The organism is Collinsella aerofaciens, from assembly GCF_964283865.1.
In the GTDB taxonomy this organism is placed as follows: domain Bacteria; phylum Actinomycetota; class Coriobacteriia; order Coriobacteriales; family Coriobacteriaceae; genus Collinsella.
Genome location: NZ_CAXYLS010000005.1, coordinates 57,672 through 99,539 on the forward strand (window position 1 = coordinate 57,672; position 41,868 = coordinate 99,539).

At 60.1% G+C, this 41,868-nt stretch carries 37 protein-coding genes and 1 riboswitch; of the genes, 20 read left to right on the forward strand and 17 right to left on the reverse strand.

Going from position 1 to position 41,868, the window contains the following annotated elements; genetic code table 11:
• The first annotated feature begins 199 nt into the window (after positions 1-199).
• Positions 200-610 carry a peptide deformylase gene (locus ACRX4W_RS04865; RefSeq protein ID WP_432299436.1) on the forward strand — a complete coding sequence of 137 codons (411 nt, stop codon included), beginning with the start codon at positions 200-202 and terminating at the stop codon, positions 608-610.
• Positions 611-793: 183 nt separating this feature from the next.
• Here ACRX4W_RS04865 and ACRX4W_RS04870 read toward each other — a convergent pair whose 3' ends face one another.
• Both ACRX4W_RS04870 and ACRX4W_RS04875 read right to left on the reverse strand, forming a co-directional pair.
• Positions 794-2,275: an aminotransferase class I/II-fold pyridoxal phosphate-dependent enzyme gene (locus tag ACRX4W_RS04870; protein WP_117647513.1), complete on the reverse strand. Its 1,482-nt coding sequence runs from the start codon at positions 2,273-2,275 to the stop codon at positions 794-796.
• Positions 2,276-2,477: 202 nt separating this feature from the next.
• A complete protein-coding gene (locus ACRX4W_RS04875) occupies positions 2,478-3,335 on the reverse strand; it encodes a LysR family transcriptional regulator (protein ID WP_117840579.1) in 858 nt (285 codons plus the stop codon).
• A gap of 118 nt (positions 3,336-3,453) precedes the next feature.
• Between ACRX4W_RS04875 and ACRX4W_RS04880 the strand changes: the two genes are divergently transcribed.
• Positions 3,454-4,365, forward strand: coding sequence for a DMT family transporter (locus ACRX4W_RS04880; protein ID WP_117647433.1), 912 nt, complete (start codon positions 3,454-3,456; stop codon positions 4,363-4,365).
• Between the two features lie 139 nt (positions 4,366-4,504).
• The gene (locus ACRX4W_RS04885) at positions 4,505-6,751 is read left to right on the forward strand and encodes a KUP/HAK/KT family potassium transporter (protein WP_117840581.1); all 2,247 of its coding nucleotides are present in this window, start codon (positions 4,505-4,507) and stop codon (positions 6,749-6,751) included.
• An 81-nt stretch (positions 6,752-6,832) separates the two neighbouring features.
• On the opposite strand, the gene bsh is transcribed toward ACRX4W_RS04885, so the two are convergent.
• Positions 6,833-7,798, reverse strand: a complete 966-nt coding sequence (gene bsh / locus ACRX4W_RS04890; RefSeq protein WP_432299438.1) for a choloylglycine hydrolase — start codon at positions 7,796-7,798, stop codon at positions 6,833-6,835.
• A 131-nt stretch (positions 7,799-7,929) separates the two neighbouring features.
• The gene (locus ACRX4W_RS04895; RefSeq protein ID WP_117563534.1) at positions 7,930-8,349 is read right to left on the reverse strand and encodes a peptide deformylase; all 420 of its coding nucleotides are present in this window, start codon (positions 8,347-8,349) and stop codon (positions 7,930-7,932) included.
• A 193-nt stretch (positions 8,350-8,542) separates the two neighbouring features.
• Here ACRX4W_RS04895 and ACRX4W_RS04900 point away from each other — a divergent pair, with 193 nt between their 5' ends.
• The 3 genes from ACRX4W_RS04900 to ACRX4W_RS04910 all read left to right on the forward strand — a co-directional run bounded on the left by ACRX4W_RS04900 (position 8,543) and on the right by ACRX4W_RS04910 (position 12,830).
• Positions 8,543-9,856: an NCS2 family permease gene (locus ACRX4W_RS04900; RefSeq protein WP_118226464.1), complete on the forward strand. Its 1,314-nt coding sequence runs from the start codon at positions 8,543-8,545 to the stop codon at positions 9,854-9,856.
• Between the two features lie 207 nt (positions 9,857-10,063).
• A complete protein-coding gene (locus ACRX4W_RS04905; protein WP_432299441.1) occupies positions 10,064-11,848 on the forward strand; it encodes a hypothetical protein in 1,785 nt (594 codons plus the stop codon).
• Between the two features lie 271 nt (positions 11,849-12,119).
• On the forward strand, positions 12,120-12,830 hold the full coding sequence (locus ACRX4W_RS04910; protein ID WP_432299442.1) for a hypothetical protein: 711 nt from the start codon (positions 12,120-12,122) through the stop codon (positions 12,828-12,830).
• A gap of 26 nt (positions 12,831-12,856) precedes the next feature.
• Here the strand turns inward: ACRX4W_RS04910 and ACRX4W_RS04915 are convergent, their stop codons facing one another.
• Complete coding sequence (locus ACRX4W_RS04915; RefSeq protein WP_432299444.1) at positions 12,857-13,045, reverse strand: hypothetical protein; 189 nt, start codon at positions 13,043-13,045, stop codon at positions 12,857-12,859.
• A 6-nt stretch (positions 13,046-13,051) separates the two neighbouring features.
• Between ACRX4W_RS04915 and ACRX4W_RS04920 the strand changes: the two genes are divergently transcribed.
• Together ACRX4W_RS04920 and ACRX4W_RS04925 are read left to right on the forward strand one after the other, a co-directional pair.
• Positions 13,052-13,873 (forward strand): hypothetical protein, encoded by an 822-nt coding sequence (locus ACRX4W_RS04920; RefSeq protein ID WP_432299446.1) that lies wholly within the window; start codon positions 13,052-13,054, stop codon positions 13,871-13,873.
• 207 nt (positions 13,874-14,080) lie between these two features.
• On the forward strand, positions 14,081-14,746 hold the full coding sequence (locus ACRX4W_RS04925; RefSeq protein ID WP_117655640.1) for an alpha/beta hydrolase: 666 nt from the start codon (positions 14,081-14,083) through the stop codon (positions 14,744-14,746).
• Between the two features lie 61 nt (positions 14,747-14,807).
• Here ACRX4W_RS04925 and ACRX4W_RS04930 read toward each other — a convergent pair whose 3' ends face one another.
• The 4 genes from ACRX4W_RS04930 to ACRX4W_RS04945 form a co-directional block, all read right to left on the reverse strand.
• A complete protein-coding gene (locus ACRX4W_RS04930; RefSeq protein ID WP_432299448.1) occupies positions 14,808-16,142 on the reverse strand; it encodes a uracil-xanthine permease family protein in 1,335 nt (444 codons plus the stop codon).
• 122 nt (positions 16,143-16,264) lie between these two features.
• Positions 16,265-17,398: a 5-methyltetrahydropteroyltriglutamate--homocysteine S-methyltransferase gene (locus tag ACRX4W_RS04935; protein WP_233502663.1), complete on the reverse strand. Its 1,134-nt coding sequence runs from the start codon at positions 17,396-17,398 to the stop codon at positions 16,265-16,267.
• Between the two features lie 155 nt (positions 17,399-17,553).
• On the reverse strand, positions 17,554-18,450 hold the full coding sequence (locus ACRX4W_RS04940) for a LysR family transcriptional regulator (protein ID WP_117563541.1): 897 nt from the start codon (positions 18,448-18,450) through the stop codon (positions 17,554-17,556).
• 10 nt (positions 18,451-18,460) lie between these two features.
• A complete protein-coding gene (locus tag ACRX4W_RS04945) occupies positions 18,461-19,369 on the reverse strand; it encodes an HAD-IIB family hydrolase (protein WP_158549063.1) in 909 nt (302 codons plus the stop codon).
• Positions 19,370-19,532: 163 nt separating this feature from the next.
• A riboswitch (TPP riboswitch) is annotated at positions 19,533-19,643 on the forward strand.
• Between the two features lie 51 nt (positions 19,644-19,694).
• On the opposite strand from ACRX4W_RS04945, the gene thiM reads away from it, so the two are divergent.
• The 3 genes from thiM to ACRX4W_RS04960 are packed head-to-tail and all read left to right on the forward strand — an operon-like array spanning position 19,695 to position 21,571.
• Positions 19,695-20,534, forward strand: a complete 840-nt coding sequence (gene thiM, locus ACRX4W_RS04950) for a hydroxyethylthiazole kinase (RefSeq protein WP_432299451.1) — start codon at positions 19,695-19,697, stop codon at positions 20,532-20,534.
• A 3-nt stretch (positions 20,535-20,537) separates the two neighbouring features.
• On the forward strand, positions 20,538-20,879 hold the full coding sequence (locus ACRX4W_RS04955; protein ID WP_432299453.1) for a thiamine-binding protein: 342 nt from the start codon (positions 20,538-20,540) through the stop codon (positions 20,877-20,879).
• Positions 20,876-21,571 (forward strand): thiamine phosphate synthase, encoded by a 696-nt coding sequence (locus ACRX4W_RS04960; protein WP_006234517.1) that lies wholly within the window; start codon positions 20,876-20,878, stop codon positions 21,569-21,571. The genes ACRX4W_RS04955 and ACRX4W_RS04960 overlap by 4 nt, the downstream gene beginning before the upstream one ends.
• 101 nt (positions 21,572-21,672) lie before the next feature.
• Here ACRX4W_RS04960 and ACRX4W_RS04965 read toward each other — a convergent pair whose 3' ends face one another.
• Positions 21,673-22,542 (reverse strand): patatin-like phospholipase family protein, encoded by an 870-nt coding sequence (locus tag ACRX4W_RS04965; RefSeq protein WP_432299455.1) that lies wholly within the window; start codon positions 22,540-22,542, stop codon positions 21,673-21,675.
• Positions 22,543-22,861: 319 nt separating this feature from the next.
• On the opposite strand from ACRX4W_RS04965, the gene ACRX4W_RS04970 reads away from it, so the two are divergent.
• The 7 genes from ACRX4W_RS04970 to ACRX4W_RS05000 all read left to right on the forward strand — a co-directional run bounded on the left by ACRX4W_RS04970 (position 22,862) and on the right by ACRX4W_RS05000 (position 31,627).
• Entirely contained in the window at positions 22,862-25,579 is a 2,718-nt protein-coding gene (locus ACRX4W_RS04970; protein ID WP_432299456.1) for a bifunctional diguanylate cyclase/phosphodiesterase, read from the forward strand.
• Between the two features lie 126 nt (positions 25,580-25,705).
• Positions 25,706-27,238, forward strand: a complete 1,533-nt coding sequence (locus tag ACRX4W_RS04975; RefSeq protein ID WP_432299457.1) for a diguanylate cyclase domain-containing protein — start codon at positions 25,706-25,708, stop codon at positions 27,236-27,238.
• A 111-nt stretch (positions 27,239-27,349) separates the two neighbouring features.
• Positions 27,350-27,973: a flavodoxin family protein gene (locus tag ACRX4W_RS04980; RefSeq protein WP_432299458.1), complete on the forward strand. Its 624-nt coding sequence runs from the start codon at positions 27,350-27,352 to the stop codon at positions 27,971-27,973.
• A 184-nt stretch (positions 27,974-28,157) separates the two neighbouring features.
• Positions 28,158-28,499: an arsenate reductase family protein gene (locus ACRX4W_RS04985; RefSeq protein WP_022093957.1), complete on the forward strand. Its 342-nt coding sequence runs from the start codon at positions 28,158-28,160 to the stop codon at positions 28,497-28,499.
• Between the two features lie 86 nt (positions 28,500-28,585).
• Positions 28,586-29,716: a GTP-binding protein gene (locus ACRX4W_RS04990; protein WP_432299460.1), complete on the forward strand. Its 1,131-nt coding sequence runs from the start codon at positions 28,586-28,588 to the stop codon at positions 29,714-29,716.
• A gap of 99 nt (positions 29,717-29,815) precedes the next feature.
• Positions 29,816-30,415 (forward strand): tRNA (cytidine(34)-2'-O)-methyltransferase, encoded by a 600-nt coding sequence (locus ACRX4W_RS04995; protein WP_432299462.1) that lies wholly within the window; start codon positions 29,816-29,818, stop codon positions 30,413-30,415.
• Positions 30,416-30,526: 111 nt separating this feature from the next.
• Positions 30,527-31,627 (forward strand): DUF8462 domain-containing protein, encoded by a 1,101-nt coding sequence (locus tag ACRX4W_RS05000; RefSeq protein WP_432299464.1) that lies wholly within the window; start codon positions 30,527-30,529, stop codon positions 31,625-31,627.
• A gap of 42 nt (positions 31,628-31,669) precedes the next feature.
• Here the strand turns inward: ACRX4W_RS05000 and ACRX4W_RS05005 are convergent, their stop codons facing one another.
• The 4 genes from ACRX4W_RS05005 to ACRX4W_RS05020 form a co-directional block, all read right to left on the reverse strand.
• Positions 31,670-34,162 carry an excinuclease ABC subunit UvrA gene (locus ACRX4W_RS05005; RefSeq protein WP_432299466.1) on the reverse strand — a complete coding sequence of 831 codons (2,493 nt, stop codon included), beginning with the start codon at positions 34,160-34,162 and terminating at the stop codon, positions 31,670-31,672.
• Positions 34,163-34,214: 52 nt separating this feature from the next.
• On the reverse strand, positions 34,215-35,333 hold the full coding sequence (locus tag ACRX4W_RS05010; protein WP_432299468.1) for a DUF8462 domain-containing protein: 1,119 nt from the start codon (positions 35,331-35,333) through the stop codon (positions 34,215-34,217).
• Positions 35,334-35,426: 93 nt separating this feature from the next.
• Positions 35,427-37,430, reverse strand: a complete 2,004-nt coding sequence (locus ACRX4W_RS05015; protein ID WP_432299469.1) for a GTP-binding protein — start codon at positions 37,428-37,430, stop codon at positions 35,427-35,429.
• 307 nt (positions 37,431-37,737) lie between these two features.
• Entirely contained in the window at positions 37,738-38,226 is a 489-nt protein-coding gene (locus ACRX4W_RS05020; protein WP_117582849.1) for a GNAT family N-acetyltransferase, read from the reverse strand.
• A 77-nt stretch (positions 38,227-38,303) separates the two neighbouring features.
• On the opposite strand from ACRX4W_RS05020, the gene ACRX4W_RS05025 reads away from it, so the two are divergent.
• Positions 38,304-38,600 (forward strand): hypothetical protein, encoded by a 297-nt coding sequence (locus ACRX4W_RS05025; RefSeq protein ID WP_055310006.1) that lies wholly within the window; start codon positions 38,304-38,306, stop codon positions 38,598-38,600.
• Between the two features lie 48 nt (positions 38,601-38,648).
• On the opposite strand, the gene ACRX4W_RS05030 is transcribed toward ACRX4W_RS05025, so the two are convergent.
• Positions 38,649-39,353 carry a class I SAM-dependent methyltransferase gene (locus tag ACRX4W_RS05030; RefSeq protein ID WP_432299471.1) on the reverse strand — a complete coding sequence of 235 codons (705 nt, stop codon included), beginning with the start codon at positions 39,351-39,353 and terminating at the stop codon, positions 38,649-38,651.
• Positions 39,354-39,788: 435 nt separating this feature from the next.
• Between ACRX4W_RS05030 and ACRX4W_RS05035 the strand changes: the two genes are divergently transcribed.
• The gene (locus ACRX4W_RS05035; protein WP_432299473.1) at positions 39,789-40,190 is read left to right on the forward strand and encodes a hypothetical protein; all 402 of its coding nucleotides are present in this window, start codon (positions 39,789-39,791) and stop codon (positions 40,188-40,190) included.
• Between the two features lie 128 nt (positions 40,191-40,318).
• Here the strand turns inward: ACRX4W_RS05035 and ACRX4W_RS05040 are convergent, their stop codons facing one another.
• Together ACRX4W_RS05040 and ACRX4W_RS05045 are read right to left on the reverse strand one after the other, a co-directional pair.
• Complete coding sequence (locus ACRX4W_RS05040) at positions 40,319-41,134, reverse strand: putative RNA methyltransferase (protein WP_432299475.1); 816 nt, start codon at positions 41,132-41,134, stop codon at positions 40,319-40,321.
• Between the two features lie 97 nt (positions 41,135-41,231).
• Positions 41,232-41,672, reverse strand: a complete 441-nt coding sequence (locus ACRX4W_RS05045; protein ID WP_432299477.1) for a transposase — start codon at positions 41,670-41,672, stop codon at positions 41,232-41,234.
• Positions 41,673-41,868: the final 196 nt, after the last annotated feature.

The window sequence follows — 41,868 nt, forward strand, 5'->3', positions numbered from 1 at the left end:
TCCTTCCTCTTGGAACGACAGTCACATCGCCCCAGAGGAACAGTCCAGGGCGAGAATGAGCCCTAGACTTACGCCAGACGCCGCACGCGACGAGTCTGGCAACATGGTCCAACGTCGAAAGATTGTAACGCGGACGCGCAGCTTTCCTTCCGCGCTATTATTAAAAGTCCACGAAAGCATGAGACATGAGGAGCCCGCCATGATCAAACCCATCATGAAATCCGAGTTCTTTTTGCGCCTGCCTTCCGAAGACGCGGCCCCCGATGACGCCGTGACCGGGCAGGACCTCCTGGATACGCTCCATGAGCATGAGCACGAGTGCGTGGGCCTCGCCGCCAATATGATTGGCGTGCGCAAACGCATCATCTGCGTAAAGGACGGCAACAGGGCGCTCCTGATGTACAACCCTCAAATTCTTGAGCAGGTCAATGCCTATCAGACGAGCGAAGGATGCCTTTCGCTGGTTGGAGAGCGCCCCTGTACCCGTTATCGCCGCATTAAGGTGGAGTATCTGGACGAGAACTTCGTCCACCGCATCAAAAACTTCTCGGGCTACACCGCCGAGATCATCCAACACGAAATCGACCACTGCAACGGGATTGTTATTTAGACAGCCAGGGTAACGATGCAGGTTGAGCACACGACAGCAAGCGAGCCGCATTTGCGCCAAGGTGACGTGAAATGAGAGGGCGCTGACCTTCTGGTCGCGCCCTCGAAATTGAACGTCAGATTGGCGTGAATGCGGCTCGCGCAGCGTCAAGTGGTCCGCCGTTCGGTAGAACGGCGGAACTAATTAGCTCTGACGGTAATGGTCGAAGAAGTCGGCGAGGTCTTCGAGGGACTCTTTGAGTACTTCCATGCGCGGCAGGTACACGATACGGAAGTGGTCGGGCTCAGCCCAGTTGAAGCCGCCGCCGCGCGTGATCAGGATCTTCTTCTCGTGCAGCAGGTCAAGGGCGAACTGCTCGTCATCGGTAATGTTGAACTTCTTCACATCCATCTTGGGGAAGATGTAGAACGCCGCACGCGGCTTAACCACCGAGATGCCGTCAATCTTGTTGAGCGCCTCATACACAAAGTTGCGCTGCTCGTAGACACGACCGCCCGGGCGGATATAGTCGTTGACCGACTGATGGCCGCCGAGCGCCGTCTGGACGATCGACTGAGCCGGCACGTTGGAGCACAGACGCATGTTGGAGAGCATGTTGATGCCCATGATGAAGTCGCTCATGCAGCGCTGGTTGCCCGAAAGCACCATCCAGCCAATACGATAGCCCGCGATCATGTGCGACTTGGACAGACCGCTAAAGGTGACGCAGGGCAGATCGGGAGCGAGCGAGGCAATCGAGACGTGCTCGTAGCCGTCCATGCACAGGCGGTCGTAGATCTCATCAGCAAAGATCATCAGCTGATGCCTGCGTGCAACCTCGACGATGCCCTCGAGCACCTCGCGTGGATAGACGGAACCCGTGGGGTTGTTGGGGTTGATGATGACGAGGGCTTTGGTCGCGCTCGTGATCTTGGACTCCATATCCTCCAGGTCGGGATACCAATCCGCCTGCTCATCGCACAGATAGTGCACGGGATGACCGCCGGCAAGGGTTGCGCACGCCGTCCAGAGCGGATAGTCGGGGCTGGGGATCAGAATCTCGTCGCCATTGTCGAGCAGCGCGTTCATCGAAAGCTGAATGAGCTCGGACACGCCGTTGCCCGTGTAGATATGCTCCATCTGAACGTTGGGCAAGCCCTTGATCTGCGAATACTGCATGATCGCCTTGCGCGCGGAGAACAGGCCACGCGAGTTGGAATAGCCTTCGCAGTCGGGCAGCTGCTGGCGCATGTCCTTGATGACCTCATCGGGCGTGCGGAAACCGAAGGGCGCCGGGTTGCCGATATTGAGCTTGAGGATGCGCTCGCCCTCGTCCTCCATACGGGCGGCCTCGTCGACGACGGGACCGCGCACGTCATACAGGACGTTATCGAGCTTGGCGGATTTAGAAAAAGTACGCATGGTGGTGCTCCTTGCAATTTGAGCTGAGGGATGGGATTCGGGCCTGGAATCGTTGCGGGGAGATGATTCCTCGCCTTGGTCGGCGTCACCGGCGAGCAGCCAGGTAACATCGACCTCCAAAATACGGGCGAGCAGCTCTGCCACATCGCGCCGCGGAATCGTCTTGCCGCTCACATATTGGCTCATCTGGCTCTTGCCGAGTTTTTTGCCGAGCATCTCCGATGCGCGGATCACGTCCGACTGGCGAACGTCGCGATCGGACATAGCCTGTCGCAGACGATCGCTAAACGTCTCTTGGGCCACTAGAACCTCCTTGCTGGCAAAGTTCAATTTATACAACACGAATTGAACCTGAGTTCAATTTAGGCAGCAGTATAACGCCGTGCTATTTCGAAAAGTTCAATTTTAAAAATAAAATGAGCAAGACCTCGAAATTTATCCCAAGGCGATAACGACGTGCACGCATTTAGAGGTATTCGAGGAAACGAGCGGCGGCAAGCGAAACATCGGCCGTTCGATATATGGCGTTGATCTGCCGATGGGGATGCCCTTCGAGCGGACGCACAGCAACATCAAACTGGCAGCGACGCAAGATGAGCGCGGGAAGAATGCTCACGCCCAAGCCATCCTCGACCATAGCCATAATCGCATAGTCATCCCAAGTCGACAGTTTTGAGCGCACTGACAGCCCCGCCCGACGGAATAGCGGCGTAATCTCATCATCGGTACCCCGTTCCAGCAGAATAAACTGCTCGTTGGCTAAATCGGCAAGAGAAACGACCTCCGCCGTGGCAAGCGAGGAGTCCGCTGGCACCACGGCCATCAACTCGTCTTGCACCAACGGTCGCGACGCCATGCCGGCGCCACGTGGCTCGCGCGGAATAAAGCCCAGGTCGCAGCGGCCTTCCACCACCCATTGCTCAATCTCGGAGTAATCACCCATCAGCAGCTCGTAATCGACATCCGGATGATCGGCGCGAAAGCGCGCAATCACCGGCGGCAGTACATGGGTCGCCACACTCGAAAACGTACCAATGCAGATCTTGCCGCGCATGAGCCCACGCATCTCGTCCACATGTCGCTGCAGGCGGCCAAACTCCTCGCAGAGCGCCTCAACCGCCGGCATGATCTGCCGCCCATCGGCAGAAAGCACCACACCCTCGCGGCTGCGGTCGAGCACCTTAAAACCCCAATCGGTCTCAAGGTCGCCCACCATGCGGCTCACGCCCGACTGCGAATAGCTCAGCCGCTCGGCGGCGCGCGTAAAACTGCCGGCCCGCACCGTCTCGAGCAGCACCTGCATCTTTTGAATATTCGTTTCCACGGCACCCCTCCACCTTTACATGAGTTTTTGTCATGTTATCCATGCATTATATTCGCTTTTCTTCTAAAGCCAGTTCACCCATAGTGAACATGCTCGGATATAGAGGGGATGTCAGCACATGAACAACGGATTGTTTACGTACTTAGCAGCATTGCTATTGTTTGGCTCCAACGGCATCATCGCCGCTGCCATCGCGCTGCCGAGCTCCGATATCGTACTGTTGCGCACGTTTTTGGGCGCTCTCACCCTTGCCGCCGTCCTCTTCATAACCAAGCGCCATAACCTGCAGGCTCCGTCTCGCCCCCGCGAGGCCGCAGCGCTCATCGTCTCGGGCGCCGCGCTGGGCGCCAGCTGGATTTTTCTGTTCCGCGCCTACCAGACGATCGGCGTCGGCGTATCCTCGCTGCTGTACTACTGCGGCCCCATCATCGTTATGGCCCTCTCCCCGCTCATTTTTGGCGAAAAGCTGACCGGCAGCAAAATCGCCGGCTTTATCGCCGTCGCCTGCGGTGCTTTTCTCATTGCAGCGCAAGGTCTAGGCGGCAATATGCCCATTGCGGGCATCGTCTGTGGAATCGCCTCGGCCTTCTGCTATGCATTGATGGTCATCGCCAGCAAGGGTGCGCCTCACATCGAGGGCCTCGAGAACTCCGCACTCCAAGTGAGCGCCGCCTTTGTGACCGCACTGGCCCTCACGCTCATCACGCAGGGCGCTCCCTCGTTCCTGTCCGCCGGCGTCGCCGCCAGCATTGATTGGCGCGCCGTCGCTATGCTCGGCGTCGTCAACACCGGCATTGGTTGCCTGCTCTACTTTAGCGCCGTCGCCAAGCTGCCCGTTCAGACCGTCGCCGTCGTCGGCTACCTCGAGCCGCTTTCGGCGGTCGTGTTCTCAGCCGCCCTTTTGGGTGAAGCCATAACACCGGTCCGCCTGATGGGCGCCGCGCTTATCATCGGCGGCGCGATTTTTTGCGAACTCGCCGGCAAACGCGCAAACGCCAAGGCTGGCATCGCCCAGATAGCACGTGCTTAAAAGCCCCTGCTTTGAAATGCTACCTGCGTAGATAAATAATCCCCAGCTGAGGATTATTGTCTAAAATAACCCGATGTGCCAAACTGCTCTTGTATGTATAAAGACGGCATAAAGTTTTTTGTCCTAGACAGATAACCGGATGTCTAAGGGAGTCCTCGTGGCACACAACAAACTGGAGGCAAACCTCCAAGACCAGCGCGGGCAAGGCGGGCACGGAGCCATCCCCCTCTCCGCTGGCATGCTGCTCGTAACGCTCGGCGTCGTCTATGGCGACATCGGCACGAGCCCCATGTACACCATGAAATCAATCGTCGCCAACAACGGCGGCATCGGTACCGTCAGCGAGGACATGATCCTGGGCGCGCTTTCGCTCGTCATCTGGACCATGACGCTCGTGACCACGGTCAAGTACGTGGTAATCGCCATGAAGGCCGACAACCACAACGAAGGCGGCATCTTCGCCCTGTTCAGCCTCGTACGCAAGGTGGCACCATGGCTGATTCTGCCCGCCATGATCGGCGGTGCGGCACTGCTTGCCGACGGCATCCTCACCCCCGCCGTCACGGTCACCACAGCCATCGAGGGTCTGCGCACCATCGAATGGGGCCATGCGCTGCTGGGCGACGGGCAGACCAACGTCATCATCATCACCATCATCATTATCTGCGGCCTATTTGCCATGCAGCGCGCCGGCACCTCGTCAATCGGCAAGCTGTTCGGCCCGCTCATGACGCTGTGGTTCCTGTTCCTGGCAGGCGCCGGTCTGTTCAACATGCTCGGCAACCTGTCCATCTTGCGCGCGCTCAACCCCATCCGCGGCATTATGTTCCTGTTCTCGCCCATCAACCATTCGGGCATTATGGTGCTCGGCTTTGTCTTCCTGTCGACAACCGGTGCCGAGGCACTCTACTCGGACATGGGCCACGTGGGCAAGGCAAACATCTATGCATCCTGGCCATTTGTTAAGGCGGCCCTTATCCTCAACTATCTGGGTCAGGGAGCTTGGCTACTCGCCAATAACTCCAACCCCCAGATGCTCGCGATGGATATCGTCAACCCGTTCTATATGATGCTCCCCGAGCCCCTGCGCCCCTTTGCCATCGTGCTTTCGGCCGTGGCGGCCATCATCGCCTCACAGGCGCTCATCACCGGCTCGTTCTCGCTGGTATCCGAGGCAACGCGCCTCAACCTTATGCCGCACCTGCGCATCCACTACCCCAGCGACACCAAGGGCCAGCTCTATATTCCACTCGTCAATAACATCATGTGGGTCGGCTGCATCTTCATCGTGCTGCTGTTCCAAAACTCCGAGCGCATGGAGAGTGCCTACGGCCTCGCCATTACCGTGACCATGCTTATGACCACCACGCTTTTGACGAGCTATATCGCCGGCATTCTCAAGCACAAGCTGGGCGCCTGCGTCTTCGCCCTGCTCTTCGGCGCCATTGAGCTGTGCTTTTTCGCCTCGTGCCTCACCATGTTCTTTGACGGCGGCTATGTGATGATCTTCTTGGCCGCACTGCTGTTTGGCCTTATGTATGTGTGGCGTCGCGGCACCGCCATCGAGCGCACGCAGACGATCCTGCTGCCCGTCTCCAAGTACATCGACCAGCTCAATCGCCTGCGCAATGACGAGACCTATCCCGTGCTCGCCGACAATCTGGTATTTCTCACCAACAGCCCCGACCCGCTCACACTCGACCGCGACGTGCTCTATTCCATCCTGGACAAGCACCCCAAGCGCGCCAAGGCATATTGGTTCATCAACGTGCACGTTACCGACGAACCCTATACGCACGAGTATTCCGTCGAGACCTTTGGCACGGACTTTTTGTTCCGCGTGCGCCTGGACCTGGGCTTTAAGGTCAACCAGCGCGTCAACGCCTATCTGCGTCAGATCGTCGGCGACCTGATGGCATCGGGCGAGCTGCCGCCGCAACATCACACCTACTCCATCTACGAGACGCGCGGCAACGTAGGTGACTTCCGCTTTTGCATGCTGCGCAAGATGCTTGCCCCCGAAACGGACATCAACCGCAATGACCACCGCGTGATGGCCATCAAGTACGCCGTCCGCCGCGCCTGCGGAAGCCCGGCACGCTGGTACGGTCTCGAGAACGCGGCCATCATCATTGAGTACGTACCGCTCTTTGCTCGCATGCGCCCGGCCGTCAAACTTGTGCGCACCCAGGTGCCGCTCGAGGTTCAGATCGAAGAGGCCGAGGAAATGGAGGTCGACATCTTCTCGGACGACTTGGTCAACGGCAACGAGGCCGGCAAGAGCATGAACGTCGATCCCACCGAGCTGCTCGAGAGCGTCGCCGATACGCCCGAACAGCAACTCGACGGACTCGAGAGCAACCAGTTCAACGACGCCAACTTCTAACACGCCACCAGCCATTGGCGACAACGGCCTCGCATCTCATAAGAGGTGCGAGGCCGTTTTATGTCGCAACGAACCAGTGAGCTACGAACGACGCGGCTCGGGAACCACGAGCCTATCGGGGCTCGCGCCCTCGGCATCCATCAGGCTCACGTAGCGAATCGACGGATCCCCATACATCGCGTAGTAATAATTGCCCGTGCGCGCGCTAAAGCATCCGGTATAGATAGTCTTCTCGAACTTGCCATCGCCCATCCTGGACGCTCCCTCGATCATCACCACGCCCTCGAGCGAGCGGAACATGCGAACGACGTTTTCGGTCTCGCTCTCCTTTTGCGGGTAATTGGCATTGAGGTACGCCGCCTTTACAAAACGGCTCGGCGAATAGCAATCGCCCGGAATGCCGCGCATGCCGGCACCGGCTCCATAGGGCTTAAGCTCGGCGCCACGCCATGTCGCCGTCTGCGGAAAATCGCTTGTGGCGGTGATATAGGTGCGCAGGTTTTCCATGTGCCACGGGAAGGTCGGCTGGTTGGCAAGGGTGTCGACCGGATCGTCGTATACATGCAGGCCGTCAGCCATCATCTCGACCACGATGCTGCGCTGGCTGTCGCCGATAATCCAATGGAGCAGCGACACGCCCAGCCCCTCTCCGGCAGATTTGGCGACAATCACCGTGTCGCGCAGCGCGGCCTCGACCTCATCGACCGTCGAGAACGTCGCTGCCACCCACAGGGGAAACTCATAGGCCGCGATATTGTTCTTGCCGTCGACAGGGCCCTCGGCATACTCGGCATAGCCGGGAAAGTTGAGCCCCGCCACAGCCAGACCCGCATCGTTACCACAGTCGAAAAACATGGGATAGTTCTTGTAATCGATGCACATGCCGATTACCGCGTGTGCCGCCGACGCATCGTCGATAAACGAATACGGAATGTGGAACCCGCACGGCATCACGCGAACCTGTTGGCCGTAGTCAAAGCTCCAGTCGAGGTTGCGGCCCAGATACATGTGGCCAGAATTATCGGTAAATCGAATGCTCGTGCACATAGCGCCTCCTAGCTTTACGGTCCTGCTAAGGTTATTGTCACCAAACAAAAAGGCGCTAAACACAAAAGCCCGGACATGACAACAATGTCACGCCCGGACCAAAAGAGACGAAGTGCGGTGCTTTGGTCCCCTTAGACCAACTTTCCAAGACAGTGGTCGATCATATGCTGGACCATCTGCGCCTCGAAGCCCACAAAGTCCTGCTTGCGCTCGCGCATCTTGCCATCGACGATCTGGTCAAAGGCAACCTTGCACTTGATATAGCGCGTGGACTTGGTGACCTCCTCGTGCGTCAGGCAGCTCTCCTCCATCTTGCTGGCGCCCAGGCCAAACACCAGACGGGGGTTGTAGAGCACGTGGGGCTCGCCGGCGTCGTCCAGGTAGACGCAGACCTTCTTGGTAACGCCGATCTGGTTGGCGGCCAAGCAGCCGGCATCATCGAGCGACTTGATGGTATCGATCAGGTCCTGAGCAACCGACTCGTCCTCGACGGTCGCAACCTCGCAACGCTGGGACAGGATAGCCTCGTCGTGGCAAAGCTCTTTAATCATACGTTCCTCCATAGGGGTCGTTGTAACCGCTTAAGTATACGGTACCCACACATTTTCATGCGATAAATACCGTCCGTCTGTTACAAAGCGCCGAACATCAACATGCGAGGAACAGCAAGGTTGTAAAGGCGATATAGTAAATGAGTTCGTGTCAATCGGCCTAAACTCGGGGCCGAACAAGGAAAGGGTATGCATGGACGAACTTTTTCACGTCAGTGAGCGCAAGTCCACAATCGGGACCGAACTTCGCGCTGGACTGACAACATTCCTGGCGATGGCCTACATCATCGCCGTCAACCCCGCAGTGCTCTCGGGCGCCGGCATCGATGCGGGAGCGCTCGCCTGCGCCACTTGCCTGGGCGCCGGCATCATGACCATCTGCATGGGCATCTTCGCCAACCGTCCGCTCGCATGCGCGTCGGGCCTGGGCATCAACGCCATGATTGCGGGCATCACCACCACCATGTGCGGCGGTGACTGGCACGTGGCCATGAGCGTCATCTTCCTCGAGGGTGTCGTCATCTTGCTGCTCGTCCTTTGCGGCCTGCGCGAGGCCATTATGGACGCCATCCCCGTGGTTCTGCGCCACGCTATCTCGGTGGGCCTGGGTCTGTTCATCGCCATGATCGGCCTGTGCGACGCCGGCATTATCACCGCTGGCGCCGGTACACTCGTCGGTCTGGGCGACATCACCTCCCCCACCTTTATCGTCGGCATCATCTCCATCGTCGTGACGGTTGCCCTGGCCTCCCGCAACGTGCCGGGCTCGCTGCTCATCGGTATCATCGTCGCCGTTATCGCCGGCATCCCGCTGGGCGTCACCCATGCGCCCGAGGGCCTCATCGCACCGCTCGACTTCTCGACCTTCGGCGCCCCGTTTGCCAGCACTGCCGACGGCAACCTTGCCATCGTGAAGGTCCTGACCGACCCGATGCTGCTCGTCGTTGCCTTCTCGCTGCTCATGAGCGACTTCTTCGACACCATGGGCACCGCGATGGCCGTCGCCAAGCAGGGCGAGTTCTTGACCGAGGACGGCAATGTCGAGGACATCCGTCCCATCCTGGTCGTCGACTCCGTGGCCGCTGCTGCCGGTGGCTTTATGGGCGTCTCCTCCATCACCACCTTCGTCGAGTCCACCTCTGGCGCTGCCGACGGTGGCCGCACGGGCCTCACCTCCGTCACCACCGGCGTGCTGTTCATTCTCGCCGCGTTCTTCTCCCCCATCGTCACCATCGTTTCCAGCGCCGCCACCTGCGGTGCTCTGGTCTACGTCGGTTACCTCATGATGAGCGAGGCCTCCGAGATCGACTGGTCCGACGTGTCGCAGGGTTTCCCGGCGTTCATGATTGTCGCCGGCGTGCCCTTCACCTACTCCATCTCTGCCGGCATTGGCCTGGGCTTTATCGCCTACGTGATCGTCGCGCTCTTTAAGGGCGAGGCCTCCAAGATCAAGCCGCTCATGTGGATCGCAGCCCTCGCCTTCCTCGTCTACTTCTTTGTAGCGTAGGCGCAAGATTCGCAATACCAAACAGCAAAGCGCGGAGTCGCATCGAGCGGCTCCGCGCTTTGCTTTTAAAGCCAGGCGCCACACGGACGCGCGATGTATTGCTTCGCAAGTTTTGGACGTTTTGCTCTCCAAACGGCACTACCGCCGGCTACATCCTGCAGATATGCTGGGCGTAATCGCATAGGCCCTATGAGGATGGGAGTAACCATGGCCGCCTTGTTCACGACCCCCAAGCGCAATGACAAAACCTCTGGAGCCCATTTTGTCGAGCCCGACGTGCGCCGTCGCACGCTGCTCGCACACGGCAGCTGGCGCCGCGTGACACGCCGCATCGTTGTAGGCGCCGTATGCGCGCTCACGGTAAGTTCGCTGCTCATGCCGAGCGTCTCGCTCGCGGCCGAGTGGGTGGACGTCGGCGGCACCCAATACAACGCCGGCACCGCGGCGGGCGACGCCGCCGGCACCTGGAGCTGGGACGGCGCCGACGACATGAAGCTCATCAACTATAACGGCGGTGAGATCAAGGCTGCAGGCAAGCTCAACATTGTCTATGAGGGCAAGAACACCGTGAAAACCGAGCCTGATTACACCGGAGCCGCCATCAAGGCGCAGGACGGCACTAGCCAGAAAGCAGAGTTGAACATAACGAGCTCGAATAGCACGGATGAGCTCAATGTGACAGCCGAGGCCGATGCAATTAAATCAACAGGCGACCTCTCCATTTCTTGCCCAGGCACTGTGAACACCACAAGCACTGCTTCCGACGGAATTGAGGCAAAGGGCGATCTCTCTATCACGGGCTCGGGCACCGTGAATGCAACGGGCGGTACCGAAGGCATCCAATCCAAGGGCAAGACCACCATCGATTCCTCTGGCACAGTGATCGCTAAAGGAGGCGAAGGTTACGGCGTCGCCGCGGGCAGTGACCTGATCATCAAAGGCGGTGGCAAGGTAGAAGCAAGCTCGATAGAAGAAGCGGCGATTTGGGCTGACGGCAACATCGACATCTCGGGCGGCAGCCAGGTCAAGGCAAGCTCCCAGGGAGATCTTGCCGTCGACGCTGAGGGTAGTCTCGCGGTCACGAACGCCTCCCTTGACGCAAGCGGTGTTGAATATGGTGTCTATGCCTACAAGGGCGTTACGCTCGATCATGCGACCGTGACGGTCCGCACAAGCGCGAGCGGCGGCCAGGCCATCGCCCTCATCACTGATGGGGACGACATCGTCATCAAGAATGGTTCCATCGTGGACGCGTTCGCAGAAGGCAAATTCTCGGTTGCAATCTCTACCAGAAACCACCAGCCAAACGTCGCTGGCGGCCACATCTACATCAGCGACTCCGTTGTTAAGGCTATAGCCCGCTATGTCGAGACCGGTGGCGATGGCCCCGATCACTACAGCAACGACCAAAGCGGCGAGGTCATCCCTGAGCCTAGGGGTCTGAACATCGGTATCTTCGCCCAGACCTACGAGGGCATCACGCCCGCGAGTATCTCGATCGTCCGCAGCAAGCTCACGGCCGAGGGAGACACGGCGGCAATCTTCGCTCTTGCCATAAGCGAGGATGGCAAGGCGATCGGCACCATCGAGATCGAAGGAGCCACCATCCAGACGCCTGAAGGCGGCAAGGTCATTGACTATCGCAACAAGGAAGAACTCAGCGGCGGCATCCTCTGCGAGGCGGGTCAAACCATCGGCACGGGCGACGACGTGATCGACTCTCCCTATGACGCCGCTGTCGCCAAGAGCACGCTCACCGTACCTCCCGAGAAGATCAAACCCGAGGAAAAGTCCGGCGAGACCAAGCCCGAGGGTTCCAAGCCCGAGGGCGCAAAGACGACCAAGACCGTTGCAGTTGCAGCCACGGGAGCCAAGATCGCCGGCAAACTCGCAGCAACCGGCGACACCTCGAGCGCGGCCATCATAGCGACCGCCCTTGCAGGAACGGCCACCATCGTCACAGGCGCCCTGGCGAGTCGCAAACGCTCGTAAACACTTTTTCGCACAGGACGGGTGCATCGCGGCCCTTGCCTTCCTCGTCTACTTCTTCGTAGCGTAAGGGCAAGGCTACAAAAGCTGAACAATAAAGCGCGGAGTCGCCATGCGGCCCCGCGCTTTTCTTTTAGCGCCGGTCCCTGCACCGGCGTGCGGCCTATTTCTCCCCCATTTTGGCCATTTTGCCCTCCATACGGCACTACCGCCGGCAACATCCAGCAGATACGCTGAATCTAGTCGTATAGGCCCTATGAGAACGGGAGCAACCATGGCAGCCTTGTTCACGACCCCCAAACGCAATGACACTACCGCCGGAACCCATGTTGCCGAACCCGACGTTCGCCGTCGCATAGGACTCGCGCACGGCAGCTGGCGCCGCGTGACGCGCCGCATCGTCGTGGGAGCCGTATGCGCGCTCACGGTAAGCTCGCTGCTCATGCCGAGCGTCTCGCTCGCAGCGGAATGGGTCAAGGTCGGCGGCAACAAGTACAACACCGCGGCGAGCGACGAGGCCGGTACCTGGTCGTGGGACGGCGCCGACGACTTGAAGCTCAGCAACTATAACGGCGGCGAGATCCAGGCCGCAGGCAAGCTCAACGTGAATTACTCGGGAACCAACATCGTCACTGCCGAATGGATCGAAAGCATCAACGTTTCTCATGGCACTAACGAGAATGCCGAGCTCAATATCCAAGGCGACGAGGGCGGCACGCTCAGCGTGACATCTACTGAGGACGCTATCCTCTCCACGGGTAATATCAAAATCGACGGAGCCGGATCCGTCAACGCCACGAGCACTGGGTTTGATGCCATCAATGCCGGGGTGATCTCGCTATCAAAGGTTCGGGCAACGTCAACGCCACGGGCGCATCGGATGGCATCAGGGCAAACGGCAATATCACGATTGACGACAGCGGAGCCGTCACCGCCAGGGCTACCAAGGACAAGGGTATTGGAACCGACAAGAACCTCACCATAAAGGGTGGCGGGGCAGTCGAGGCAAGCTCAGCCGATGGTGAGGCCCTTTGGAGCGGCGGCAATATCAACATCTCGGACGGCAGCCAGGTCAAGGCAAGCTCCGAGAAAGACGCTGCCATCGAGGCCAAGGGCAGCCTCGCAGCCACAAACGCCTCCCTCAACGTAAACGGTGTTGAATATGGCGTCTATGCCCACAAGGGCATCACCCTCGATCATGCAAACGTGACGGTCCGTGCAAGTAAAGGCAGATACGGTGGCGCCATCGCCCTCTTCACCTACCAGGACGACATCGTCGTCAAGAACGGCTCCACCGTGGACGCGTTTGCGGAAGGCGAGGTTTCGGCTGCATTCTCCACCAGAAACGATCGACCCAACGAGAAGGGTGGCCACATCTACATCAGCGACTCCGTTGTCAAGGCCATAGCCCGCTATGTCGAGAACGGCGACGGCCCCATCCCCTACAGCGAAAACCAAGATGGCGAGACGAGGCGCGAACCCCAAGGCGAGAACATCGGCATCATCGCCCAGACCAGCGAGGGCGTCACACCCGCAGTCATCTCGATCATCCGCAGCAAGGTAACGGTCGAAGGAGATACAGCGGCAATCTTTGCCCGTGCCATGAGCGCTGACGGCAAGACAATCGGCACCATCAAGATTGAGAACGCCGCCATCCAGACGCCCGAAGGCGGCAAGGTCATTGACTATCGCAAGCTCCGTGACGGCATCTACGAGGCAGGCCAAGCCATCGGCACGGGCGACGCCACGGTCGACTCCCTCTATATCAAAGCAGTCGCCAAAAGCACGACCATCGCACCTCCCGAGGTAGCCAAGCCGGAAGACCCCAAGCCCGACGAGACCAAGCAGAACCCCAAGCCTGAGGGCTCAAAGCCGACCAAGGCCGTTGCGGCTTCAACCACGAAAGCCAAGACTACCGGCGTGCTCGCGGCAACCGGCGACACCTCGGGTGCGGCCATCGTGGCAACCGTCCTTGCGGGAACAGCCGCTATCGCCGCAGGCACCATGGCGAGCCGTAAGCGCTCTTAGACGCCTCTGCGCACATGGCAGCTCCCGCGAAGGCCCCGAGCCCCAGCACCGTTTAACAACGCCACCGCCGAGCTCCCCTCCGGCGGTGGCGTTTTCCATATGCGTCCGCAGGGGATGCACGAGATTGTCTTTGGTCTAGCCCAACCGGCATACGCTGGCGTGCGACAATTGGGGCTGCCGATATCACAACACTGAGAGAAGCCCGTCATGGAAGCGCATCAAAAGCAGATAACCGTTTATTCGAATCATACGGAAAGCGCGCCTGTCATCTACCTTCCTGTGGTCGTGGGCGACGGCAGCGAGGTTTATAAGTGTTGCCGAGAGCTCGACTGTCCGCCATTCGCCCTCGTCACCATTGGCGGGCTCGATTGGAATCGCGAGCTGAGCCCCTGGGCATGCGACGGGACCGTACGCGATGCCGAGCCTTTCGGCGGCCAAGCTGCCGGTTTTCTTGATGAGCTGCTGAATCAGATAATCCCCCAGGTCGAGTCATCGCTTCCTCAGCCGCCCACCTGGCGTGGCATTGCCGGTTACTCGCTCGCGGGCCTCTTCGCACTCTGGTCCCTCTGGCAAACCGACGCATTTGACCGCGCCGCGAGCGCATCGGGGTCGCTATGGTTTCCCGACTTTGTCGATCGCGCCAGCACGGCGCCATTTGCCGGCAGCCCGCAGGCTGTCTATCTGTCGCTCGGTAAAAAGGAGACCAAGACTCCCAACCGCATGATGCGGCACGTACTCGACGATACGCGCGCAATGGAAAAGCTGCTCGGCGAACGTGGTATTCCCACGACGCTGGAGCTCAACCCCGGCAATCACTTTTCCCAGACCGACTTGCGCATGGCCCGCGGCATCCACTGGATACTGACGCATTAAAAATGGTGCCCACGCGCATATACGCATGGGCACCATATCTTGTTTTAGCTGGACGCAGTTGTTACTCAGCAGCCTCCTCAAGCTCGGAGACGTCAAACTCAAAGTCGTTACCCGGCAGGATGGCGTTGAGCACGATGCCCACCAGCGAGCCCACGGCAAGGCCGGAAAGCGAAATCGTCACGCCGCCCAGCTCAAGCACGATGGCGCCGGCGGTGCTGTACGCAATGCCGAGCGAAAGCACGAGCACCAGGGCGGCCACCAGCACGTTGCGGTTGTTTTGGAAATCGACCTGGTTCTCGATGAGGTTGCGGACGCCCACGGCGCTGATCATGCCATAGAGCACGAGCGACACGCCGCCGATTACACACGCCGGCATGGCCGCAATGACAGCCGCGAACTTGGGGCAGAACGAGAGCACAATGGCACAACATGCGGCAATGCGAATCACGCGCGGGTCAAACACACGCGTTAGGGCAAGCACACCGGTATTCTCGCCATAGGTGGTGTTAGCCGGAGCGCCAAAGAGCGATGCGAGAATGGTCGCCAGGCCGTCGCCAAGCAGCGTGCGATGCAGGCCAGGATCGGCGATGTAGTTACGCTCGCAAGTGGAGCCGATAGCCGAGATGTCACCGATATGCTCGATCATGGTCGCAAAGGCCAGCGGCATAATGGTGATGATGGCCGTCGCGGCAAGACCGCTATCGAACTGCGGGCCAAAGAGCGCAAACACGGTGTTATCCCACACGACGGGCAAGCCAACCCAGGGAGCGGCTGCGACGCCCGAGAAATCAACCTCGCCGAGCGCAGTCGCAACGGCATAGCTCACCACAACGCCCAGCGGAATCGGCACGATCTTGACCATGCCACGGCCCCAGATGTTGCAGATGACGATCACCGCCACAGCGACAACGGCAACAAGCCAATTGGTCTGGCAGTTGGCGATGGCAGAGCTTGCCAAGATCAGGCCGATGGAAATGACGATGGGGCCAGTCACTACCGGCGGGAAGAAGCGCATAACGCGCTTGGCACCAAACGCGCGAAACAGGGCCGCCAGCACCGGATAGAGCAGGCCGGCACAGGCTACACCTAGGCAGGCGTAGGGCAAAAGCTCGGCCTCGCCGTTGGGCGCGATGGCGGCATAGCCCGCGATAAAGGCAAACGAAGATCCCAAAAACGCTGGCACCTTGCCGCGCGATAGGAAGTGGAAGAGCAGCGTGCCCAGGCCGGCAAACAAAAGGGTCGCCGACACCGAGAGACCGGTGAGCACGGGTACGAGCACCGTGGCACCGAACATCGCGAATAGATGCTGCAGACCGAGTAGGAACATGCGCGGGCGACCGAGCGACGACGCATCGTAGATGGCATCGGCGACGGCGGGCGTCGAGGATTGGGACATGGATGTCCTTTCATAATGGAAGGGCGCTCGGGCATATCGGATTACCTGCCCGAACGATACGATCCGAACCATTGTACGCGATGCATGCCGCTCCGACCACGACGCCCCTGCGAACGGCAGCACTACTTCCAGATGCGCTCGGCGATGCGTTTGACCAGGGCGATCTTTGCCCACTGCTCGTCCTCGGTCAGCTTGTTGCCAATCTCGCAGCTGGCAAAGCCGCACTGGGGAGACAGATACAGGTTCTCGAGCGGCACGTACTTTGCGGCTTCGCGGATGCGCTCGACGATAACATCCTCGTTCTCGAGCTCTGCGGCCTTGGTGGTCACCAAGCCCAGCACGACCTTCTTGCCCGGGGCAACGTAGCTGAGCGGCTCAAAACCGCCGGCGCGCGGCGTATCGAACTCCAGGTAGAATGCGTCGACATCCTCATGTGCGAACAGGTACGGCGCGATGGGGTCATAGCCGCCCTCGAAAGCATAGGTAGAGTGGTAGTTGCCGCGGCACACGTGCGTGTTAATGACGAGGTCGTCGGGCTTGTCCTCGATGGCGGCGTTGTTGAGCGCCACGCCCAGCTCGCTCACCCTTTGCAGGTCAACCGGGCTCATGCCAGTCTTGGACACAAAGTCGGTATCGCAGTAGATGCCCCAGGTGCAGTCATCAAACTGGATGTTGCGGCAGCCCGCGGCATACAGGTCAGCAATCACGGTGCGGTATGCTGCGGCAATGGCATCGACGAGTTCTTCGTCGGTCTTGTAGACGGCGTGCAGACTCTCCTGCTGGCCATCGCAGCGGTCGAGTGTGACTTCGGAGAACGTCTGGATCGGCGCCGGAATGGTCTGGCGCGCGACCTGGCCCTCTCCCTCGAGCGACTTGATAAATTTGAAGTGCTCGACGAACGGATGATTCTCACCGCTAATGGGACCGGTTACCACGGCGGTGTCGGCGGTAGTCTCCTCATCGTGGAACATGTAGCCCGTGCGCGAGGCGCGGCGCTCAATGCCGTTGAGGCCCCACATAAAATCGAGGTGCCAGTAGCTGCGGCGGAACTCGCCATCGGTAATCACCTGCAGGCCGGCAGCCTTCTGCTTGGCCACTAAGTCGCGGATGGCCTCGTCCTCGACGGCCTTAAGGCCGGAAGCGTCGAGTTTACCCGCGACATAGGCGGCACGGGCGTCCTTTACAGCCTGCGGACGAAGAAAACTGCCGACGATATCGGCACGAAACGGCGCGTTCGGTTGAATCGAAGTGCTCATAGATATCTCCCTTTGCATTGGTTGCTTTACTGGGACAGAGTATGAGCGCTCATATGGACATCGTAAAATATGCGTTTATAACAGTTTGATATAGATGCTTCCTATATTAGTTGGGACTGCCATAAAGAGATTTGACCCGTGCAGAACGCAGCAGTCTAGATGTGCTGACGAATCGCTTCGATATAGGCCTGCCCGTAGCGCGTAAGTGTCGTGTTCTTGCGCGTGATGATGCCGATCTCCATGTACTCGTCTACATCGAGCGGAATGGAGATAATGCCGGGGCCGTTAAGTTCATGGCTGATCACGCCCGAACACACCGTGTAACCGTTAAGGCCCATAGCTAGGTTGAACAGCGTCGCACGGTCGCGCACGCGGATATTCTTGCGGCGCTCAAAGGTCGAGGTCAGCTCCTCGGAATAGTAAAACGAGTTGTAGCTGCCCTGCTCATAGGACAGGAACGGGTAGTCTTCCAAGTCCTCGAGCGTCACACTCGAGCGACCCGCCAGCGGATGGTCGGAGCACACAAAGACATGCGGCGTAGCGCAGAAGAGTCCTTCGAATACGAGCTCGTTGGCCGCCAGCATGCGCTCGATGACCTCGCGATTGTGCTCCGACAGATACAGGATGCCGAGCTCGCTTTTCATATGCGCGACGTCCTCGATAATCTCGTGGGTCTGCTCCTCGCGCAGGGTAAAGTCGTAGCGCGCGGCATCGAACTCGCGGATCACATCGACAAATGCATTAACGGCAAAGGAATAATGCTGGCAGCTCACACTAAAGTGCGGCACCTGCTCGGACGTGCCTTTGTACTTGCCCTCGAGCAGGTCGGCCTGGTCGAGCACCTGGCGCGCGTAGCCCAAGAAGGTCTCGCCTTCCTCGGACACAATGACGCCCTTGTTGGTGCGCTCAAAGATGTGTACACCCATCTCGTTTTCGAGATCGCGAATTGACGCGGTAATCGAAGGCTGCGACACAAAGAGCCGGCGCGAGGCCTCGGTGATGCTGCCGCATTCGGCAACTTTGACGACATATCTGAGCTGCTGGAGCTTCATGGCTTTCTCCCTAGACGTTCGTGACGTCGAAACCCGTCGCGTCCATCTGACGCATAAACGACGGCATCTCCCCCGTCGCGGCGCAGGCGGCAATCTGATGCAGAGCCCCGGCAACCGCATCATCTGCCGCAGCGCCGATATGCCAGCGCGCGGCAGCCGTGACGGCCTCGTTGGCATTGGCGACTGCAACGGAATTGGGAACGGCATCGATCATGGGCAAATCGTTATCGGAATCGCCGAATACGGCCACCTCGTCGGGCGTCAGGCCCAAAGCGCGCGCCAGCTCCAGCGCAGCACAGCCCTTGTCCCAGCCGGTCGGAAGAACGTCGAACAGGCGCACGCGGTTGTTGGGAAACACGAGCGAGAGCTCCGGCACCTCGGCGGCAACACGCTCGCGCAGCTCGGCGAGCTCCTCGCGCGAACGGGCACTCCAGATATTCGCCTTGTATACCGGGGCATCGTCAACGACAGGGCGACAGGGAGCCTCTTCGCCCTTGAGCCACGCGTTGCCGCCTGACTCCATGGCGCGACGCACACGCTCGGGATCGCTTGTCACGCAATAGGCGTCGTTGTCCCAAAAGTCATCACCCAGACGGTAGACCTTCAAATAGGTATCGTCGGTCTCTTGCTCCAGGTAGTCGGCCAGGCGCATAAGGGCATCGTTATCAGTTGCGCGCGAGGCAACCGCCTCGCCATCGACAAACATCACCTGGCCGTTGCAAAACGCACCGGTCGAGAAGCACTCGGAGCGATTGCGGAACATCCAGCTCATCGCGGACGGCTGGCGACCCGAAACCGGGCCAAAATGCAGGCCCGCCGCCTGCATGGCATGAATGCCCTCGATGGCGCAGTCGCTGGCGCCATCGTGTCCAGCAGGAATCAGCGTATCGTCCATATCGGTCAGAACAAGTTTGATCATAAGGTCCCCTCGGTCATTCTTTATCCCGTCTATTGTAACGACCTGCCAATAAGGGACAGGTTTATCTTGGCAGGTTTTATCTGGGAAAATGCAGCGCCCCTGTTGCCACCTGCCAAAATAAACCTGTCCCATATTGGCAGGTGCGCTAGTATAGGGAACAACAGATTCGATGCGGGAGTGCCGGCGGTGCAAACCACAAGGCTGAGAGGGCATAGGGCCCAATCCTTTGAACCTGTCAGTTAATGCTGGCGTAGGGAGCATGCCGCCTTTACAGGGGCGCTGTCTATGCACAGCGCCCCTTTTCTATGCCAAGGAGGCATGTGCAGTGATTGATTCGGAACAGCTTAAGCAACATATGGTCAAGGCCGTAGAGGAGATTCGAGCCACCAATCCGATGGCCGGCTCCATCACCAACACGGTGACGATCGACTTTGTCGCCAACGCGCAGCTCGCCGTGGGCGGTTCGGCCGCCATGGTCTATCTGCCCGACGAGGGCGAGGCGCTCGTTGCCGGCGGCGCCGCCATCTATCTCAACATGGGCACGCTCTTCCCCATCTACGAGCAGACGATTCCCCGCGCGGCCAAGGCGGCACACGACGCCGGCAAGCCCTGGGTGCTCGATCCGGTGGGTCTGGGCATCGGTAGCCTGCGCACCCAGCTGGTAAACGAGCTCAAGCAGTACAAGCCCGCCATCGTACGCGGCAACGCCTCCGAGATCATCGCACTCTCCGGCCTGTGGGGTCTTGAGGGCGAGTCGGCCGATCTGAGCCGCGTACGTGGTGTCGATACCACCGACACGGTCGACGCCGCCCGCGATGCCGCCGTGGCGCTCGCTCGCTACACCGGCGGCGCCGTTGTGGTCTCGGGCGAAGTCGACCTGATTACCGACGGCACGACCGTGGCCAAATCCCACGGCGGCAGCCCGCTCATGTCCAAGATTACCGGCTGCGGTTGCTCGCAGGGCGGCGTGCTGGCCGTGTACGCCTGCGCTGCCGATCCGTTTACGGCAGCCGTCTGCGGTACCGCCGTCTACAACGTCGCCGGCACGCGTGCCGCCGCCGTCGCCGATGCCCCGGCAAGCTTTAAGGTCGCCTTTATCGACGAGCTCTACCGCGCAACCGCCCAAGACATCGCCGATAACCGACTCGAGCTCGAGGAGGCATAAGCCATGTCCGAGCCCGCAACCAATGCCGGCATGAACACGCTCGTCGCTGTGGCCATCGCCCCGTGCGGCACCGGCGATGAACTGTCCGCCGAGGTCGCCGAGGTCGTGCGCGTCATTCGCGAGAGCGGCCTTCCCAACCGCACCACCTCGATGTTCACCGAGGTCGAGGGCGACTGGGACGAGGTCATGCAGGTCGTGCGCGACGCGACCTTTGTGTTAGCGAACAAGGGCATCCGAACCGAAGTCGTGCTCAAAGCCGATATTCGACCTGGATTTACCGACACCATGACCGGCAAACTCGAGCGCATGGAAGCGCAGATCAAAAAGCAGGAGGAAGCACGATGAGCATCCGCGACAACCTTGATATCTCGGCCTATCTGGTGCTCGGCCCCGAAAACACCCTCGGACGCCCCGTGGGCGATGTGGTGGCCCAGGCGCTCGACGCCGGCTTTACCTGCATTCAGGTGCGCTCCAAGGTGGCAAGCGCCCGCGAGATCATTGCGCTGACCGGCGACGCCGCGCAGGCAATCGCACAGGCCGGCAAGACCGGTCAGGTCGCCTTGCTGATCGATGACCGCCTTGACTGCGTACTCGCCGCACGCGAGCAGGGCATTGCGGTCGACGGCGTGCACGTGGGCCAGAGCGATATTCCCGTCGAGGTCTGTCGCAAGCTGCTGGGCCCCGACGCCATCGTGGGCCTTTCGGCCCGTTGCGAGGAAATGCTCGAGTACGTCAAGACCGCCGACATGAGTCTGGTCGACTACCTGGGCATCGGCCCGCTCCACGAGACCGAGACCAAGCGCGACTGCGGACGCGCAGCCGATGGCTCCATCATCACCAAGAGCTTTGAGGACCTGGCCGCACTCCACGCGGCAAGCCCCGTGCCCATCGTGGTGGGCGGCGGCGTTAAGACGGCCGACTTGCCGCAGCTTAAGGCAACCGGCGTCGACGGCTTCTTTGTGGTGAGCGCCGTCTGCAGCGCCGACGATCCCTACGCCGCGGCCAAGGAGCTTGTCGACACCTGGCAGCAGGCATAGGCATAGGCCGAACAGCTGATTCGCAGCCTCATATCTTCAGCAATGGAAAGCGCATCCCAGTTTGGGCCTCCATTCCGGGATGCGCTTTCCGTATGCGACCCTTACCCCGCCAGATACGCTTCCAACGCCGGCAAAGTCGCCTCTGCATCGTGGCGGCCGACCTGGTAGATGCGCTCGAGCTCATCCGGTTCGCGGCACAGCGACGGCACCTTCACCGATTCGCTCGGCCGCACCACAAAGATTTCCCCGGCAGCCTCTCGACGTGCCAGGTCATCGAGCGTGGCATTGTAGACCTCATGCCGATGCTCAAGCGCTGCAACAAACTCCGGATAGTGACGGAACACGCGCCGCAGCATGGGCATCACGCTGTTGGGCTGCTTCACAAAGCCCGCCGGCTGCGTGAGTACCACGATATTGCGGTCATACCCCTGCGCAAACAGCCATGCGCTGGGAATAGAATCAGCCACGCCGCCATCCAGATACTTATGCCCGTCTTTAGCAACGGGACGCGTCGCCACAGGAATCGCCGACGATGCCCGGATCCACTCGATATCCCGCTCGTCGCCATAGGGCAGGTCGTGGTAGACGGCCTTGCCCGTCTCGATATCGGTGCACACGCACGTAAACCGCATGGGGCAGGCGCGATACGCCTCCAGGTCGATGGGATCGCGCTCGATGGGCACCTCGTGGTAGGCAAAATCGGCATTGAACATATCGCCGGTTCGCAGCCAGCTGGTCACGCTCGCATAGCGTTTGTCGGCGCAATAGGCCTTGTTATAGCGAATGGCGCGGCCGATCTGGCGCGATTTAAAGTTGTAGCCAAATGCCGCGCCCGCCGAGACGCCCACCATATGGTCGCAGGTCAAACCGTGCTCCATCCAAACGTCGAGCACGCCCGCCGTATACATACCGCGGTAGCCGCCTCCCTCGAGCGCCAGCCCCACCGTGCGCGTCATATTTGACTGTGCCATGCGACCATCTCCGTTCCTGCGTTTTAAAACGGAACAAGTATACCCATCAACAAATATCGTCTCAGTCGCATTTTCATCGAACATCGTCGCGTTACCGTTTGGCGAATAATGGCCGCCCGCAACATGGGCACCCCTGCATAATTCCATACACTTGTTTATACTACTCAGTAGTTATCAGCCGAGAGCACGAACCGACAAATAAACCCAACGACGCAGCAAGGCGGGGGCTTGGAAACACGCAAGGCGTTGAGCAGCAACGCATGTGCACAACGAGCTCGCCCGACGCAATCCGCCCCGACCTCAGAAAGCCGCTTACAGTATGGATAACGCCAGCAATAATACCGAAACGCTCGAAAAGACCATCCGTGACCTTCTGGAGCGTCAGGACGATCTGATCAGGACCGCCTTTACCGACGAGCTCACCGGACTTGGCAACCGCGGCGGCTTTACCCGTTCCTTAGAGGAACTCTGGGAGCAGGAACTGCCCGTGACCATGGCGTTTATCGACATCGATAACCTTAAGCACTGCAACGACATCTTTGGACATGACGAGGGCAACCGCTATATCTTGCAGGTGAGCCTCTATCTCAAACTGTATATGAAGGTGGACGAGGCGGCATTTCGTCTGGGGGGCGACGAGTTCGCCATCCTGTCTACGATTGCGACCGAGGACGACCTTGCCGAACGTCTGGAACACTGCCGAACGGTACTGCTCGAAAACAACGCTTCCAAGATGCCTCACTCGTTTAGCTACGGAGTGGCACACGCCGACCCCGCCCTGGGCGAAGCCCCCAATCGCTTGACGAACGATGCCGATCATCGCATGTACGACTACAAGCTACGTCATGCCGTGCACCTTGATCGACGCAATATCGCACAAGCCCACACCGACGACTTCGAAATAAGCGATCGCATTTTCGACGCCCTTTCGATGCTCAACGAAGGCCGATATTTCTTTATCGAGAACTTGGACAAACATCGAACCCTTTGGTCACAAGGCGCCTTGCGCGATCTTGGTCTTCCTTCGGAGCATATAGACAACTGCCACGATTACTGGAAAACGCGTGTCCATCCCGATGACCTTGAGGCCTATACCAACGACATCGACCAAATCTATGACGGCTCCAAACATCGTCACGTCATGCAGTACCGCGTGCGCAATGCCGCCGGCGATTACATCCTCGGCCGTGCTCGCGGGTTTCGTATCGACGGCGACGGAAATGTCCCCTCGCTCTATGTCGGCGAGCTCGTCAACCACTCGCTTGCCGAGACCGTCGACGCCGCCACGGGTCTCGGAACACAGCGCACGCTGATCAACGCTATCGATGCCTGCCGTCACGACCGTTGCGAGACGGGGCTTATAGCAGTGCGCGTTCGCGGCACGGCAAAGCTCAACGAGCTCTACGGGGCCGAGGCCGTCGACAACATGCTCGCCGAATACGCAGGCCGCATGCTGTCGATTACTCGCGGCAGGAGTCGCGTCTTCCGTTCACGCAACGCCCAGTTCGTCGTGCTTAGCAACAATTTGGATCACGAAGCATTCGAGCAACTGATCCAACATCTCAAAGAGGCCGTTTTCGCTCCCGTTCGAATCGCGGGCGACACTATTACCCCCGTCTGTCTTGTCGTTCCGGCCTTTTACGAGCACCTGACCAATCAAACGGCCGCCGTTTTAGGCGAACTCGACCGTCGCATTCGCACGGCCGGCGGGCTTGTTCCCAACGACAGCCTCCCCATACCCGAGGTGGAGCGCAAAAGCGCCATCGCCGAACGCATCGATCCGCTCACGGGTCTCTATCGACCCAGCGAGTTTATGCGCCGCGCCAACGAATTTCTCGAGACAAGGCGCAACGGCGCCTGGTGTATCGCCACCGTCGATATGGGGCACATGCGACTGTTCAACGAATGGCACGGACAGGCCGAGGGCGACCGCGTACTCGCCGATGTGGGCACGGTTCTCAAGGACATCGAGAATGCCGCCATGGGCGTCGCAGGGTACTGGGGCCAAGACGATTTTTGCGTACTCATCCCCTTTGAACACGACACCGTCCATCAGATCTATAGCCGCATTCGCCAGGCCGTGGCCAAGCATGATGACGGCGTGGGCTTCTGGCCGTCCATGGGCGTCTACCCCATCGACTCCAACGAGGAAATCACCATCGATGCGCAGGCCAAGGCCATGTTTACCAATCGGCGCGCAAAAAACGACTTTAAGGAGCGCATTGCCATTTTCCGCCCCGAGGAATACGAACACGAAATCGCGTTCCACCGCACGCTGACCGAATTCCAGTATGCGCTCTCAAACGGCCGCATTACCTACTACTTGCAGCCCCAGGTCGACATGGAAACCGGCGAGATCGTTGGCGCCGAGGCGCTCACACGCTGGATTGACAAGGATGGCTCCCTCATTTCACCTACCACCTTTATCCCCGCTCTCGAGGAAAGCGGTTTTGTGGTGACGCTCGACAAATATGTTTGGCAGGGCGTCGCCTCGTGGCTGCGTGAGTGCATCGATCGAGGGCTGCGCGTAGTTCCGATCTCGCTCAATGTGTCGCGCGTGGATATCCTTGCCTGCGACGTCGCCGAGCATATGGGGGCGCTTGCCGCCCAATACAACCTACCGCCCGAGCTCATGCGCATTGAGATCACCGAGACGGCTTATACGGGAGAGTCCGAGGCCGTGGATAAGCTGACGGCCGACCTACACACTCGCGGTTTCTCGACCTACATGGACGATTTTGGCACCGGCCAGTCTACGCTCGCGATGCTCAAGAACGTCAACGTCGACGTCATCAAGCTTGATCGCACGTTTGTGCCCACCGACCGCGATCAAAGCCGTAGCGCGCAAATCGTTTCATCAATGCTCGAGATGGCGCAATCGCTCCATCTGCCCGTTGTAATCGAAGGCGTCGAGACAAACGAGCAGGCGAACATGCTGCTCCAAATGGGTGCCCACTACGCTCAGGGCTTCCTCTACTACCGCCCCATGCAGGCAAAGGATTTTGAGGCATTGCTCGATGGCGGTAACAAAAACTGATACGCTCGCGCGCAAAACGATACCGCCGAAGGGGCGCTTGTCCCCATTGGCTAACTTATGCCCCCAATCCAAACCGAATTGGGGATATGATGCAAACCACTGTTGTGCCCAAGGAGGTTATCCATCATGAACGAGTCGTATCGCCTGGGCGAGCAATCGATCATTGCTTATCTTCAGCGACTTGCGAACGGGGTCTCGACCGCCGAGCTCGATGTTGCCGCGCTGCCCACGGAGCTGTGCGCCATCGGCGAGCAGCTACAGAAGACATTTGCCATCCTGCAGCAAGAACGCGAGCTGCTTGAGCGCGGCGCCTATATCGATTCGCTCACCAATCTTGGCAACCGTGCTGGACTCCACCGTTATGCCGAGCTGCTTTGGCACAAAGGCACCCCCTTCACCTGCGCCTATATCGATATCGACCGCCTTAAGCATTGCAACGATAAGTTTGGCCACACCGAGGGTAATCGCTACATCCTGAACATCTGCCGTGCACTCACCGAGACAATGGAGCCCGATGAGTTGCTGTTCCGTATCGGTGGAGACGAATTTGTACTTATATCCCCCACGACAGACGAAGCCGAGCTCGAGCAGCGCCTGGAGCGGACGCGTGCCAATCTTATCGAGGCAACATCGGACGGCAAGGCGCCCATGATCGCCAGCTTTAGTTTTGGCTGCTCGCGCGTCGACCCGCTTGCAGGCGATACGCGTCGCCAGATGACAAAGGACGCCGACCGCAAAATGTATCGCTACAAGCTCATGTACCGTGTGCAACAACCGGAAGAAGGCGATGCGCCGCAACGCCCGGTCACCGAACAACCCCCCCCCTGCAACGACCGAGTGTTCCAAGCGATCTCCATGAGCTCCGAGACACGCTATCCGTTCATCATTAACCTCGACACCGGCGAATCGCAATGGTCGGTTAATGCCGTGCGCGATTTTGACCTACCCTCCCAGCATCCCTACAACTCGCTCGATATATGGCTTGCCCATGTTCACCCCGAGGACCGCGACAACGTACGTGCCGAGCTCGATATGGTGGTAAACGGCACGTGGCACTTCCACTGCATGCAGTATCGCGTCATGAATACCGCCGGAAAATACGCGCTTTGCGACTGCACGGGCTACCGCCTGGACGGCACCGATACCGAGCCCAACATGTATGTGGGCATTGTCGTCAACCGAAGCTTGGCAGATACGACCGATTCCGTGACCGGCCTGGGCGATATCCACGCCCTGGTCAACGCCATTGGCGAAATGCGTCGCGTGGCGCGCAAGGCAGGCTTGATCGCCATTAAAATCGACGATATCGCCCAGGTCAATGCCCGTTATGGCTTTGATGCAGGCGATCGCGTTTTGGCAGAAACTGCCGCCTGCCTCATGGAATGCTCGCGCGGCAAGGGTCGTCTGTTCCGCTCGACGGGGCCGATGTTCGTGGCGCTCTTTGACGAGCTTGATCCCGAAGAGACCGACGCGGTTGCAGACGAAATCGAGCGGTTCTTGGGGTCGCCCGTGCTCCTCGGCTCATTTGAATATCAACCACCCCTTCACGTGGCGACGCTTCATCTGGACGCCGTCGACCGACAGCCCGTTTCTATTTTGAACGAACTTAATGCGCTGATTAAAGAGGCGCCGCAGGTACCGGGCACCAAGCTGGACTAGCGTTATGGGGCGCGATGTGAAACACAGGCCGTTTCGCATCGCGCCCCACGCCATCAGTCCTCTCGTGCGATAATCCTCCGCAGAAGTCACCGACAGCAGAGGGAGTTTGTGATGAAGGTTCTTTTGGTCAATGGCAGCCCCAAGGCAAACGGCAACACGGCCCGCGCACTCGCCGAGGTCGCCGAGCAGCTCAACGCCGAAGGCATCGATGCCGAGATGTTTCAGCTGGGCGCCAAGCCTATTCGCGATTGCATCGGTTGCGGCCAGTGCGGCAAGCTCGATTGCCGTTGCACCTTTGACGACGATGTAGTCAACGAGCTGATTGCCGCTGCCGAGCAGGCAGACGGCTTTGTCTTTGGCTCGCCCGTCTACTATGCGCACCCCAGCGGACGCATCCTCTCGGCACTCGACCGCGCATTCTATGCAGGCAGCAAGGCCTTTGCGCACAAGCCGGGCGCCGCTGTCGCCGTTGCCCGCCGCGGCGGCACGTCGACCACCTTCGACGTGCTCAACAAGTACTTCACCATCAACCAGATGCCCGTGGTAGCATCCACCTACTGGAACAACGTCTTTGGTGCCATGCCGGGCGAGGCCGCCCAGGACGCCGAGGGCCTTGCCACCATGCGAAACATCGGCAAAAACATGGCTTGGCTCCTACGTTGCATCGAGGCGGGAAAGGTCGCCGGCATCGAAGCTCCCGAGGCCGATCGCGCTAGGACCAACTTTATTCGATAAGTCCAGCGGTGGTCACCTCGATGCTCTATCAATGTCAGCGAAAAGCCAGCTGATGAGGCAAGGTGCCTTGAAAGAGGAGGGCGCTGGGCTTTTGCCCGCGCCCGACGATTGAAAGGCAGATTGCCCATCAGATGGCTTTGCAGCGTCGATGTGACCGCCGTTCGTTAGAACGGCGGAACATAATATGAATATTCAGATCTTCGGTACCAAAAAGTCCTTCGATACCAAGAAGGCCCAGCGCTATTTTAAGGAGCGCCGCATTAAGGTGCAGTTTATCGACCTTAAGGAAAAGGAGATGAGCAAGGGCGAGCTCACGAGCGTGATGCAGGCGGTCGGCGGCATCGACAAGCTGCTCAACCCCAAAGCCAAGGACGAGGAGACGCTCGCGCTCATCCAGCACCTCACCCCCAGCCAGCGCTTCGACAAGCTGCTCGAGAACCAGCAGGTTCTGGCAGAACCCATCGTGCGCAACGGCAAAAAGGCCACCGTCGGCTATTGTCCCGACGTATGGGGAGCCTGGGAGTAGCCTGTGTTATTTGCCCGTGCGTGGGCATAAGAGCACGCGTTTGGCATAAGATTCAACTGTAAGCCATATCTAACAAAGGAGGGCACATGCCCAACAAACCCGTGAAGATCATCATGCTTACCGGATACCTCGGTGCCGGCAAGACCACGCTGCTCAACCACATCCTCGCCAACGACGGCGGCATCCGCGCCGCCGTGATCGTCAACGATATCGGCGAGATCAACGTCGACGCTAGCCTTATCGCCGACGGCGGCCTTTCCGAGACCGACGACCTCATCCCGCTCACCAACGGCTGCATCTGCTGCACGCTTTCGGACGACCTGGCCAACCAGCTGCAGGGCATCGCCGATTCGGGCAAGTTCGACTACATCATCATCGAGGCCTCGGGTATTTGCGAGCCTATCCCCATCGCCTACACCATCTCGAGCTTCTGCGACGAGGCCAAGGTGGGCGGCGAGCCCAAGCTCGCGCTCGACAACATCGTGGCCGTGGTCGACTGCGCCCGCATGTACGACGAGTTCAACGGCGGTCGCGACCTGCTGGCCGAGGACATTGACGAGGATGACATCGAGAGCCTGCTCATCCAGCAGATCGAGTTTTGCTCCACGCTGATCCTCAACAAGACCGATACCGTCACGCCCGAGCAGATCGCCGAGCTCAAGGCCATTGTGCGCAGCCTGCAGAAGGATGCCGTGATTGTCGAGGCCCAAAACGGCGAGGTCCCCATGGAGGAGCTGCTCGACACCGACCGCTTCGACTTTATGCGCGCCTACAACTCCGCCGCTTGGATCGAGGCCATGGAGCATCCCGAGGAGCACGACGACCCCGAGGTGCTCGAGTACGACATCGAGACCTTTGTGTACTCGCGCCGCAAGCCGTTTGACCTGCAAAAGTTCACCGATTTTGTCGAGCAGGAGTGGCCCGACGAGGTCATTCGCGTCAAGGGTCCGCTGTGGCAGACCGGCGATCCGGACATGTGCTACATGTTTGAGCAGGCCGGCCACCAGATGCGCCTGATGGAGAACGGTCTGTTTGTCGACTCTGCGCCCGAGGGCGAAAAGCAGAAGATCATCGACGAGAACCCCGAGATCATGCAGATTTGGGACGACGAGACGGGCGACCGCATGACGAGCCTGTGCATCATCGGCCGTCACATGGACAAGGACGCGCTCATCGCCGCCCTCGATGCCTGCCTGACCGACTGGCGCCGCGCCTAGGCTATCGAAGCGGGCGTTTTCCGCCCACGTAACCGCCAAACCACCACGAAGGTGCCTGTCCCCTTCGTGGTGGTTTTTCATTCTGAGCCAAGGAGATTCATGTTCAATATCGTGCTGTATGCGCCCGAGATTCCGGCCAATACGGGCAATATCGGCCGTACCTGCGTGGTTACCGGTACCCGCCTGCATCTGGTGGAGCCGCTGGGGTTTTCGCTCGACGACAAGACGGTACGTCGCGCCGGCCTGGGCTACTGGCAAAACTTGGACGTGATGACCTATGCCGGCTGGGAGGATTTCCTTGCGCGCAACGGCCTCTCCCCTGCCGACGAGCGCCTGCATCTGCTGACCAAAAAGGCACGCCGCACCTATGCGCGGAGTACCTACCGCGATGGCGACTACTTGGTCTTTGGCAGCGAGAGCTCAGGGATTCCCGAGCCACTGCTTGCCGCGGCACCCGAGCGCTGCGAGCGCATCCCGATGCTGCGCGATTGCGACTCACTCGATAACGCCGAGGCTTGGGAGGCCCACGAGGAATCCCTCGGACATACCGAGGACAGCCACGAGGCCATCCTTCGGCAGGATATCTGCGGCAACTTCGTTAACCCCGACGACTACCGCATCAGCGCACTCAACCTCTCCAACAGCGCCGCCATCGTCCTCTACGAGGCCTTGCGGCAGACAGGCTTTCCCGGAATGTGACAAAGGAACTGTCCCTTTGTCACATTGATACACCAAATATCGAGCCATCGCTTTTAATCAGAATTTACTAGAATAAAATGAAGTTAAACGGCGATGCGAAAGGAGAGCCTTGTGGAATATCTCGAGAACCCATTTACTCCCAGTTTTGGTGAGGTTCCTGCCCATCTCGCCGGCAGACAACAGATTATTCGGGATTTGGACCGTGCCTTCCTGAGTCAGCGTAGACGCCCGGAATTGACCTCGATCTTCTCAGGCGCGCGTGGAACCGGTAAAACCGCTCTCATGTCGTCGCTCGCGACAAGGGCGGAATCCCACGGCTGGATAGCGGTAAAGACGACCGCGCTCCCGGGAATGCTTGAGGAAATCGAGCTCGGGGCGAAACGTGCTGCAGGCCATCTCATCGACCCGTCTAACAACTTCGAACTCACCGGCCTCGGAATCGCGCCGCTCGGCAGTATCGAGGTCAATCGCGTTCACGATGCCTCGACTTGGCGTTATCGCATGAGCGACATCATCGACCAACTCAACGAAACGGGCACCGGCCTGCTCGTTACGGTTGATGAGGTCGACCCGACGCTCGACGAGATGATTCAGCTCGCAGCCACGTATCAGCACTTTGTGACCGATGGGAAACGCGTCGCCCTACTCATGGCGGGACTTCCTAACAACGTCTCGACGTTGCTGAACCACAAGACGGTCTCGTTCCTTCGTCGCGCCCAGCAATATCATCTGGGGCGTATCGCCGACTACGATGTACGCGAGGCCTTGATCCGAACGATCCAGGAAAACGACCGTTTGGCGGATGCCGAGGGAATCGATAAGGCCGTTCGCTCGATTTCGGGCTTTCCTTTCCTATTGCAACTCGTAGGCTACCGTGCCTGGGATCTCACAAGCAATTCGAAGGAAATCTCGTCACGCGACTTTGACCAGGGAATCAAAATCGCACGCGATGAAATGGACGACCGGATCCTCGCAGCGACTTACCGGGAACTCACTGCAGAGGACAAGCGATTTCTCATCGCCATGCTCGATGACGAAGAAGAGTCCACCACCGCTGACCTTGTCGAGCGCCTTAAGCGTTCGCCGCAGCAGGTCTCCCGCTACCGACGCCGCATGATAGACGCCGGCATCATTGGAGAACGCGGGCGCGGAATCGTCGCTTTTGAATTACCGTTCTTCCGCGACTATCTCGCAGCTCAATGCGTGAAATAGGCATCGGATGTGACAAAGGAACTGTCCCTTTGTCACATCCGGTTATAGGTAGCGACCGGTGATGCTTGTGGAGCAGGCCGCGATGTCGCCCGGCGTGCCGGCGCAAACGATTTGCCCGCCCGCGTCGCCACCGCCCGGGCCCATGTCGATCACGTAATCGGCGTTACGGATAAGGTCGAGGTCGTGCTCGATCACGATAACCGTGGCGCCCTTGGCAACAAGGCCATCAAACACACTCAGCAACACCTGAACATCGAGCGGATGCAGGCCAATCGTGGGCTCGTCGAATACGAATACGGCATCGTCCTGCACGCGGCCCATCTCGCTCGCAAGCTTAAGGCGCTGCGCCTCGCCGCCCGAAAGCGCCGGCGTGGGCTCACCAAGCGTGAGATAACCCAAGCCCAGGTCGTGCAAGGTCTGTAAACGCACCTGAACCTTCTTGAGTCCGACGGTCGCGTCGAGGGCCTCATCCACGCTCATATCCATAAGTTGCGGCAACGTAAGCAGGCTGCCGTCCTTGCCCTCGCGATGAATATGCGAAGCCGCGTCTGCATAACGCGAGCCACGGCATGCAGGGCAGACGATCTCGACATCGGGCAAAAACTGCACGTCAAGCGATATCGAGCCCGTGCCATCGCATGTGGGGCAGCGCAAGGCGCCGGTGTTGTAGCTAAAGGCACCCGCCTTATACCCTGCCGCTTTGGCCTCGGGCGTGCGGGCGAAGGCGCGGCGCAGCTCATCATGGATGTCGGCATAGGTCGCCACCGTCGAGCGTACGTTGGCGCCAATGGGCGTGGCGTCAATCAGGTTGGCGCGCGCGATGCCCTCGGCATCGACCCAACGCACGTGCCTCGGCAGGCGCTCGCCAGCCGCTTGCGCCTTGAGCGCCGGGATGAGCGTCTCGAGCACCAATGTCGTCTTGCCCGAACCTGAAACACCCGTTACCGCGACAAGGCGGCCGCGCGGGATATCGACTTCGAGCGGTTTGACGGTATGGATGGCATCGGTCGCCATGCGGATATGGCCTAGGTCGAACATTTCGTCGTCAGCCACCTGCGGGCGCAGGCGCTTGGGGTCCGAGCGCAAAAACGGCGCGATGCGGCTACCCTGCGATTGTTCGACCTCGTCCACCGTACCGGCAGCGATGACGTTACCGCCGCCCGCTCCCGCAACGGGGCCCATCTCGACCAGATAGTCGGCTTCTGCCAGCACGCGCGTGTCGTGGTCGACAACAACCACGGTGTTGCCGTCATCCACCAGATCGCGCATCACGCCCACCAGGCCATCGACATTGGCAGGATGCAAGCCGATCGAAGGCTCGTCCAGCACATACAGCACGCCCGTCGATCGGTTGCGCACCACGCGGGCAAGCTGCACGCGCTGGCGCTCGCCCGTCGACAGCGTGGCACCGGCGCGGTCGAGTGAAAGGTAATCGAGGCCTAGGTCGACCAGGCGGCGGGCCGTGCTCAAAAACGAATCGCAGATGTCCGTCGCCATGGGCCGCATCTCGGTCGGCAAGGATGCGGGCACCCCGCGCACCCACTCAATCGCCTCGCCCAGTGTCATGGCCGCCGCCTGCGCCAGATTGATGCCGCGCACCTGGGGCTGGCGCGCGGCCTCGGCAAGACGCGTGCCTCCGCAGTCACGACACGGCCCTTCGCGCAAAAAGCGTGCAACGCGCTTGAGCCCCTTATCGTCCTTAACCTTGGCGAGCGCATTCTTGACAGTATAGACGGCGTTGTAATAGGTAAAGTCGAGCGGCGTGGCGCCCTCGCCGTTTTTGGGAACGTAGAGAATGTGCTTCTTAACCGCCGGGCCATGGAACACGATATCGCGCTCTTGGGGCGTGAGCTGGTTAAACGGCACGTCGGTGCGCACACCCATCTCGCCGGCCACCTGCTTCATCAGATCCCACATGAGCGTGCCCCAGGGAAGCACCGCGCCCTCGTCGATGGTCTTTGACTCGTCGGGCACCAGGCTCGCCTCGTCCACTTCGCGCATAACGCCGGTACCGCCGCAGGTAGGGCACGCGCCGCCACTGTTAAAGGCAAGGTCCTCGGCACCCGGCGCATAGAACTCGCGCCCGCATGCGGGGCATGTGAGCGACAGGCCCGCGGCCACGTTAAGGCTCGGCTCCACGCGCGCCCCGCAGCGCGGGCAAACGTGATGGGCGCAGCGGCTAAAGAGCAGGCGAAGGCTGTTGTTGAGCTCGGTCATGGTGCCAAAGGTCGAGCGCACGCCTGGCACGCTGGGGCGCTGATGCAGCGCGAGCGCCGCCGGCACGTGCAGCACCTCGTCCACTTGGGCGTGTTCCGCCTGCGTCAGACGACGGCGGGTATAGGTGCTGAGCGCCTCCAGGTAACGGCGCGAGCCCTCGGCATAAAGAACTCCCAGTGCCAGCGAACTCTTGCCCGAACCCGACACACCGGCAATGCCCACGAGCCTTCCCAACGGAATGTCGATATCGATGTTCTTGAGGTTATGGACACGTGCACCGCGCACCTCGATAGCACTTGGTTGTTGCAACACCGCCATCGCTTCCCTTCCTGTTGATCGAATGTGACAAAGGGACAGTCCCTTTGTCACATTACTCGTGCCATATAACACAATCTCGAATGTACTCGCCCAGCATGGGCACGGTAAACCGGACGAGGCCGTATCCGGCAGCCTCGATGACGCGCTCGCGAATCAGGCTTGCGCGATATTTACTCGCCCAGCTCTGAGTGCGATCGCAGCGCTCAATGATATCCGCCATGCGAGTCGGTTTACCCTCGTCAACCGCCATGGCCTCGATAAAAAGGCGCTGTGGACTGCGCAGCCCGTAATACAGGGGCGCGTCAACCGCTTCGTAGAACTCGGAGACGGCATCCGCATGGCCAGCCTCGACATCGTACCTTTCAATGACCTGCGAGTTGCGCCGGACGGCAGAGCGCCACATGTAATATCCCACCAGCTGAACCATATAGGGATGCCCCATGCTCGCGTGCGCCGCAAGGTCCGCGGTCTCCGCATCAACGTAAAGACCAGCACATTCGACCGTCTGGATATATGAATCGCGCACCTGGGGCAAAGATATCGCCCCCAGCGTACGCTGCTGGGCACGCCGCAAAAACGTCACGCTCGGCTCTTCGAGCAGATCGTCAACCATACTGGGTAAGCCGGCGAACACCAGCGCAAGACCACGCTGGTCGCTATCGGACAAGCCCGTGGCATCCTGGTCTCCGAGCACCTGCTGATAGAGAACGGCAAGAGCCGCCAGCTCCTCGATAGACGCAGATTGCGCCTCGTCAATCGCAAACAGGATGCCCTTGCTTGGACCGAGCTTCTTGAGACGTGCGTTGACCAGCCCCCGCAACGTCTCGCCTTTTACCCGCGCTGCCTCGACCGACATTCGGCCAAATGACGGCCCAAACTCCATTGACGTCACAACGGGTTTATTCGAGCGGAGCGCGTCGGCCAAGCGGTCGCATAAACCAAGCGAGGCGGAATCGGAGACAACCGCCCATCCGCGCTCGCTGGCCAGACGTTGCAGCTCCCGCAGGAGAACTGTTTTGCCACAGCCGCGGTTTCCCGTAATAAGCATGAGCCTGCCCGGCGCCCCGGCGCCGTTATCGAGCCCTTCCTCGAAATCTTCGATGACCGACTCGCGACCGATGAGCACCGGAGGTCGCTTACCAGCCGTTGGCTTAAAGGGATTTGGATGCATGTCGGCCTCCTCGGATTGGCAAACCCTGGTAACAGTTATACCAACTTATACTGAGTTATACCAATAGCATGTGACAAAGGGGCTGTCCCTTTGTCACATGTGGCCGAAAAACTCGGCGTCTGCTGCTCGCCAGGGACGGAAGGTGGCGGGATCGATCTTTACGTGCGCTGCGGCGGGCACGTCATACCATTTGACCGTGTAGCCGGCGCCGTGAGAGCAAAAGACCGAGTCGGGCGTGTTGGGCAGATCGGCCTCGGGCTCGTAGGCGGCCGTCTCGATTACGCGCTCGGCATCATGGCAAGCCGCATAACCGGCGAACTCCAGGTACAGATGACCGCGCCCGCTCGTGTAGGCAGCCACCTCCAGCGCGTAATCCTGCACCTCGGATGCCGGCACGCGACCCACAAGCTTCGCTCGGTCTCCCGCCATCGTCGGCGGCTCGTACTCGGCACCCATGCGTGTGGCATCTGACAACGCCCGGCCCACGCCCTCCCCCGGCACCTCGAGCTCAAAGTGGTACCACGGCTCCAGCAACACGTCTGCGCCGACCTCGCGCGCCTGCATCAAACCCTGGCGAATCGCGCGATACGTGGCCTGGCGAAAATCGCCGCCCTCGGTGTGTTTGGTATGCGCGCGGCCGCCCGTGAGCGTAATGCGCACATCGGTGATGGGCGAGCCCGTCAGCACGCCCAGGTGGTCGCGCTCCATAGCGTTGGTGAGTGCCAAACGCTGCCAGTTAAGATCGAGCTCGTCGGTCGAGGTCACGGTGCCAAACTGCACACCCGAACCCGCCGGCAACGGCTCCAGGCGCAGATGCACCTCGGCATAGTGACGCAGCGGCTCAAAGTGGCCCACGCCCTCGACCGGCCGCGAAATAGTCTCCTTATAGAGAATGCCGCCGGGCTCAAACGCAACCGAAAGGCCAAAGCGATCGGCCAACACCCGCTGCACGACCTCGAGTTGCACGGCGCCCATCAACTGCAAACGGATCTGCTCAAGATGCGTATTCCAGCTTACGCCGAGCATGGGATCTTCGTCCGCCAACTCACTCAGCGCTTTAAACACCGCATGAACGTCGTGTTCGCCCGGCAGCACCGTATAGGTGAGGACCGGAGCGATGACGGGCGCATCGCCCGCGGGCTCCGTGCCCAGGGCGTCCCCTGGGCGAACGTGCGCAAGACCCGTCACGGCGCAAATACCGCCAGCAGCAACTTCTTGGGCAAGCTCATACTTCTCGCCGTTATAGATACGCACCTGATCGACCTTCTGTTCCCACGCCTCGGCACTGGAATGCCCGCTGATCATCTGTTTTGCGCGCAGCGTGCCGCCGGTCACTTTAACCCAAGCCAAGCGCTCGCCACGATCCCCGCGGCTGACACGATAGACGCGCGCGGCAAACTCCGGGAGCCACGCCTGCTCACGCATCAGCGCGCATATACCATCCAGTAGCTCGTCAACGCCTTGGTCCTTGAGCGCCGAGCCGGCAAAGCAGGGAAAGAGCTTGCGCTCGGCAACCATGCGCGACAGCGTTGCGACAGAAAGCTCACCCGCTTCAAGAAACTCCTCGAGCGCCGCTTCGTCCAACGCAGCAGCGTCCTCCTGAACGGCGCCGCCCGCCAGCAGCTCGTTGGCATCCAGGCAGCCCTCGGAAAGACGCTGCTCGAGTTGTGCCAGCAAAACATCGCGGCCGGGATTCTCCAAATCGATCTTGTTGATGAAGATGAACGTCGGGATGTCATAGCGTGCAAGCAGGCGCCACAGGGTTTCGGTGTGCCCCTGCACGCCATCGTTGGCGCCCACCACCAGAATCGCGTAGTCCAGGGCACGCAGTGTGCGCTCCGCCTCGGCAGAAAAATCGACATGGCCGGGAGCATCCACGAGCATGACGTGGGTATCGCCGTGGTCGAGCACGGCCTGCGACGAGAAAATCGTGATGCCGCGCTCGCGCTCGATCGTGTTAGTGTCCAGATGCGAATCGCCATCGTCCACGCGGCCACGCTTGCGAATGCGGCCCGCGTTGAACAGCATGGCCTCGGCCAACGTGGTCTTGCCGGCATCGACATGCGCCAAGATTCCAACGACCGCTTGCTTCGACATGGCTCTCCTCTTATTGCAAGCCCATCGCACGCGGCAACGGGCGTTCACGCTCCACACTGGATGATACAATTTACGGGCCGGTGGGCGAAGCGGGCCCTATCCCCCGACCGAGCTCATCGCCCCGCGTTGCCGCGCGGCGATTTTCGTAGGTTCGCGCCTTGCGAAAGCCGGCACCTCCCCTTTTTGTCTGCCCGGGTTCATCTGGGGCGGTAACAATGCGAGTCCCACAACGACGCGTTTTACCAAAAATGGCCCCACTCGGGGCCATTTTTTATTTTGAGCTGGGTGATGATACGTGCCTTGGCTCCTACGCCTCGCGCAGCCAATCAAACGCGACACGCGCCGTGCCGTCGGACACATAGACGATACCGACACGCTCGAACCCCGCCTTGGCGATGGCGCCCTGCATGGGCAAGTTGTCCTCGTGCGTGTCAATACGCAGATGGTCGGCGCATTCCTTGGCAAAGGCAAACATCGCCGCCGCGATACCGTGCACGGTGCCGTCGGATGCCACGCGATGCAGCACGGCATACGGAGTGTCGCTACGCCACTGACCGTCCTCAATCACGTCATAGCACTCGTCCGGACCCGGTAAAAAGGCAAACGTCGCCACCACGCGGCCGTCGACTTCGCACACGTAACTGCCACCAGCGGCAATATCGGCAGCCAGCTGCTCGGCCGAAGGCGTGCCCTCGGGCCACTGCGTGGCGTTGCCATGCGCGCGCATAAAGGCGCGGGCCGCGTCATAGATAGCCATGACGGCGGGAATGTCGGTATCGAGGGTTTTTCTGATCATCACGCGGCGACCTCACGTTTATTGGTATCACTTTGATTGAGCAATGATACCAACGTTTGGAGAGGAGCGCGAAGCAGATGGGGAGCAAAAAGCGAGCCGCCTGGTCAAAAGCCAAAAGCGAGTTTTTGGGCGCTGCCACCGGCGGCGATATGAGCGACCTGTTTGCACGCGAGGACGAGCGCCGCGACGCCCTGGACGCCGAGCGCGACGAGGCTTGGCGCTATAAGTCGTGCGAGCGCAAAAACCGTTACGACACACGCGCCGAAGCCGAGGCCGTTATGGCCGACTGCGAAAACCGCGGACGGCGTGGTTTGGCCTGCTACAAATGCGAATACTGCGGCGGCTGGCACCTGACGTCGCACCCTTGGAAATAGACCCCGCATCGGCACGGCGCTGGCGAAGCGCCAGCCATCGTGCACAAGCTACGGGCGCGGCGGCACCAAAACATCGTAACGAACGGCCTTGCCCGCAAGCTGATAGCTCGGCTTAACGCCGGCAAGCAGCGGCCCCTTCACCGGTCGCTTGATAACGACCTTGCGCGGGTGCACCGCAAGCGCAGCTTCGACCAGCGTCTCCTCGTCGGCGCACGGCTGCTCCAGATGGTGCAAGAGCTGAAACTTCTTTTTCACCGCCGCGCTCTTGGTGCGCTCGGGAAACATGGGGTCCAGATACACCACGTCGGGAGCCGCGAGCTCGCCCCGCCCGATCAGCTCAGCTACATGGCGAAGACCAGCGATGCTGTCCTCGCCCGCATGCAAGCGCATGCGCGACACGGTAGCCGCAAGCGCCGGATCGTCTGCCGCGCGATCCAAGGCATCCTTGAGAAGCGCCGCGATCACGCAATCCTGTTCATACAGATCGACGGTAAAGCCCGCGGCCGCCAGCAGCAGCGAGTCCTCGCCAAAGCCTGCTGTGGCATCAATCGCCCATGGTTGCTCGATGCCTTTTGTGCGCGCAGCCTTCACCAGTAGCTCTTGCTGCAAACGGCCCTGCTTGAGCCGTGGAAGCATGCGGCCAAAATCGGCACGCAACTCCATCGTGCCGTCGGTGAGCGTAAGGCCCTCGGGCTTCCCGATCAGCTCAAGCCCCGCGGCCCGAGCAACAGAAAAGGGATCGACGACGCCCATGGGTACTCCTTAGCAAGCAAAGCGGATACGTGAGCGCCGCATGTGTCGGCACCCAATCGTCCGCTATTGTCCCACATGCGACATGGCCCACAGCATCCCAATGCAAAGCACCGCCATCAATCCCGTGCACACGGCAGCGATCACAGAATCGCTCATGCGCCTTCCCAACGACCGCGGTTCACGCACTTGCTCTGGTCCGTACATCATGGCTCCTCCTTAGACTCACTTCTTATCACGGCCTCATCATCGCAGCGCCGCACATGAGCTGCCATCGATTTGACTTACAGCTGGCTTTCCTTTTTGAAAGATTGCCCTGCACAGGCGAGAAGCGCTTTCTAACACACACGCCGTCACGTTGAACTACAATGTGCTTCACGATATGTGCAGCATATGGGACGCGCCAGACTGGCAGCGCCCGAATCGAAAGGACTACCTATGAGCGCCGCGCGCAAGACACTCAAAATCCTTGCCCTCATCTATTTTGTTTTGGGCATCGCCAGCCTCGTCATCGGTATCACCGGCATCGCAACCGGCAAATTTGAATCCGTCTACGGATCGAACGCCATGCTCGCCGCGGTCGTGCTTCTCGCCAAGGGCGTTATCGACCTTGCCGCAGGTGTTGCGGGCATCAAGGGCGCCAACAAGCCTTCGCAGGTGGATGGCGCGTTTAAGCTCGGCATCGTTGCCGCAATCGCCACGATTGCGCAGGCTGTGCTCACCCTTCCCGCGCTCGGCGGCAGCGCCGTCAATATTGGAGCCTTTGTCATCGTGGTCTACGACCTGTTCTTTGTTCAGCAGGCACACGCCGTCAAGGCCGAGAACAAGGACCGCCTGTAAGCGCTCACTTCTCATAGCCTCTGCAGCCAAGCAACTAAAAAGGGCCGATCGCACATCTCCGCGGTCGGCCCTTTACGTTTGCCCAGATAACACCTGCCAAAATAAACCTGTCCCTTTTTGGCAGGTTGTTAGCTGTGACGGTACTCGGCGATGATGAAGTCGATGTCGGTTTGAAGGGTGCCCAGGTTTGCCAGGCGCTCTTTATCGGCAGGGCGCGTGCGGTAGTAGTACGGCGTCATCTGGAACACTGCCTCGATGTCGGCCTGCGTCTGGAGCGTAATGTTCGCAGATACCCGTTGCGTTCCCACCAACTCGAGCTCGGTCGTCTTCGGCAGCTTCTCGTCATTGAGATATGGCGTGTCGTAGAGCACCTCTTTGAGGCCAAACAGATGCCGAGCACCCGGCACCACGGTATAGAGCGAGCCCTCTGGCACCAGCACGCGGGCAAATTCGCGCTCGTTAAAGGGGGCAAAGAGCTCGGTCACCATATCAAAGGCGCCGCCCGCCACGGGGATAGCCTTCATGTTGGCCACGAAGTAGGTCGCATCGCCGCGCTTGGCGGCCAGGCGCACCATCTCTTTGCCCAGGTCGAAACCGTAAGCATCTACGCCCGGCACCGCACCCATGGCGCTGGTGTAGTAGCCCTCGCCACAGCAAATATCGAGCAGCGTCATGGGGCAGTTCGTAGACGCGGCACGTCCAGACACCCGCTCGCGCACCAGCTCGACCATCGCATCGCGCAACGGCGCGTAGTATCCACGGTTCAGAAAGTCACGACGGCTGCGCGCCTGCGACTTGGGATCACCCATGGAGTCGCCGCTCTTGGACGAGCGCAGCAGATAGAGATAGCCCTCGCGCGCACGGTCAAATCGGTGTCCGCCCGCGCATGCGGCACCGCGCTCGTCGTCCACCAACGGTTCATGGCAAACGGGACACAACAACATGGCAACTCCTTAGCGCGAACAACACAACGCCCACCATTGTCGCACGCCTCCCCCACCTAGTCATTGGGTGTTCCTATAGTTTTGTCAACCTTCGACGCTACTCCCGGTAGGGCACCCGGTCGCGCATCACGGCGTATATCGCCCTGAGCCGCTTCCTCGCGACGGCCTTGAGCGCCCGCCCGTGCCCCATGCCCCGCGCCCTGCAGGCCCGGTAGTACTCGCCGTAGCGCCCCGACGACCTCACCAGGCTGTTGCACGAGAAGATCAGAAGAGACTTGAGCCTCGCGTCGCCCCGCCTGGACGCCCTGACCGACCTCACCGACGTGCCGGAGCTCCTCACCCTCGGGGCTATGCCGCAGTACGAGGCCAGGTGGTCGTGGTCCGGGAACCTCGCGATGTCGACCGATACCGCGAGCTGCGCCGCCGTCCTCGGCCCGATGCCGGGCACGGTGAGCAGGCACGCGTAGGTCTCGTCGCCCTCGAGCAGCCCCGCCGTCTCGGCCTCGAGGGCCCCGGCCTCGTCGAGGGCCTCCGATATCCGGGCGGCAAGGAACCTGACCTGCCTGTTCTCGGCCTCGACGAGCGCCGGCGGCGGCGCGGTCGAGGCGGCCGCGTGTTAGCGTCAATATATTTTTCACCATTTTCACCAACGTATTTGGGGGTGCGGACGATTTCTTGGACCGCGCCTAGGCGTATCCAAGCTTCCTGCGGTACTCCATCGGGCTCAGCCACCC

Excerpts from the sequence above, each read along its gene's own strand:
- ACRX4W_RS04865 (WP_432299436.1), top strand. The coding sequence starts at position 200 with ATGATCAAACCCATCATGAAATCCGAGTTCTTTTTGCGCCTGCCTTCC.
- ACRX4W_RS04870 (WP_117647513.1), bottom strand. The coding sequence starts at position 2,275 with ATGTCCGATCGCGACGTTCGCCAGTCGGACGTGATCCGCGCATCGGAG.
- ACRX4W_RS04880 (WP_117647433.1), top strand. The coding sequence starts at position 3,454 with ATGAACAACGGATTGTTTACGTACTTAGCAGCATTGCTATTGTTTGGC.
- ACRX4W_RS04885 (WP_117840581.1), top strand. The coding sequence starts at position 4,505 with ATGTCTAAGGGAGTCCTCGTGGCACACAACAAACTGGAGGCAAACCTC.
- bsh (WP_432299438.1), bottom strand. The coding sequence starts at position 7,798 with ATGTGCACGAGCATTCGATTTACCGATAATTCTGGCCACATGTATCTG.
- ACRX4W_RS04895 (WP_117563534.1), bottom strand. The coding sequence starts at position 8,349 with ATGATTAAAGAGCTTTGCCACGACGAGGCTATCCTGTCCCAGCGTTGC.
- ACRX4W_RS04900 (WP_118226464.1), top strand. The coding sequence starts at position 8,543 with ATGGACGAACTTTTTCACGTCAGTGAGCGCAAGTCCACAATCGGGACC.
- ACRX4W_RS04905 (WP_432299441.1), top strand. The coding sequence starts at position 10,064 with ATGGCCGCCTTGTTCACGACCCCCAAGCGCAATGACAAAACCTCTGGA.
- ACRX4W_RS04910 (WP_432299442.1), top strand. The coding sequence starts at position 12,120 with ATGGCAGCCTTGTTCACGACCCCCAAACGCAATGACACTACCGCCGGA.
- ACRX4W_RS04915 (WP_432299444.1), bottom strand. The coding sequence starts at position 13,045 with ATGATCGAGGGTGATGCCCTTGTGGGCATAGACGCCATATTCAACACC.
- ACRX4W_RS04925 (WP_117655640.1), top strand. The coding sequence starts at position 14,081 with ATGGAAGCGCATCAAAAGCAGATAACCGTTTATTCGAATCATACGGAA.
- ACRX4W_RS04930 (WP_432299448.1), bottom strand. The coding sequence starts at position 16,142 with ATGTCCCAATCCTCGACGCCCGCCGTCGCCGATGCCATCTACGATGCG.
- ACRX4W_RS04935 (WP_233502663.1), bottom strand. The coding sequence starts at position 17,398 with ATGAGCACTTCGATTCAACCGAACGCGCCGTTTCGTGCCGATATCGTC.
- ACRX4W_RS04940 (WP_117563541.1), bottom strand. The coding sequence starts at position 18,450 with ATGAAGCTCCAGCAGCTCAGATATGTCGTCAAAGTTGCCGAATGCGGC.
- ACRX4W_RS04945 (WP_158549063.1), bottom strand. The coding sequence starts at position 19,369 with ATGATCAAACTTGTTCTGACCGATATGGACGATACGCTGATTCCTGCT.
- ACRX4W_RS04955 (WP_432299453.1), top strand. The coding sequence starts at position 20,538 with ATGTCCGAGCCCGCAACCAATGCCGGCATGAACACGCTCGTCGCTGTG.
- ACRX4W_RS04960 (WP_006234517.1), top strand. The coding sequence starts at position 20,876 with ATGAGCATCCGCGACAACCTTGATATCTCGGCCTATCTGGTGCTCGGC.
- ACRX4W_RS04965 (WP_432299455.1), bottom strand. The coding sequence starts at position 22,542 with ATGGCACAGTCAAATATGACGCGCACGGTGGGGCTGGCGCTCGAGGGA.
- ACRX4W_RS04970 (WP_432299456.1), top strand. The coding sequence starts at position 22,862 with ATGGATAACGCCAGCAATAATACCGAAACGCTCGAAAAGACCATCCGT.
- ACRX4W_RS04975 (WP_432299457.1), top strand. The coding sequence starts at position 25,706 with ATGAACGAGTCGTATCGCCTGGGCGAGCAATCGATCATTGCTTATCTT.
- ACRX4W_RS04980 (WP_432299458.1), top strand. The coding sequence starts at position 27,350 with ATGAAGGTTCTTTTGGTCAATGGCAGCCCCAAGGCAAACGGCAACACG.
- ACRX4W_RS04985 (WP_022093957.1), top strand. The coding sequence starts at position 28,158 with ATGAATATTCAGATCTTCGGTACCAAAAAGTCCTTCGATACCAAGAAG.
- ACRX4W_RS04990 (WP_432299460.1), top strand. The coding sequence starts at position 28,586 with ATGCCCAACAAACCCGTGAAGATCATCATGCTTACCGGATACCTCGGT.
- ACRX4W_RS04995 (WP_432299462.1), top strand. The coding sequence starts at position 29,816 with ATGTTCAATATCGTGCTGTATGCGCCCGAGATTCCGGCCAATACGGGC.
- ACRX4W_RS05005 (WP_432299466.1), bottom strand. The coding sequence starts at position 34,162 with ATGGCGGTGTTGCAACAACCAAGTGCTATCGAGGTGCGCGGTGCACGT.
- ACRX4W_RS05010 (WP_432299468.1), bottom strand. The coding sequence starts at position 35,333 with ATGCATCCAAATCCCTTTAAGCCAACGGCTGGTAAGCGACCTCCGGTG.
- ACRX4W_RS05015 (WP_432299469.1), bottom strand. The coding sequence starts at position 37,430 with ATGTCGAAGCAAGCGGTCGTTGGAATCTTGGCGCATGTCGATGCCGGC.
- ACRX4W_RS05020 (WP_117582849.1), bottom strand. The coding sequence starts at position 38,226 with ATGATCAGAAAAACCCTCGATACCGACATTCCCGCCGTCATGGCTATC.
- ACRX4W_RS05025 (WP_055310006.1), top strand. The coding sequence starts at position 38,304 with ATGGGGAGCAAAAAGCGAGCCGCCTGGTCAAAAGCCAAAAGCGAGTTT.
- ACRX4W_RS05030 (WP_432299471.1), bottom strand. The coding sequence starts at position 39,353 with ATGGGCGTCGTCGATCCCTTTTCTGTTGCTCGGGCCGCGGGGCTTGAG.
- ACRX4W_RS05035 (WP_432299473.1), top strand. The coding sequence starts at position 39,789 with ATGAGCGCCGCGCGCAAGACACTCAAAATCCTTGCCCTCATCTATTTT.
- ACRX4W_RS05040 (WP_432299475.1), bottom strand. The coding sequence starts at position 41,134 with ATGTTGTTGTGTCCCGTTTGCCATGAACCGTTGGTGGACGACGAGCGC.